The sequence below is a fragment of the Sandaracinaceae bacterium genome (genome assembly GCA_020633055.1).
In the GTDB taxonomy this organism is placed as follows: Bacteria; Myxococcota_A; Polyangia; order Polyangiales; family Houyiibacteriaceae; genus JADJJE01.
Window position 1 is genome coordinate 519,045 of record JACKEJ010000008.1, and the last position, 57,671, is coordinate 576,715.

Genomic DNA, 57,671 nt, shown 5'->3' on the forward strand with positions numbered 1-57,671 from the left:
ACTACCTGCTGTTTGGCGACTCGGGCGAGAACAACCGCTGCAGGTCCACCGCGGTCGGACGAGCAGGAGGACCCCAGTGGGTGCTCCTGAGGGCAAGCGGCCCGTGCAGCATCAACCCAGCGATCGCCCACGAGCTCGGGCATGCGATCGGTCACTTTCATGCGCATCAGCGCACGGACGCTGTGCTCACACCATCGAGCGTACTGGGCTGCCGCAACAACGCGACCAGCTTCGCCCAGTGCGGCGTGGGTCAATGCCAGGAGACGGGTGGTGACGACTGCGGCTGCCATGGGTTAACCGGAAACGACTTCATCAAGTGCATCGACGGACACTGGGAGTGGAAGCCGGTCACGGGGTTCGGAATCCAATACGTTGGCGCATGGGACCAGAACTCACTGATGCACTACATCCCAACCGCGTTCTCGCGAGATCTACGCAACGTCTTCACTCTGCAGCCCGGGGCAAACCCCGGTCAGTCTATCTCGACGCTGGACGCCGCTACAACGCGGTCCATGTACGTGCGCTGGAACGACAGCTTCGAGCGAAACCGTGCGCGACCGGGCAACACCTACCAGGTCTGGACCGATGTGCGCCCGGTGGGTGGCACATCGGGCGACGCGCCAGTAGAGCGCTGCAACCAGCGCTGCGCCATCGCATCGAGCTGCATGGCGTACGAGGTGGTGAACGTGGGGAGCGGCTCCGAGTGCCGGCTCAAGAACGCAGTGGGGAACTCCGTCCCGCAGACAGGGGCGGTCACCGCGATCGTGCGCCCGGGGTACGAGGTGGGCTACGACCGCTGGGGCTCCGATCTGGGCTCGCTGACCGTCAACAGCGCCGAGGTCTGCCGCCAGTGGTGCGTCGGCATCACGGACTGCGCGAGCTTCACGTTCGTATCGGGCCAGAACCGATGCTACCTCAAGACGGGCACGCCCGCGCCCACGCAAACGTGCACGTCGTGCACGTCGGGCCTCGTGCGGACCGGCGGGCGGGAGTACGGCGTCGACCGCCCGGGGGGAGACTACAACGTGTTCCCTATGGACTACCCAGAACCGGGGATGTGTCAGAGGGCTTGCGCAGCCAACACACAGTGCCGGACCTGGGCGTACGCAGACCCCTCTTTGTACCCAGCTGACCGGCGCGCGCGCTGCTGGCTGAAGAGTAGCTTGCGTCCGGTACAGAGCGTGCTCGGCGTCGTGAGCGGGGTGCTCTAACCATGAGACACTCCCTCAGCTTGGTGGCAACGGCGTGCTTCGTGCTTGGTTGCGGTCAGCACCACGCTCCGCGGCCGGACGCAGGCGTCGACCAAGGAACCGGAATGGACGGGAGCAGCGACGCCCCGACAACCATCTGTGACTTCCTCATCACCGACGCCCAACCCTGCCCCAGCGACTGCTTGACGATCGCGGGCTTGGTGCTCGCGCCGGAGGACAGCTGCGTGAGCATTGTGGACCGCGACTACGTTTGGTGCGCGACGCGCGGACCCATCCAGTCATTCACAGGCGCGTGCTACGTGCTCGCAGACGGTGCGCGCGTCGTCGTCGACTGGACACCGACGAATCTCCCCAGCGAGGAATACTGCTTCCCTCCGAACTGCGTCCCCTAACGCACGACGTGGACGGGACCAGCCGAGGTCCCGCCACGCCAGCGTTCTCAGCAGCACCCCGGCCCTGTTGACTCATGTTCAATAGCGGTCTAGGCTTGCGTTCATGAAGAACCTCAAGGGCAAGGTCGCGGTCATCACGGGTGCTGCGTCGGGTATCGGTCGCAGCTTGGCGCTCCGCCTGGCGGGCGAAGGCGCACGGCTGGCGCTGAGCGACGTGCAGGAGGACGGACTGGCCGAGACGGCGCGCCTGGCACGCGCGGCGGGGGCGGCCGAGGTGCACACCGAACGCCTGGACGTCGCCGACAAGGAGGCGTTCTTCGCCTACGCCGAGCGCGTGGCCGCCCACTTCGGGGCCGTGCACCTCGTGTTCAACAACGCGGGCGTCGCGCTGGGGGCAACCGTGCGGGAGATGGAACTGAAGGACATCGAGTGGTTGATGGGCATCAACTTCTGGGGTGTGGTCTACGGCACCAAGGCCTTCCTGCCGCACCTGGAGCGCGCAGGCGAGGGGCACATCGTCAACGTGTCGAGCGTGTTCGGCATCATCGGCGTGCCCACACAGAGCGCCTACAACGCGTCCAAGTTCGCGGTGCGCGGCTTCACCGAGGCGCTGCGGCAGGAGCTCGAGATCGAGGGCAGCAAGATCAGCTGCAGCTGCGTGCACCCCGGCGGAATCAAGACCAACATCGCCCGCAACGCGCGCATGAGTGCGAAGGGTGCGCTGGGCAAGGACAAGCAGACGTCGGCCGACCAGTTCGACAAGATCGCACGCACCACGGCCGACGAGGCTGCGCGGGTCATCCTCGAGGGGGTGAAGGCCAACAAGCGGCGCATCCTGATCGGCGCGGACGCCTACGCCATCGACCGCGTGCAGCGCTCGTTCCCGACGCTGTACCAAAAGGCGCTGGCCATCGCGACCAAGTTCGGCGCCAGCGCATAGCCGCACCCCCGTGGGCGACCCACGGAGATTCGCGGGTGTCGGCCGCGGGACCAGACCCGGCGGTGTCGCGCGTCGACGCCCCGCGGCACCTTGACGCCTGGGCGCCGCCGGTGTCGGATGGCGCATGTCGCGCGAAGCCCCGCCCCGTGAAGCCCCAGCGCCCGCTCTCGAGCGACCCGCGCCCGAACGCGAGCCGCACAGCGCCGTGTGGTTGATGCTGCCGTTGGTCGCGCTGTGCCTGCCCTTCGCGTACCGCGTCGCGACGGGCACCCGTGTGAACCGCGTGTTCGAGCTGGGCTTCCGGCAGCGCGCGCTCGGCGACGTGTGGCTCGTGTGTGCGCTGGTGGGCGCCTTGGTGCTGGTGGGCTGCATGGTGGCACGGCGGCGCGGTCACCACGTGTGGGCCGCGCTGGACGTCGTGGCCGGATCGCTGCCCTGGTTCGTGTCGCTGGCCGCCCAGAGCACGAGCCTCCGGGCGAGCCCGCCGTTCGACGACCGAGACGTGCCCCTGTGGGGCCTGGGAGAGCCCGAGGAGGCGCTGGTCGCCACGTACTACATGCACGAAGCCCGCGCGATCGGCGCGTTGACGGCCGCCTGCCTGTGGGCTGCCGCAGCCACGGTGTGGCTGGCGGCGCGCGCCGACCGACCGCACGCGCGCGGCGCCGCGCTGGGGATCGTCACGCTGCCGGTGTGGGGAGTCGTCTATGGCTTCCCAGCCGAGGCTGGCCCCATGCCGGCGTTGGCCGCCGCGTTCTTCACGGGACTCGTGGCTTTCGCGGGTACCCAGCGCTCGCCCGAAGCCCGGGAGGGCGCGCGCACCGCCATCGTGTTGGGGACGCTGACGGTGCTCGCCGTGTGGGTCGCGACGGCCTGCTACACGGTCGTGGGCGTGCAGACGGTCTTCCAGGCCGGCCTGCTCACGAAGCATCGCGTGGTGTTCGACACCCTGAGCGCCGCGCGGCTCGGCGCCCTCGTCGCGCTCGTGCCCGCGGCGCTGGGGATGCGCTGGTTGGTCCGACCGGGAGACGCGCGCGTTGGCGGGCCCGCGAACGTCGCGCTGATCTTGGCGTTCGTGGGTGTGCTGGGGATGGACCGCGTGGGGACTCGGCTGTCGCTCGCGCGCGCCACGCCGGATCCGTGGCCGCCATGGGCGTCCGTCGACGTGACGCCTGTCCCCGTGGGGGACGCATGGATCGACCGAGGCCGCCGCGCCGCGCGCTTCATCCTGACCGACGCCGGCGTGCTCGACCCGTCCGGCCAGCTGGTGGCACGCTACGCCGACACCGAGGCGCTGAGCCGCGCCCTCGTGAGCGCACCCCTCGCGCAGCAACACGACGCACCGGAGGTTCCCGGGCCTGTCCCGAACACGTCGCCGCGCCCAGGGGAAGTCGAGCTGGGCGAGCGGATGGCCATCGTGGCGCTCGACGTGCCCGCGGAGCGGCGAGCCCTGTGTCCGGGGCGCGCCCTGCGTGTCCTGGTGGACCGCTCGCTCGAGATGGCGGACCTGCGTACGTTCGTGCAGGTGGCGACCGAAGCCGGCGTGGTCGAGCTGGACGTCGTGGGGCCGCGCGCGCTCGACGCGGACACGAAGCTGACGCTGCAGCGCGCCCTCGAGGCGAGCGGCCTCACGGGGGTGCTTCCGCTGGGTGGTGACGAGCTGAGCTACATCACGGCGCTGAGCGCCCTGCCAGCGACAGGGGTGCCGGCCATGGACGCCGTGCGGCTCGCGGTGGGCGGCGGGACCGGCCTCATGCCGTGTGCCTGCTGGCGCGCACAGGTGTGGGGAACCGAGGACGCCGAGGCCGTGCCCACCGAGGGCCAGGAGGATGACCGCGCGCTCGGCGAGCAGCTCAACGAGGCCCCACCTGAACACGACCGCTGGGGCCTGCCGCCAGTTCCCCCAGCGCCTCTGTGGCTGGATCCGGACCGGGATGTAACGTCGTTCGTGCTCCAAGCGACATCCCATCAGCGAGACAACCGAGCCTTCATGTGGACCCTCGACCCACCCGCTCCTTGACCCTCGGCCTGACCCTCCTACATTTCCCTCCCCCGACCGCAGAGCGCAACACTTCATGTCCCGCGCGACCGCACGCACGAACAGCCTGGCTCGCTCCGTGAGCCCCGTCCGCAACGCCCAGATGGCCCCACACGAACGCCCCCGCCTCGAGCGCTTTGCCGACGCGCAGCTGCCCACCGAGTACGGCGAGCTGCGCTGCGTGGTGTTCGCGGACAAGGCGACCGGGCTCGAGCACGTGGCGCTCTACACCGGGGACATCGCCGAGAGCGCGGGCCTGCTCACGCGCGTGCACAGCGAGTGCCTGACGGGCGAGGTGTTCCACTCGCTCAAGTGCGACTGCCGCGAGCAGCTGGACCTGGCGCTGCGGCGCGTGGGAGACGCCGGCCAGGGGCTGGTGCTGTACCTGCGCCAAGAAGGGCGCGGCATCGGGCTGGGCAACAAGATCCGGGCCTACGCCAAGCAGGACGAGGGCTACGACACCGTGGACGCCAACCGCGTGCTGGGCTTCGACGACGACCTGCGCCGCTACGACATCGCGGCGGCCATGCTCGCCGACCTGGGGGTGCGCTCCGTGCGCCTGATGACCAACAACCCCGAGAAGGTCAGCGGCCTCGAAGCCGAGGGTGTCATGGTGACCGAGCGCGTGGACCACGTGGTGGAGGCGCACGAGCACAATCGGGACTACCTGGCGACCAAGCGCGCGCGCATGGGGCACCTGCTGGACGAGTAGCCGGGTCCGTGGGCCTCGGCGCGCTGTGGGCCGATGCCTGGAGCGGGCAACGGGAGACCTACGGAGCCCGTGAGCCGGGCGGTCCACCAGTGAATCTTGGGAACGATCGCCAAGGGCGCTGTGGTAGCCTGACGGCCGGATGCGAACCCGAGATGACATCGAAGCGTATTTGGTCCGCTCCCAGCTGCCGTACCGCGAGCTGGGCGATGAAGGCACCATGTGGCTCGTGCGCGACCCTGACTGGGGCGAGCACGTGGTCGTCAACCTAGCCGGCCCGTTGGTCATCTTCCGCATGAAGGTCACCACGCTGGACGCCATCGAGCGGACCGAAGAGTTCTTCGCCACGCTGCTGGAGATGAACGCCCGCGACATGATCCATGGCGCCTACGGAATCACCGACGGCGTGGTGGTGTTGACCTGTACGTTGCGCGCCGAAAACCTCGACTACAATGAGTTCCAGGGGACGTTCGATGACTTCTCGCTGGCCCTCTCCAATCACCTCGACACCCTTCGCGGGTTCGCCAAGTCCAATAGCTAAGGGGTAGACCGTGGGCTTCTTCGGCAGAATGGCGACGCTCATCAAGAGCAACATCAACGACCTCATCAGCAAATCCGAAGACCCGGAGAAGATGCTGAACCAGGTCATCGTGGACATGAACACGCAGCTGGTGGAGGCGAAGAAGCAGGTCGCCGTCGCCATCGCGGACGAGAAGCGGCTTCAGAAGCAGCTCCAGAACGAGACCAGCGTCGCCGAGGAGTGGCAGCGCAAAGCCATGCTGGCCATCCGCGCCGGCGACGACGAGCTCGCCAAAGAGGCGCTGCTCCGCAAGAAAGAGCACGACCAGCTGGGCGCTACGTTCCAGGACCAGTGGCAGAAGCAGAAGAACGCCACCGACCAGCTCAAGCTCGCCCTGCGCGCGCTGAACAACAAGATCGAAGAAGCCAAGCGCAAGAAGAACGTGCTCATCGCGCAGCAGCGTCGCGCTGTGGCCATGAAGTCCATCCAAGAGACCATGAGCGGTCTCTCCGAGACCAGCGCCTTCGACACGTTCGACCGCATGGCCGAGAAGATCAACCAGCTGGAGGCCGAGGCCGAAGCTGGCGCCGAGCTGTCCGAGGAGTACTCGGGCGACGTGCTCAAGCACAAGTTCAGCAAGCTGGAAGCCACCAGCGGCGCCGACGCCGACCTCGAGGCCCTCAAGCAGCAGATGGGGCTCATCCCGGCGGCAGAGGTCGCTCCCGTGCGCGTCGAGGCCGACGTCGCCCCAGAAGAAGCCGAGCTCTCCGACGAAGAGATGGTGGAGCTGGAAGCCGCGCTGGAAGAGCTTAAGGCCCGCGAGGCCTGAGTTCACGCTGCGGCGTGGGCGGCACGGCTTGACAGGCGCGCATTCGGGCGCAATTTCCGCAGCGGAGATTCCCCCGATGCCGACCTACGACTACGTCTGCGACGCCTGCGGTCAATCGTTTGAGCGCGAACAGCGCATCACCGAAGACGCCATCAAGAAGTGCCTCAAGTGCGGCAAGCTGAAGGCGCGTCGCATGATCTCGGGCGGCAGCTTCATCCTCAAGGGGGGCGGCTGGGAGTCGGACCTGTACTCCGGCTCCAGCAACCGCAAGGCGAGCGCCAGCGGCGACGGCGACTCCAGCGCCTCAAGCGCAGCCAGCGCACCTGCAGACGACTGAGCGCGGACCGCGTTCATGACTGACACGGTCGCCCGCCCCGCGCAGCCAACCCGCGAGCGGCTGGCCACCCCGGTCTTTGCCCAGCTGCTGCTGACACAGGCGCTGTTTGGCCTGGGCTGGTGCATGTTCCTGGTGATCCCCAAGTTCGCCGTTCAGCGGTTCGCCGCGGACCCGGTGCAGGTGGGCTGGGTGACGTCCGTCCCCGGCATCGCCATCGTGCTGAGCATCCCCCTGGTGACCCGGCACATCGACCGCTTCCCCGCGCGCTGGTTCATGAGCGGCGGGAGCTTGCTGGTGGTGCTGGCCGCCCTCGGCACCGCCACGGTGCCCGTGCTCGACTGGCGCCTGTACGTGTTCCAGGCCCTGCAGGGGCTCGGGTTTGTGTTCTGCTTCAACGCGGGAGCCGCCATGGCGGCAGACCTCGCGCCCCCGTCCAGCTTGGGCCGCGCCATGTCGTGGTTCGGCGCGTCCAACCTCAGCATGAACGGGGTGGCGCCGTTCATCGGGGAGCTGCTGCTGCCCGACTACGGCTGGCGCGGAGCCTACCTCTTTGCCGCTAGCGCCGCCGCGCTCGCCATGTTGGTCGCGCTGCGGCTGCCCCGCCAGACGCGCCCAGAGCGGCAGGCGACCGACCTGGTGGCGCGCGCCGGGACGTGGGGCTTCGTGACCTGGCCGCTAGCGCGCGTGGCTATCAGCTCCACCCTGAGCGCGTTTGGCTTCATGGCGGTCATGGCGTTCTACCAACCCTTCGCGCTGTCCGAAGGGGTGGTGCAGGTGCGCGACTACTTCTTTGGGTTTGTGCTCATGGCGCTCGGGGTGCGCTTTGGCATGGGCGGCATCTCCGATTGGGCTGGCAGCCACCGCGTCGCGCGGACCGCGCAGATCGCCTACATCATCCCGCCGCTGGCGTTGGCCTGGCTTGGCCCGGAACACCTGTTCATCGTGGGGTCGCTGCACGGGCTGGTGCATGGCGCGCACTTCCCCGCGATGAGCGCGCTCGCCGTCGAACGGGTGGACCCGCACGCCCGAGGCCGCGCGCTGACCCTCTTGGTGGGCGCCTTCAACGGCGGCACCAGCTTGGCCAGCCACGCCCTAGGGCCCGTGGCCAAGGCGTGGTCCTTTGAGGCCGCCTTCGTGGTGGGCGCCGTGATCGCAGGGCTCGGCGCGCTGACGCTCGGCAAGGCTCTCCCCCCAAGCGTCAGCCGGACACCCGCGTCACGTAGCGAGTCGACCGCTGCGGGAGACCTCTAGCGGCCGGGGCTAGTCCTCCGGGAGCAGGTCCACCAGGCGGCCGAGGATGACGGTGTCGTCCTCCGCCGAGACCGCGGGCACGACGGGCTCGTTAGTCAACACGCTGAGCGCGTCGATGAGCGCCTTGCGCATCTCGTCGCAGTTGGCAAAGCGGTCCTCACGCTTCTTGGCCAGGGCGCGCAAGACGATGGCGTCCAGCATGCCCGGCACGCCCGCGCGGACTTCGCTGGGCGCGGGCGGGGTCTCGGCCAGGAGCCTCTCGAACAGCTTCACGGGGGCCTACCCGTATTCGGGATGTGTAGAGCGTGGCCCCGCTTCGTCCCCCTCGACGACGCTCGCGAACAGGCAGATTATCCGGCCATGAAACCCAACCTGCTGCTCTCGTTGCTTTTGATTTCGTGTGTGGCGTCTTGTGGAGGCGCCGCGCCGCCGGTCGAGGACCCGGCCAACGCGCCCTGCGCGCCCGCAGACTGTGGCCCGCGTCCAAGCGGCGCCATGGCTCTGTGCTCCGATGGGGCGTCACGTGGCGGACCCACAGGGGAGTGTGTGCGCACCAGCGCCACGACCTGTGAGTGGGAAGTGCGCGCGTGCCCGGCCGACCGCCCCTGCGGCGGGCTGAGCGGCGCGCAGTGCCGTGAGGGCGAGTACTGCAACTTCGCGCTGGGCGCCTCGTGCGGGGCGGCCGACCAGACGGGCGTGTGCCGCGCGCGCCCGAGCGAGTGTGACGCCAGCGACGCGCCCATCTGCGGCTGCGACGACGAGACCTACGCCAACGCGTGCAGCGCCGCGCTGGAGGGCGTCGCCGTAGCCAGCGAGGGCGCCTGCCCTCCGACCGAGGCCGCCTTGGGCGAGACCTGCGGCACGCGCGGCGCGCTGCCCTGCGCCGAGGGGCTGTTCTGCGACTTCCCTGCGGGCGCCAGCTGCGGCCGAGCCGATGCACCGGGGACCTGCGCGGAGCGCCCCACCGAGTGCGAGACGCGCGCGCGCCGGGTGTGCGGCTGCGACGGGACGACGTACACCAACGCGTGCAGCGCCAACTTGGCCGGCGTGTCGGTGGAGACCAACCGCGCCTGCCGCACGCGCTGAAGGGAGCCGCGCGCAGCGGGTCTGAGGTAGGCTGACCGCATGCGCGCGCTCACACGACGACTCTGCGGATGGACCACGGTGCTAGGGCTGCTGAGCGGTGGAGCGCTCAGCTGTGCACCGCCCAGAGACGGCAGTGAGGGCGCGCAGGTGGAGGCCGAGGCGCGGCGCTGGTCGGAGCTGGACCACGACGCGCGCATGGCGGTGATGTCCACCGAGGTGCTGCCCGCCGCGCGCGCGCTGTTTCAGGGGTTCGACGCCGAGCGCTACGCGAGCGTGAGCTGCGCCACCTGCCACGGCGAGCGCGGCGCCGAGCGCGAGTGGGCCATGCCCAACCCGGACCTGTACGCGCTGTACCCCACGGGCACGCCCGAGCAGCGCGCCATGGTGGAGGAGTTCCCGCTGATGGTGCGCTTCATGCACAACCACTTGGTGCCTGAGATGCGCGGCATCCTGGGCGTGGACGAGTACGACGCCGAGGCGGGCACGGGCTTCGCGTGCTTCTCGTGTCACCCGCGAGGCGGGGAGTAGCGGGCGCCGCTCAGCCGGGCGGTCCGTCCACGATCGCCGCGTCGGCGGAGGGCGCATGCAGCATGAGGTCGCCGCGCGCGACCCGGGCGAGCTCGGTGCGCGAGCCCACGCCCAGGATGCGGTAGATGTTCTTGAGGTGCGTGCGGACGGTCTCGTAGCCCACGTCGAGCGCCACCGCGATGTCCTTCGCGGACGACCCCAGAGCCGCGAGCTCAGCCACCTGCCGCTGCCGAGGGCTGAGGCCATCGAAGGGGCTCGCGCCGCTGCGCTTCTGGGGAAGCACGAGCCAGAGCTCGCCGCTCTCGCCACGCAACGGGACGATCGTGGCGCGCGTCGCCGACGGTGCGGCCTCCGCCGGCGCGACTCCGTCATGCGTCCACCAGCGCCCGGAGCGAGGGTCGTAGACGCTAGGCATGCGAGCCCCGTGGCGGCGCAGCGTGGAGCAGCTGCCCGCGGCGCGCGTCCTCCCGCGCCTCCATGGTGGTGCCTTTCATTCCATGGGTTGTGCGTGACGCGGAGGCACGAACCCATCCCCCACTTGGGGGATGGGCGTCGGCGCTCAGTCCCGCTAGGGATCCAGACGGCGCGTGGGTCGTCGAGGTAGACCGACCGCAGCGTGCGGAAAGGGAGCGGACGTGCACATCGACTCGTATGGACAGGGGAACAGCGTGGTGGTCCTGCATGGGACCCCTCAGGAGCCCAGCGACCTTGAGGGGCTGGTCCGGGCGCTCGCGGAGACGCGGCGTGTGCATCTGGTGCACCTGCCGGGGTACGGCCGTGAGCCCGCGCGCCTGGGGCGGTACGACCTCGACGGGATCGAGCGAGAGCTTGGGGCTCAGCTGAGCACCCTGGCGCCCGAGGGCTACAGCCTGCTGGGCGTGAGCGGGGGCAGCTACCGCGCGTTCCGGGGGGTTCAGCGAGGGACACTCAGCCCGTGGGGCATCGTGGCCTTGGGGCCGCTGCCGCTGGTGGTGCAGACGCTGCGCGACGGATGGTGGGGGGCCATTGGCGCGCTGCGCGGGGGCGCGGACATGTGGGCGTCCGTTGTGGAAGGCCTGTTCACGAGCGACTTCGCGAGCATGCGCCCCGAGGTGCCGGCTAGGTATCTGGCGCAGCTGCAAGGCATCGCAGCGGAGACCGTGGCCGGGGAGCTCGAGGCCATCGCAAAGGACCCCGACTGGTCCGAGCGGCTGCGCGACGTGGGCTGCCCCGTGTACATGCGCGTCGGCGACCTGGACGTGAACACGCCGCACACGCTGGCCATGCAGGCGCTCCAGTGGCTGCCCCGCGCGCGGCTGGACGTCGTGGCCAACGTGGGACACCTGGTGCACCACGAGGACGCGGACGCCACGCTAGGCGCCGTCTGCGAGGCGCTGGGCATGTTCGAGTCGGAGGCCGGTGCCGCGCGCCCGGCGCTGCGCAGGCACGGCTAGCGCACCGTCCCTGTCCCTACGCGGACAGCGCGTGGAGCTGCCCCATGGCGCGGGCGAGCTCCACGCGGTTCGCGACGCCGAGGTTGCGGTACACGTTCTTCAGGTGCGACCGCACCGTCTCGGTGCTGATGCCCAGGTGCGAGGCGATCTCGCCGACGGTCGCGCCGCTGGCCGCGTACTCGCTGACCTCGGTCTGACGTGGGGTCATGGACGCGTCGGCGAAGAGGGGGTCTGGGGAGTCGGGTAGCGGCGTCGCTGTCGAGGCCGCGGGGCGGACGCAGAGGGCGATGGCCGGACCCTCGGGGTCGTCGGCGCCCGTGGCGCTGAGCATCCGCCAAGCCTCAAGCTCGACGCCATCGGTGGGGAGCAGCAGAGAGCAGTGCGGCGCGTCGGTGAGGGCGTCGTAGACCGCGGCCACCCATGAGCGCCGGGGGCGCTGCGCAGCCGCTTCCGTGTGCGTGGAGAAGACCACCTCGCCGCGCGTGTTGAGGACCCAGAAACCGTTGTGCTCCGCTTGCATGGGGGGATGCAGTACACGTGGCGTGCCAGCGCAATTTGCCGCAAAAACCGCTCGCGTTGTCCGGGGGAGCGGACTGGGGAGGGTTGGGCGTCCGGGATTCCAGACAAGTGTCCGGCCCGGCCAGAGGAGACCGCAGACGTCGACCTCAGATCTGAAGGCTGAACCCAAACGTGGCCGCCCACGCGGACTCAACGCGGAGACCGCCGGTCGCGCAAGAACGCTGCGAAGTGAGCGCGTCCGTGGCGCAGACCTCCTGGGGTAGCCAGATGCGATACTGGCCGCGAAAGTCAAAGGAGAACACGTCGCCCGCGAACAGACTAAAACCCAGCTCCAGAGGCACGCCGAATGCCGCAACGGTGCTGGTGGTGTCACCTACCAAGCGCATCCGCAGGAGCGGTTCGAAGCCCGCGCCGAAGACAAGGTCAAACGCTCCCCCTCCATCCGGGCGTGTATGAAAGGTCGCAAAGATGCCCGCAGAGTAGGTCAGCGCGTCACCCGAGTCGGCGTTCACGGGCGACGTGCCCTCGGCGACGGTGGGCCAGCCCTCGAAGGGCTGAACCACGGCCACCCCGCCACCGATCTCCAGCGCAAAGAAGCGGTGCAGGCGGTAGCCCATGCGCATCCCCGCGTTGACGCCGTAGGAGAGGCCCTCGCCCCCCGCGTCAGCCCGTGGACGGAAGAGCGAGCTGTCATCGCGCACAAAGTGCGTCACGCCACCGAAGAGAGAGAACCTGAAGCCGCGTGTGCGGGGCGCGCTGTATAGAGGGGAAGCCTCGGGGGCACAACCGGACTCCGTTACGCTGAGGCCCGCGGGGCACTGAGGTGGGCCGCTGCAGCCTAGCTCCGCGGACTCCCAGCGCTGACCCGGCCAGCAGCATCCGCCGCCGTCGATACGCACCATGGCAGGGTCTTCACAGCCACTGGCCTCCAGCACGACTGCGAGTTGATGGGCTTGCCCGGGCACCGCAACGAGTTCCTGCTCGTGTGTCTGGTATCCGGGAGCCGACACAACCAAGCGGTGCGGACCCGGGTCGATGGAGAATGGGGATGTGCGGTCGTCAACTGCGACGCCATCAAGCGTGACGTTCGCCCGCGGCGGGGTGATGGCCAGGGTGAGCAGCACGACGCGCGCGCGCAGTAGGTGCAGGGCCTCTCGCAGGGCCTCGCGGTGTTCGCTGACCCAGGGGTCCGGGTCGCCAGCGAGGGCTAGGCTGAGCGCATGCTCGGCCTCGGCCCACCGCTCCAGGCGCATGAGGACCAAGGCATGAGCCGCGGCAAGGCGTGGAGTGCCAGCCTCTTGTCGCGCAGCCCTCAAGATGGTCTCGGCGCCCTCGTCTTGCCCTGCGTCGGAGAACGCCTCCGCGCGGGCGAGCGCATCGTGCGGTTGAGCAAGCGCCGGGTGAGCCACGCCCTGCATTCCCAACCACAGGAGAGCGCTCAGGTACGGCAACTTCCACCGAATAACGGGCATTGTGGAGCTCATCGGGCACCCTCCGCAGCACACTCACCGTCTGCACCAGACTCACAGGACTCCGCCATGCGTTCGCATGCCGCTAGGCGGCCGCGCACGCACAAGTGCACCAGACCGGCACAGCCATCCGTGGCGGACGCGGTACAGGCCACGCGATAGCGCTCGATGGCGAGCTCCTCCTGGTCGAGGCGCCTCGACAAGAGGTCGCCTTCGAGTGCGCAAGCGCGTGGGACGCCGCCTTCGCAGCCACGCGCCAGCAGGCCCCGAGCATCGCTGACGTCCACCGACTCATCCGTGAGCAAGAGCTCGGCCGCTTCCACACACGAGTCCAGCGCGCCGCCAAGGCAACCACCACGAAGCAACGCCAGGAGACGCGGCGCCCCCGCACCGCCGCTGCGGGCAAGATCTGACGCGGCCTCGCACGAGCCCGCTTCGCCCCCCAGGCAGGCTCGCTCGAGCGCGACCAACGCCGCCGCCTCGTCGCGTTCGATGCCTTCACTCCCCAGGAGCGCATGCCCAAGACGAGCACAGTTTGACGCGCGACCTCCGTTGCACTGGAAGCGCTCAAGCGCGAGTCCCGGAGCATCGAGTGCCTGGCTTCCGGGATGGGCCTGCACGAAACGGCTGCCTCGCTCGCAGGCGCCATCGAACTCCGCGAGGCAGGCCTGTCCGTAGAGAACCGCGATCCGGCGGTGCGCTGCGTCATCCTCCCCATCTAGCGGCTCGTGACTCGCGTCGAGTTCACCCTCGAGTACCTCCGCAAGTCGCGCGCGACTCTCTGGGTCTTCCAGACGTGCGCCGCTTTCAAGGGCGGCCCGACGCTCTCGAATCGCGCGACGGTCGCTGCGCTCGGACACGCTGCGCGCCGCATCGCGACAGGCGGTCGCGATTGCCCCGTCGCACGCCCTCATGAGAAAGCGCGCGCCATCCCGAGCGCCGGACCGCCCCAGCGAGATCAGGGCATCACCCAGCACGTGACACGCCTCCGCCGACCCGCCGTCACAAGCCCTGGAGAGGGAGGGTCGAGCCCGGCGAACGTCGTCGTTCTCAAGGAACGCGCGGCCCATCTCGAGGCACGCCGCGTAGTCGCGTTGCCGAAAGCAGCGTTGCTGCAACGGCACCACTGGGGGCTCTTGCGGGACAGCGGGCTCCGGCGGGGCGGTCGGGAGCTCCGCGACAGCGGCGGGCTGCTCGTGAACCATCGGCGAAGCAGCGACGACGGCGGGTTCCGAGGCGGCGGGCTCCGCTGGCGTCGAGGCGGCCTGGATGCTCGCGGTAATGCGGTCTCGCGTCGCACAACCTCCGCGGGCTTCCCCCGCACACGCGATGTTGGCCGCCGCTAGGGCGCGCTCCAAGTCCACGTCGCCACCGCGCGTGCTCGACAGGAGGGTCGCGAGCCCGGCACAGGCGTCAGCTCGCTCCGGTGCGCAGGCCCGTTCAAGTTGGTCGCGCGCCGACTCCGGGTCACGCCTCATCGCCGCCAGTCCTAGCGCTCCGCAGCTCTCGAGATGGCCCAGCTCACAAGCGCGCTGCTGAAGCGGCGCCAGGCTTCGTCCGCGGGTGCCCGGAAGCAGCGCCACGCAGGAGCGCTGACTGCCCGATTCGCAGGCCGCCTCAAGGATCGGGCGAGCGGCGCGCGGGTTCCTTGAGATGGACGCCAACGCCGCTTCCTCGCAGACCTCGGTTCGCCCGGCACGACACGCCGCCAAACGCAGATCCGTCGCTCGTCCTTGGTCCGCCGACTGTCCCTGGCCCGCCGCCACCATCTGCGCCAGGCGGAGGCAGGCTGCTCCGTCGCCGCGATCGCACGAGCCCTGGAGGTAGGGCGTCGCCCCAGCGTAGTCGCCACGGCCGGCCAGGAGCTCGCCGACGCCCTGGCAGGCCGGCGTGAGGCCGGCATCGCAGCCGCGTGTCAGGAGGCCTGGTAGGGCCGCGTCGGCGGGTGCTCGCATGCGCAACAAGAGCCCAGCCTGACCGCATGCAGCGGCGATGTCGGCCGAGCATGCGGTGGCAAAGGCGGCCTCAGCACGCGTGCGGTCAACCGAGCCGCCGAGTCCGGCAACCAGGCTATGGCCCAGCGCGTCGCACACCGCGCCGTGCTCTGGATCACAGCCTCGGGCCAACTCCGGCGCGGCGGCGACGTGGTCCCCCGCCTCCGTGTGCCACAGCCCGGCAAGCCCGCAGGCGTCGGTGCTGCCGACCCGACAGCCGTACACAGCCGCCTCCAACGCTCGGACCGCGTCGTCCCCTCGCGACCTCGCGCGCAAGGCGCGCGCGAGGCCTGCACAGCCGGCACCCGACCGCATGCGACAGCCCCGTTGATAGGCGTCTATGGCGGGGTTCAAGCGTGCTCCCCGGGCACCTGTCGCCAGCGTATCCCCTAGCGCGACGCACCCCTCGGCCACTCCATCCTCGCAGGCTCTTGAGAGCGTGGCGCGAGCGCGGGCGTGCTCGCGGGCGCCATCGCGGTCGGCCAAGTGGTTGGCGGAAAAGGTCTCGCAGCTGACTCGGTGGCCACCGAGGCACGCGCGTACGAGGAAGTTGTTGATTCCGGCAATGTCGACACCGAATTCAGGTCGCAACCGATAGAGCGCGGCGAGGCGTCCGCAGCTCGACGCAACGTCTCCGTCACATCCAATTCGATACAACTCTGCCGCACGACGGAAGTCTTGTCGTGAGCGAATGTGCCAGTCTCCGACGGCGTCACACGTGGCCACGTTGCCGGCTTCGCATGTCTGTGCGTTGGCAGACGCGCTGTCCAAGAAGGACGTGAGCAGGACCGCCAGGATCCCGAGTGTGGTGAGTCGACTCGAACGACTCGAACCCCACACGCGTGGGGATGTCCTAACGCACATAGCTGTCTCCATTGCAGTCCCTCTAGAAGGAAAGCCCAAGTGTGAGCATTGGGAGGCGAGACCCACGACCGACACCAGTCAGCTCTGTGGAGAACTGAATCGTAGGACGCAGCGACGAGCGATGAAGCGCCGCGGCCAGGCTCAGGGCGACACCCGGGCCGGCGTCCGTAGACTGGCGGAATGAGGAATTGGACGAGCAGTTCGAGCACCGCTGGACGTTGACGGAGAGTCCGAGCCCGATGCGAACGTGGAGCTTCTGCATGGCATAGGCGCCTGTCGCCATCAGTCTGAGGCCGTTGTACAGATCGAACTCCCCGTCGAACGGATCGAACGGGTCGACCGCGTTGTAGACCTCCACGTTCCAACCCAGAGCCACCTGCTGGTCCAGCGCACTCAGTCGCCTTTCCCAACCAAGCTGTGCGCTTACCGCGACTGCCTTGCCCGTTGGCGTTCCTGCGATGCCGAGCGCAAACGCAAAGTACACGCCGAGCGCGCGAAGCGGCTCGACCTCGTCGTCGGGGTGAGGCAGCGTGAAGGTGGTCTCCAGTTCGCGCCCCGCCGGAGGTGACGCTGCGTCTACAGGCTCGGGCACGAAAGCACCATCGAGTGGCCCTGGTGCCTGCTCGGATACGCGAACAGGTAGTGCTGAAGCTCCCGACTCCGGCGGCTGTTCTTGGGCAGGCGGTGTGCCACGTTCGTCGGTGCCCCCGGGGACCAGCCGGAACATTGGCGGTGTCGCCTGTGTTGAGCGCGACCGCGTCGCGCGTTGGTCACCGGGAACGGAGTAACCCTGTGCGAGCGCCTGGTAGTCGCGTGTCGATGGTGAATCATCGACCGCTTCATCGTACCCAAGCGCGGCACGTCTGGCAGCGTCACTCTGATCATAGATCACGGGACCTGACGAACCTCCGCAAGCGACGAGAGCGACCGCGCACACGACGTGGACAAGACTGCTTGCCGGTCGGACAGACAGCATCAACGCATCCATTCCGGAGCGTCTGCGTCTGCGGCGGGCGCTGCGGGGGCCGTCGGAGTAGCGGCGGGGGCGACGACAGGCATCCCGCGTGCGGCACCAGGCGTGACGCCGCCATTCCGGAAGCTCCGGGCGACATCGTCCATGATGTTGCCTGTGAGCGTGCGCCAGACGAAGGTACGGTTCTGCATGTCGCCGGTATCGAGCGCGACAGAGTCTTCGCTCCCAGAGCGGGGCGGCCTCGTGTCCTCATTGCTGGGCCTCGGGGTCGCCGTGGAACACGACCACACCACGCGACGGTGGAACAAGCGTCCCACCTTGTGCGACCCACAACTCACAAAGTACCGGCGCTCGGACCAGTCGCTGCTGTTCAGGGTTCGGGTCTCTCGGTAGAAGAAGAAGCTCTCGTGATCATGCTGGTCGGCGTCTAGGTAGTGGGCCGTGATGTCCACGGACACGGACGGCATCGCCGCACGTGAGATGCCGTCTTCCTGAGCACGAAGAAAGCTATCCATTGCGTCTGCGACCCCGGGCCGCGCGAGATAGTCGCCCAGTTCAACGCCGCTCCGCGTCGCGCGGTGGTACGTGCGCGTCCAATTGGCTTGCGACGCAACCGTCGACGTGCCCCACTCAAGCGAGTTGACGGTGATGAGGACGTCGACGCCCATCTCCGCGGCGGTGACTTCGAGGATGTCGCCGCCATTGGGGGTGTAGGTGTTGGGGCAGGCGCCTTCGGCGGTGCACGTCACCTCCGGTCGCGGCCGTCGCTGCTCCGCTCGGCGCTCGATGGCGGACCAGTAGATGACCCGGTACCCCTCTTGCGCGAAAGCGCTCTCAAGTGCGGCCATGGGCACGCCACAGCGCAGGTGCATGAGCTGGGCCTCCGTGTCCGACTGCCCTTCTCCAGCTAGGTAGTCTCTACAGCGCGCGTCTGGTCGAATGGCGACAGTCCGGACTTGTGCAATGTACTCAGCACCCGTGGGGGAGACAACAACCCTTGGATGGCGCGCATCATCATTGTCCATTGCGAACGATGTTCGAAGACTGAAGTAGTTCGCGGAGCATCCAGATAGCAACGCAAACACTGACACGATCACCTGACACACCACCGTATATCTCATCCGCGATCTCCGATCGTATGATTCACATACATGCAAGCCACTACTCTCGTGGCAAAGCCCAGACTCGACTCTCTGCATCGAGCTGCGCCGAGCATTGCCGCTGAGCTGACGGCGCACCATCCCCCACTCGGGGGATAGGCGGGGGAGCGGAAGCCATGGACGGTCGGCACGAGGAGACCTCTCATGACCTTTCGCCGACTATCACGTCTGTCATTGCTAGCCGCGTCGCTGACCAGCCTGTGGAGCGCCTGCCTTGCTTCCGCACCCGCGAAGGCCCAGAGGGCGTGTCCAAGCGCTCCGGCTCCCATCATCGAAAGGGAGCCCTATCGGTTTTCGGGAGAGCTCTGCTTGACCAACAGCGACCTCGCGTCGCGCGGGGTCGAGTACCTCCGGCTGCGGTACCGATTCGGCGCGCTGATGGGCGAGCCGCATGAGCAGTTTGCGATGGCGTGGGTCAGCTCGACACCGGAGCGGAGGATCCACCGCATCCAGTTCCGTGCTCGTGTAGCGAGCTCTATTGGCGGCGACATCTACGTGCTGTTTGGCGTCGACGAGATCCCGCTTCCCGGCGACCGGTTCGGTATGTCGATGGCGGGGAGTCCCGATTGGGACGAGATGTTCGTGGGTCCGAGCGGGCAATTCATCGCCCCCAGCACCGCTCGTGACGTCTACCGAGCGGGCTTTCAGCTCGTCGACCTGGAGGTGATTCAACTGGACGTAGGACCTACGCCCTTGGTGGGGTCGGACGCGGCGCGCGCGCCCCTCACCCCACGTCCGACCGTCGAGCCAACGCGGCGGGCGGGCTCGTGCAACCAGGACGCGGACTGCGCTGCCGGCGGCGCTTGCGTCAACGGGAGTTGCGTGGGGACTGGAGAGCTCAGGTTCACGCTCACATGGGATCGTCCCGGCGATCTCGACTTGCACGTGTACACACCAACCGGTGAGCACCTCTACTACGGTGGCCGCGCCACCCCCGACGGTGGCGTCCTGGATCGGGACGACATGCATGGTACCGGACCTGAGAACGCTTTCTGGCGCAGCTACCCGACGCCAGGGCGCTACAACATCTGCGTGGCGGCATACTCAGTCCGCGCGCCGACGTCCTTCGTCTTGGACTTGCATACACCGGACGGGAGCACACGACGTGTTGAGGGTGTGCGCAGCGCAGGCCAGTCAGGTTGCGACGCAAGCTCCCCCCTTGTCGTCGCTTCCGTGGAGGTTGGGTCCGCGCCTGTGGCGACGACCACTGGAGCGCTCGGGGCCTGTCATTCCGACGCCAGCTGCGCCTCGGGTCAGACATGTATCGGGGGGGCGTGCGTGGGCACCGGAGAGCTGCGTTTCACCCTCACATGGGATACGCCCGGAGACCTCGACCTGCACGTCTTCACTCCCACCGGCGCGCACATATCCTACGCCGGTCGTTCTTCTTCCGACGGCGGACAGCTCGACCGTGACGACCAGAGCGGTGTTGGCCCCGAGAACGTGTTCTGGGCGACCGGCGCAACCCGTGGAACGTACCGCCTGTGCGTCAACCCGTACTCGATACGTCGACCAACGAACTTTACCCTGGATATCCTGATGCCCGACGGGTCCACACGGAGGATCCAAGGGCGCCGTGAGCGCAGCGGGGGCGGATGTGGAGGAGGCGCGGAGAACGCAAACACGGTGACGAGTCTTGTCGTCCCATGACACGGCTGGAAAGCGGGCTACGACACCCTACGAGCCGTTCTTCGGCGTGGGGTGGGCGCGGCGGTGATCCACCCATCCCGGCCGAATGGCTCGTGTCCCCCGTTTGGGGGATGGTACCCAGGGCACCGTACCCCCATAGTCTCCCGGTTCGTCGAGAGCGACTTCCCGTCAGTCGACACGACGACCGTCATCAGAGCCCGTTCATCGCTGGATGCCGCTTGATGATGGCCAATCAACGACCGGAGCGCACATGTTTCAAAGATTGCTTGTTTTCGGCGTCTTCGCCATCATGTTCGTAGCCTTGTTCAACGCCTCGAGCGTCGCCCAGGCGCAGGTAGAAGCCCTCCACGACCAGGAGGCGCGTGGTCTGTTCGAAGCGGGTCAGGCGGCCTTTTCGGACGCCCGCTATGCAGATGCTCTTAGGTACTTTGAAGAGGCCTACGAGCTCAGTCGGCGCCCTCAGCTCCTGTTCAACATTGGCATCAGCGCGGATCGGCTCCGGCAGGATCGAGTTGCGCTCGACGCCTTTGAGCGCTTCCTTGCCGAGACGCCTGATGACACGCCACATCGCCACGACGTGACGGCGCGCATCGACGTACTGAGGCGCGAGGTCGCTGCCCGAGAAGCGCGCGATGCCGAGGTGGCGAGAGCCCAGGAGGAGGCGGCGCGAGCCCAGGAGGAGGCGGCGCGAGCCCAGGAGGACGGCGGGCCTGTGCCGCGCGAGGACTCGGCTCTTCCGGAGGGCGAGGCGGCGCCCGCCTCCGACGCCGTGCTCGTCCCAGCGGCGCCCGATGCCGAGTTCGAAGCAGCGGCCCTCGCGACGGCGCCTGAGCGCACCGCCTCCGGTGGGTCAGTTGGGTGGGCGCTGACCGGGGGCTCAGCTGCGCTGCTAGGCGCCGGCGCTGTCCTCTTCGTTGTGGGGCAACGCAAAGCTGCCAACGTTGAGCAGGCAACCGAGGGAACCGCTTGGAGTGCCGTGTCGAGCGATGCGCGCCACGCGGATCCGCTTCGCAACGCGGGCCTCGTTCTCCTAGGGGTCGGCGTTGCAGGAGCGGGTGTGGGCATCGCTTGGGCGATCGCTGGGCGCGGTTCGCCCGACGGCGCGAGCGCTCGCGTCGAGCTGCTCCCGGGTGGCCTGCGACTGCGGGGAAGTTTTTGAGTCGATGGGAAGGAGGCATCTAGTCGTTCTCGGCTTGCTGCTGGTCGGCGCATGCTCGATCGAGCTGCCTAGTGGCGTGTTCGCATGCGTCAGCGAGCTGGAGTGCCCAGACAGATGGAGTTGCTATGCGGGGCGGTGCTATCGGGACGCCGTTCTTGAGGACGCTGGCGCCACCGAAGACATGGGGTCGGATCCTCGTGATGCCGGGACCACCCCGAGCGATGCTGGACCTAGCGATGCCTCGGTGGGCGAGGACGTCGGCGTGAGCCTGTGTGCGGAAAACCACGGCGGCTGCGACGCGCTCACGACTTGTGACGACTCCTCCGGTGCTCCGGTTTGTGGCGCGTGCCCTCCCGGCTACGTCGATGAACTCGGAGATGGAACGTCGTGCAGCGACTTCGACGAGTGCTCGGTAGACAACGGCGGCTGTGGCGATCCTCGCTACTACACATGCACAAACCGGATCGCTCGAGAACCCGAGTGCGCCTGCGCCGCGGGGCATGCGCGAAGCGGAGGCACCTGCATCGCCTGCGCCGCGACTCAATACTGCGCCGGTGGCGCGACCCCGCCCGAGACTTGTCCCGTGTTCGTTCCAACCCATGATCCGTCTGAGCCGTGCGGTGGGTATGCCCAGGTGAGCGCCGGCCTCTACCACACGTGCGCACTCGGTGACGGGGGAGGCGTGACATGTTTCGGTTCTCCGGCTGCGGGCGGGCCGCCGAGCAACTTAGGCACCGTCGTGCAGATCTCCGCGGGGGGGATTCACTCGTGCGCGCTCGACGATCAAGGAACTGTGACCTGCTGGGGCTACAACGCGAATGGCCAGACCGACGTACCGACCGGGCTCGGGCGCGTTCTGCAGGTATCCGCCGGCAACTTCCACACCTGTGCATTGAACGAAGTCCGGGCGGTGGTGTGCTGGGGGCTCGGCTCGTCCGGTCAGACCGATGTCCCGACCACTCTGCAGGGCGTGGTGCAGGTCTCGACGGGCGATTCGGTGAGCTGTGCGTTGGACGGTGCAGGGAACGTGACCTGTTGGGGACTAGTCTCGAGCGGGGTCACCAACGTGCCTTCGGACCTCGAGCATCCTCGCGAGATCTCCGCGGGTGGCTACCACGCTTGTGCGGTCCAGGCCTCACGAAGCCCCCGGTGTTGGGGGTCGTCCACCTACGGTGAGGCAGCAACACCCACCGACCTAGGCTCCCTGGCGCATATCTCTGCGGGCCGCAACCACAGCTGTGCGGTGGACTTGAGCGGCTCCGCGCGCTGCTGGGGCGCCAACGCCGAGAACCAAAGCCAGGTCCCAAGCGATCTTGGGAGCGTGGCTTCGGTGTCCGCTGGGGGCTACCACACGTGCTCCATTGACGACGGGGGCACCCTCCGATGCTGGGGAAGCAACAGCCATGGTCAGAGAGATGTCCCAAACCCGTAGGCGAGCAGGCGAGCGGTGGCGCGCCGCCACGCGCTCGCTGAAGTCGAAGTCTCGCCGCCGCGCCGGCACCGACAGCGGCGCTCGAACTCCTCCAAACGCGACGGTCCTGGTCTGCGGACTAGTCGCCTGGCTCCTTGTGGGTTGCTCCGTGGAGATTCGCGGCGGTGTCTTTTCCTGCTCCTCGGACAGTGAATGCCCCGCGCGGTTTCAGTGCGTCGCACAGCGCTGCTATCGCGAAGGGAACGCGCCCGACGGAGGGATGCCGGCGGACGCGGCCGCTGATAGCTCGGGAACCCAGTTCGACTTCGGATGGCTGGACGGGAATGCGCACGGCGACTCGGGCCCACCAGACAGCGACGTAGTCGACATGGACGGAGGGGGGAGTGTGGATCAGGGCGGGGGTGCCTGCATGGTGGACAACGGTGGATGCGATCCGCTCGTGACATGCACTGTGGCGTTCGGTGGAACTGTCTGCGGCTCCTGTCCCCCTGGCTATTCCGATGACAGGGGAGACGGCAGCTCCTGCACGGACATCGACGAATGTCAGGATGGTTGGAATGGAGGCTGCGACCACACCTGTACGAACGACGCGGGGGGCTATCACTGCTCCTGCCGCGACGGGTGGGAGTTGGCGGCGAACGTGAAGGCTTGCGCAGACATCGACGAGTGCGCGGAGGACAACGGACAGTGCGGGGACGCGGACTATGTCGAGTGCACGAACATGGTCGGCGGACCTCCAAGCTGCACTGATATCGATGAGTGCCGGTTGAACAACGGTGAATGTGGCGATCCGGCGTTCTGGATTTGTCAGAACGAGAGCGGCGCCCCCCCGACGTGCACGCGCGCGAATGGTTGTGCTCCGGGGTATGCCCCCGTAGGTGGTGGAAACTGCGAGCGCTGCACGGCGTCCGAGTATTGCGCCGGTGGCAGCGCCGGGCCCGTTGTGTGTCCGGTATATGTCCCAACCCACAACCCCGCTGCCACCTGTAGCCACTTCGTGGAGGTATCCGCCGGGGTTGGGCATACTTGCGCTTTGGACACCACAGGCGAGGTCTCGTGTTGGGGGGGGAACAACTACGGCGAGGCTACCGTTCCGGCGGGGCTCGGCCACATCGTACAGGTCGTGGCGAGCCGCTTGGCGACCTGCGTACTGGACGCCACGGGGCACGTGACTTGCTGGGGCTTGAGCGGCGGCACCACCGCCGTTCCGTCTAACCTTGGAACGGTGCAGCAGATCGCCAGTGGACAGGGTCATAGCTGCGCACTCGATACTGAAGGGGCCGTTCGATGCTGGGGGGATGACGCGCATGGGCAAGTCTCGGTGCCGACCGACCTGAGGGCGGTCGTGTACCTCGCCGGCGGCCGGTACAACTCGTGCGCTATCGATGACCTGTCGGTACCCCGGTGCTGGGGCTGGAATGCCAACAACCAGACGGTGACTCCCGCCACAACGGGAGCTCCGGTTCAGGTCGCTGTCGGGAGCGGCTTTGTGTGTGTGCTGGACGATCTCGGGTTGTTGACCTGCTGGGGGTACAGCGTCGACGGGCAGACCAGCGTACCGCAGGGAGTCGGCCAGGTGGCGCAGGTCGATGCGGGCAACTTTCACGTATGCGCCATCAACGAAGCTGGTGCTGCGACGTGTTGGGGACGCGGCACCTACGGCGCAACGAACGTACCGTCAGACCTCGGCGTAGTCCGACGGATCTCGGCTGGCGGTAGTCATACGTGCGCTGTGACTAGCGCTGGGGCCGTGCGGTGTTGGGGGGACAACGCCGCGGGCCAAACCGACGTGCCCATGCCGTGATCATGCAGCTCGAACTCCACCAGCTCGATCGGAAGTACGCGGGACTGCGGATCGCGGACCCGGCGCGCCGCAGTCAGCCACCTCCTCGACGCAGGGGGGTGCTCCCCAGCTCATGACCACCGAGCTGCGCACCACCCTCGCGGAGCACGCCGCGGGCGACTACCGCGTGCCCATGAACCTCTCCGACGAGCTGCTCACCGTCGCCGCCGAGCGCGACCTCCCGCGGCTCGATGAGAGGCTCTTCCTCGAGGTCTTCGCCACGCCGACTCCGGCACGCGCAGCGGGACGCGAGCGGTGAATCCCCTCGACCCTCGGGTGATCTACTGCGCCCCAGAGACCGCGCCTCTGGTCGCGCTGCTGGCCGTGGTCAACGCCGCCGAGTCCGCCCTGGTGGTCGTCCACGCGCTCGAGCGCATCGAGGGCTGCCCCTCCACCGAGGTGCGCCTCGCCCGTCGCCTACGCACCGCCCTCGCGCGCTCCTCGAAGGCCACGCACGCCTACCTCGACTACGTGGTCGACCTCGCCATCCCGCCCCCGCGCGCGGCCCCAGACGCCGACATCTTCTGACTCAAGACACCCGCCCGGAACCCTGGCGGGCGTCGTCGTCTCCGGCGCTGGAGCGCGGGAGCGCCGCGTCCATCACGACTCGTGATCGGAGGCCCGCCATTTCACGCGACGCCACTCACGGTGACTAGCTTGGCCGGGGGGACGCTGCCACCGCGTCCACCGATGCCTCGAAGCTCGCTACGTCACATCTGGAGGTCAGCCGGGTGAACATAGAGCCCCCAGCACGTCACCGCACTCGCGTTGTCCACGACGCACGTGTAGTCACGCCCAGTCGCGATCTGTACGACCGTACCCACCCCCCCGGGCACCGTCGTCTGGCCCTGACTGTTGTCCCCCCAGCACGCCACCGCACCCGCATCGTTCAATGCGCACGTGTGGCCGCCGCCCGCCGCGACCTGCACCACCGTACCCAGCCCGCCCGGCACCGTACTCTGGCCGTACCCATTGTACCCCCAGCACGTCACAGCACCCGCATCATTCAATGCGCACGTGTGGATCACACCCGCCGCGACCTGCACCACCGTACCCATTCCGCCCGGCACCGCGGTCTGGCCCTGGCCGTTGTGCCCCCAGCACGTGACGGTCCCGGCATCGTCTACCGCACATGAGTGGTTCTGACCCGCCGTGACCTGCTCAACCGTTCCGATCCCGCCCGGCACCGTTCCCTGGCCGAAGGCGTTGTACCCCCAGCACGACGCCACGCCCACACTGTTCACCGCGCATGTGTGGCTCGAACCTGCCGCGATCTGCACCACCGTCCCCAGCCCCCCGGGCACCGTCGTCTGGCCAAACCCGTCGTATCCCCAACACGTCACTACGCCCGAAAGGTTCACCACGCATGTGTGGCCAAAGCTCGCAGCGAGCTGCACCGCCGTGCCCAGCCCCCCGGGCACCGTCGCCTGGCCAGCCCCGTTCTCCCCCCAGCACGTCACCGCGCTCGCGGCGTCCAACACGCACGTATGGTTCTGACCCGGCGCGACCTGCTCCACCATCCCCAGCCCCCCCGGCACCGTCGTCTGGCCAGCCGCGTTGCGCCCCCAGCACGTCACCGCACCACCATCGTCCAGCGCGCATGTATGGTTCTCACCCGCCGCGACCTGCACTACCGTCCCCAGCCCGCCAGGCACGCTGCTCTGGCCCTGACTGTTGTCCCCCCAGCACGTCACCGCACCCGCATCGTTCAATGCGCAACTGTGCCGCCAGCCCGCCGCGACCTGCACCACTGCCCCCAGCCCGCCGGGCACCGTCGTCTGGCCATACGCGTCAAACCCCCAGCACGTCACTGCACGCGCATCATTCACCGCGCACGAATGGTCTGCGCCCGCCGCGACCAGCACCACCGTCCCCAGCCCGCCGGGCACCGTCGTCTGGCCCTGAGCGTTGTTCCCCCAACATGTCACCGCACCTGCGTCGTCGAGTGCGCACGTGTGGCTCCCACCCGCCACCACCTGTACCACCGTCCCCAGCCCGCCGGGCACCGTCGTCTGGCCATACCCGTCAAACCCCCAGCACGTCACAGCACCTTCATCGTTCAAGGCGCACGTGTGGCTGTATCCCGTAGCGACCTGCGCCACCGTCCCCAACCCGCCAGGCACTGTGCTCTGGCCGTTCCCATCGGCCCCCCAGCACGTCACCACCCCTGCGTCGTTCAGCGCGCATGTACTGCCTTGACCCGCCGCGACCTGCACTATCGTCCCGAGCCCTCCGGGGACCGTGCTGCGGCCCTGGAAATTGTACCCCCAACAGACCACGTCCGCGTTCGCGTCTACAGCACAGGTGTGCTGTCCTCCTGCGCTGATCCGGCCCCGCAACGCAGCGCACTCTCGGTCGGTCGTGGCCGACCCCTGCATGGCTTCCGTTTGGCCTGGGCCGCAGGCGGCCCATGCGGTGCAGCTGCCCGCGTTCAGGATATCGCTATACTCCCCCGACGCACATGCTGTGCACACCCGGTTGCTCGTCGCGCTTCCCGCAGCGCTCACGTACGTGCCCGCCGCGCAGTCGCTCCACGTCGCGCAGCTCGTGGCGTTCGTCCCCGCGCTGTAGGTGCCCGCGGTGCAGGCCGTGCAGCTGCGGTCCGTGGTCGCGTCGCCGTTGCTCACCACCGACTGGCCCGCCACGCAGTTCGTGCGCGTGGCACACGCCGTCGCCGGGTTGCCGTCGTCGTCCCAGGTGCTGCCCACGCAGGCCACCGCCGCCGTGGAGCCGCCCGCGCAGTACTCGCCCGCGCTGCAGTTGTCGCACACCGGCGCCGTGGTGCTGGTCCCCGGCGCGCTCTGCTCCGTGCCCGCGGCGCAGGACCCGTGCGCTTGGCACATGGTCTGGTTCGGGGCGGTGGAGTACGTCCCGCTCGCGCACGCCGTGCACGCCTGGTCGCTGGTCGCGGTCCCGGCTGTGCTCACGTACGTACCGGCCACGCACTCGCTCCACGTCGCGCACGTCGCCGCGTTCGTGGTCGTGCTGTAGGTGCCCCCCGCGCAGGCTGTGCAGCTGCGGTCCGTGGTGGCGTTCCCGTCGCTCATCACCGACTGCCCCGCTGAGCAGTCCGTGCGGGTGGCGCAGGCCGTGGCCGGGTCGCTGTCGTGGTCCCAGGTGCTGCCGCCGCAGGCCACCGCGGGCGTGGTGTCGCCTGCGCAGTACTCCCCCGGGCTGCACGCGTCGCACACCGGCGCCGTGGTGCTGGTCCCCGCGGCGCTCTGCACCGTGCCCGCCGCACACATGCCGTGCGCCAGACACATGGAGAGGTTGGTCGTGGCCGTGTACGTCCCGGCGGCGCAGCCCATGCACACGCGGTCGACCGTGTCCGACGGGGTGTTGCTCACGTACGTGCCCGCCGCGCAGGTCTGCCACGAGGTGCAGCTCGCTGCGTTGTTCCCGGTGCTGAAGCTGCCGCTCGCGCAGCCCGTGCACACGCGGTTCGCGCTCGCGCTGCCCGCCGTCTCTTCGTACTGGCCGGGCACACACGTCGCCCACGCTGTGCAGCTGGGGGCGTTGTCCGCCGTGCTGTAGGTCCCGGTGACACACACGCTGCACGCACGGTCTACCGCGGCGCTCCCCGCCGTGCCCACGGACTCGCCCGCCACGCACGTGGTCCACGCGCTGCAGCTGGCTGCGTTCTCGGTGGCGCTGTAGCTCCCCGTCGCGCACGCCGTGCACGTGCGGTCGTTGGTGGCGTCTCCCTCGCTGGCGACGTAGCTCCCCGCCGCACAGGTGGTGCGCGCCACACACACCGTCGCCGGGTCGCTGTCGTCGTCCCACGTGCCGTCCCCGTCGTCGCACGCCGCAGCCGCCGCCGCGCCGCCCGCGCAGTACTCGCCCGCGCTGCAGTCCGCGCACACCGGCGGCGCCGTCATCGTCGCAGGCGCGGTCTCCACCGTGCCCGGCGCGCAGGCGCCCACCGGCACGCACGTCGTCTGGTTTGGGCCCGATGTGTACGTCCCCGTCGCGCACGCTGTGCACGCCCGGTCGCTCACCGTGGTCCCCGCCACCAGCACGTACTCGCCCGCCACGCACGTCGTGTACGCCGTGCAGCTCGCCGCGTTCTCAGCGTCGCTGTAGCTCCCGCTCGCGCACCCGCCACACGTGCGGTCCGCAGTGGCGCTGCCCGCCCCCGTCACGTATTGCCCGGCCGTGCACGTGCGCCACGCGCTGCAGCTCGACGCGTCTGCCGCGTCGCTGTACTCCCCGTCCGCGCACGCCGTGCACGCCTGGTCGCTCGTCGCTGTGCCTGCGGTGCTCACGTACTCGCCTGCCACGCACCCCGTGTACGCCGTGCAGCTCGCGGCGTTGCTGCCCGCGCTGTACGTCCCGGCCCCGCACGCCGTGCAGCTCCGATCGGTGGTCGCGCCGCCCTCGGCCGACACGTACGTCCCCGCTGAGCACGCCGTGCGCGCCACGCACGCTGTCGCTGGGTTGCCGTCGTGGTCCCACGTGCCGTCCCCGTCGTCGCACGCCGCCGCCGCGACCTCGCCTCCCGCGCAGTACTGCCCTGGGCTGCACGCCTCGCACACCGCTGGCGCCGTCATCGTCGCCGCCACCGTCTGCACCGTCCCCGGAGCGCAGCCCGTCAGCGCCACGCACACCGTCTGATTGGGGCCCGACGTGTATGTCCCCTCCGCGCACGCCGTGCACACCTGGTCGGCGCTCGCGCTGCCTGCCGTGCTCACGTACGTGCCCGCCACGCACTCGGTCCACGCCACGCAGGCAGCCGCGTCAGCGCCCGCCGCAAAGGTCCCGCTCGTGCACCCCGTGCACACCTGGTCGCTCGCTGCCGTGCCCGCCGCGCTCACGTACTCCCCCGCCACGCACCCCGTCCACGCGCTGCAGCTCGCGGCGTTGATGGTCGTCGCGTACTCGCCCGCGTCACACGCTGCGCACTCTCGGTCAGTGTCTGCCGTGCCCGCAGCGCCGACGTACTCCCCGGCGCGGCACACCGTCCACGCCACGCACGCCGTCGCGGCGTCATCGTCGTGGTCGTACGTGCCCGTCGCGCAGTCCTCTACCGGAACCCCCCCGCCGCAGCCGACCCCTGCCAGCGCCGCTAGCAAGACCACGAACGCAGGCGTCCATCCGACGAGGCGCGAAGGGTTGGCGGTGCGCGAAGTCACGGCTCGGCGGCGCACCGGGCAGGCGGTCAGGCGGGGGTCGGTCATGGCGTCTCTTCCGTAGCGGTCCAACGCGCCGGACAAGGGGATGGCGCTGCCCACAGACTGCGTGCCCCACCCACGTCAGCGGAATCCCCCGTTCGGGGGAGGGTCCGAGCAAGGCCCGCGTGCTCCTATAGAGGACACCCGGGTGTGCCTGGATGGGGAGGGACTGCGACGCGGCCTGTGGTCCGGCGCTGCTGGACCGACGAGCCCTACGGCCCCGCGAAGCTCGCGCGCTCAGTGCCAGTTTGCAGGCTCACAGGATTCCCTGATGGCCTGAATTCGCAGTCCGCCGGGACCACCAGTTCTTCAGCCACCACGAACTGCGCGCAGTCAATCTTCTTTTTCATCCGTCTCGCCCGTCTCGCAGCAATGTCGCGAGCGAGGTTCGCGCGTCTTGGAGTAGGCGCTCCACCTCTGCCAGGTCAAGGCCCAGAGTCAGCGCGATCTCTCGCGTTGTAAATTGCGCGAGATCAACACCAACTAGGATGGCTCGTAGCTTGAATGGCAATTTCCCAAGCGCAACAATAACGCTCTCATCTTCCTTTCGTCCGCTCTTGCGATCCGCGTCCGTGGCCGCATCTGCGAGTTTTGACGCGTCTTGTAGCTCGCCGCGTCGGGCGGAGACGACTCGGATGGCCATGCCGAAGAGGGCAACGCCCATGGGGAGGGCGGGCTGTTGCGCATGGAGCACACGCACCAGCGTCTCTTCGATGACTGCTTTTTGCTCGGCCCCATGTACCCCGAGGAGAGTCAGACGCGACTGGAGCGAAGGCGCCTCCGCCCTAGCCTGCGCCCACCTTTCGCGGGGCGAGGTCGTCACTCCAGCCCAGTCCGCCGGCGGTGAGTTGAGAAGTTCAGCGGAACGAATTCGGGGCGCGCCTTCATCTCCTTCCCCTTGTCGGCAAGAGTGGCGAACCGTTCGTTTGTCTAGGTTGGACTGCGAATAGAAGAGGGCGGTCCAGCGGAATAGCCCGCCCCGGAGTTCTTGTCATTAGGTGTCAGATTCCGTGGGACGAATACGCGCGAATTCGGCATTTTCTGGTCCACGGAATTGTTTGACATTTGGATTGACAGACTGCAGCCCCTGTCTCTAGTGTCCCCATCTGAGGAACTAGAAGGGCAGCGCGATGAGGCCGCACGGGGTCGGGGCGTGGAGCGCGTGGAACGCATGACGGACTGGAGGAAGGACACCTATTGGCGTGCGCTGAAGGAGGACGCGCCGCGCCTGCTCAACCAGATTCGGCAGCTCGGTGCGTCCGAGGATGAGGCGAAGGACCTTCTTCAGGAGACGCTGATCCGAGTGTTGCAAGCGCGCGACCGCTATGACGGTCGAGTTCCCGTCGGTGCCTTCGCGTTCGGCTTCGCCGTTCGCGTGGTGGCCAACTCTCGGGCGGGCGCCGCGCGACGCAACCGTTTTCTCGCCCGCTACGCCACCGAACAACCACCTTCGGCAGTTGACCCCACTGCGCGCTACGAGGTCACCGAGCGGGTTCGTTTGGCCTTGGAGCGGCTTTCGTTCAATCATCGCGCAGTCCTGGTAGCGCTCGACATTGAGCGGATGACGGTTCCAGAGCTGGCTCTTGCGCTGAGTATGAACGAAAACACGCTCTATACGCGTCATCGCGAGGCGCGCGCCAAGTTTCGAGCCGCACTCGAAGCGCTCGACCGAGGTGCGGGCGGATGAGCCAAGACCCCAAGGACGAAGCCCTGGAGGAGGCTCTGGTCGCGCTACGGCGCGCCGCGGAGAGCGGCGCTGCCAAGCCTGGTGACTTGCAGTCAATTTTGGACGACCTTGAGCTGCGGCTCGACGATCTCCCCGTCCTTCCAGAGCTGCCAAGCGCGCTGGCAGACGAGGACTGGGATGCGCCCTTCGATGACGACCCCCCCCCGATGACTCGGGAGGTGACGGGGGGAGCGATCCCTCGGGCTCGGGTACCCCACCGGGCGACGCGGGGACCGGTGGGACTGGCGGGGCGCCCGTCGACGGCGGTGGCCTGGCCTCATTGGTCAGCACGCCCATCACGCTCGGACGCGCGTTGCTGACCCTGGCGCTGCCAGCCGCAGTCCTTGGTGGGGTCCTTGGCGCTGGGGGTGCCAGACTCGCAGAACCGAGCGAGTCGCCAGCGGTAGCGGTCGCCCTTGCCGCCCCAGACACCGCTGCCGACCTCAGCGGTCAAGCTGTCGACGCCGGAGCCGACACCCCTCCGGTCAATTCGGACCGGCCTCAGGAACCGGCTGCAAGCGAGGCGCCGGACGAGCACGTGCCGGACGATGGTTCACCACGCTCCCCTCGTGGGAGGGACACCCTCACGCAAGAGAGCCGGCTCATCGACGGGGCGCGCATCGCGTTGAGCCGGGGCGACGCGGAGTCCTGCGCCACGTTCGTCGCGCAGCATCGGCGACGGTTTCCTGAAGGCGCGCTGGTCGAGGAGCGAGAAGCGCTGGATGTCCGGTGCCGTAGGGTCGCCGGCGACCCCAACGCTGCAGCCGCTGCGGGGGCGTTCCGGGACAGGTTTCCAGGAAGCCCTCAATTGGGGTCGCACGAATGACGGTCCGTCGGCGCCGGCTTCTCATCCTGGCAGCTCCAGCGGCTTGGCTGCCCTTGTTCGTTGCGCTTGCGTCGTCGGCGGCCGCGCAGGTGCCGACCGTGGGCGTGTTGACATACGACGCGAGCGGCGCAGGGCCGAGCTGCCCCTCAGAGAGCGACTTCCGCGCGGCGATTGCGTCGCGGCTGGGCCGCGACGCGGTCGTCGCGGGAGGCAACGTCACCTTGCACGTGACCATCACACGTTCCGGCGGGACCTACTCAGGCACGTTCGTCACGGCGTCTGGAGGCGGCCCCGAAAGCGCTCGTCGCGAGCTGAGCTCAAGCGCGTGTTCAAGTCTGGTCGACGCGCTGGCGTCGTCCATCGCGCTGGCTCTCGAACCCGTGGTGGCGCCACCCGGGGTGTCAGGTGTGGAGCTCGACCCCGATCTAGACGCGCGTGCGCTGGCCGCGATGGCGGCGCGGGCCTACGAGTCCGGGGCGTTTCTGCGGGCATTCGAGCTCTACCGGGCGGCCTACGACCTCTCTCCTCGACCTGCCCTGCTGTACAATATCGCGCTCGCGGCAGACCGGTTGGGTGCGTTGAACGAGGCCGCCGACGCCTATGGACGCTACGTCGCGGCCACGGACCACGGCGCGCGGTCACGGGTCATCGCCGAACGTCGGCGGGAGATCATCCTCCAGGCGCTCACCGATCGCGCCGCGATGGACGCAGCGCATCGCGAGGAAGCCCGACGTCGAGAGGAGGCGTCGCGCGCCGCGGAGGACGCCAGACGCGACGCAGAGCGAGAACGCCTCGCCGCAGAGGCCGCCGCGCGCGAGGCTGAGCGCATGCGGGCTGAGCGGGACGCCGCAAGTGCCCGCGAGGCTCAAGCACGGGAGGCGCTGCTCCAGCCCCCATCCGAGCTAGCCCCGTCGCCCCGCCGACGCCGAATGGCCATTGGTGTCACGGTGGCCGTGCTGGTCGTCGCGGGGGCCGCGACGTCGGCCGTGTTGCTCACCGGGCGAACTCGCTACGAGGAGTACACGCCCACCTCCTTCGGACAGACCGTGTTCACGCTCGGGAGTCGCCCGTGACTCGCGCGCCGACAGCTGCCACGCGCGCGGCGCGCCTTGTGTACCTGTGCGTGTCCTTCGTGTCCTTGCAAGGGTACGTCCTGGCGGGCTGCGTGGACGTTCGCGTTCCCACCGAGGCGGTGGTCGAGATCTCCGCCGACCCCGACCTCGCGCGAGACATCTACGGCATCCACGTAGAAATTTGGGGCAACGATGGGGAGGGTACCCCGTTCGTGCTCCGCGAAGAGCGCGACGTCACGGAGGTTGCCTTTCCCTACACGCTCAGCCTGGCGCCACGCCGGCGCGATGCGCTGCGTGCGTACCGCTTCACGCTAGTCGGGACCGACGAGCTCGGCCGCACGGTCGCCGTCGTGCGGGTTCATTCGGGGTTCATGCCGAATCGACGGCTCCGGGTTCCGGTACGGTTCGAGTCCCTATGCCGTGGCGTCATCTGCAGCGACACCGACAAGACCTGCCGGGCGGGCCGCTGCGTCAGCGCCTATGTGCCTCCTACCGCGCTGCCAGACTTCGGCGCCCCGAGTGCAGACGGCGGGCTGGTCGACACCTGCGACCTGTCCAACGGCGGCTGTGACGTGTCACGCCCTTGCCACGCCATCGGCTCCGACGTCGTGTGCGGCTACTGCGCGACCGGACTCCACGAGTCCGGCGACCGAGGTTGCGCTGACGTGGATGAGTGCGACGACGGAATCGACGACTGCCACGCCTCCGCCACATGCATCAACGTCCGCGCAAGCTTTGAGTGCGCCTGCCCACAGGGACAGTCGGGTGACGGGCACGGCCTGCTCGGGTGTGTAGCGGCCGCGGCAACCGAGACCTGCAACTACCTGGACGACGACCTCGATGGCAGCGTCGACGAAGGGTTCATCTACGGTGAGCTTCCTGAGACCAGGCGGCTGGTCACCGGCCAGTTGGCGGAGCCGCGCGCCATCGCGCGCTCACCTTCGGGCGACATCGCATACGCCTACCTCGATGGCTTGGGAACGGCTGGGGACACGGACCGCGTTCGCGTGTTCGGAGGTGACCTGAACAGCGTGCTCAGCGGCACCCCCGACGTGGCGGTGTTTCAGCCAACCGACTCCCACCGCATGATGTGGGCGGGCGACCGCTTTGTCCTCGTGGGCCAGCGCCGCGCCTACGCCTGCGGCTCTTGTCCGGTCTTTGCATCCACCTTTGACCGCGTTGGGACCCCCATCCTGCCCGCGACGATGCTCTTCTCAAGTTCGGCCCACATGTCCCCAGGCGTCGGCCTCGTGGACAATGTCGTTTGGCGGCTGGACCAAGTGGGACAAGACGTAGTGGCGCGCCGTTTCGACGTCGACGGCAACTTACTCGGAGTCACGGCGACGCTCTTCTCGGTCGCGCCGGGCACGTCCATCCAGTCCAGCTGGATTGAAGTGGATGGGAGCGACGTCTTGATTGCGTACTCCGAAAACGACGGCGGCGGCGCGTACCATCACAGGCTGGCGCGGTTCTCGCGCACCGGGCAGTTGCTCACGGGTCCGGTCTCGCTGCCTCCGATGTACAACAACTCGGCTCCAGAGATCGCCTCCGACCTGAAGCATCCGTTTCTCGTTTCGGGTGCCGATCTCTACGTCGCAGTTCAGATTGGCGAGGGCAGCGTTTCTGAGTATCGGGTTCTCAGGCTGGACCGGGCAACCCTGCAGGTATCGGCTGAAGCCTGGGCAGCAACCTCTGGCCCGTACGGCGCGCGCATCGTCTCAGACGGTCGGCAGCTCTACGCGTTGACGTACGACCCGCCCAACGCTCCGTATCCTTCCATCACGCGCCTGAACTCCGCCTTCGAGGTGGTCCAGGGCCCCGCGGTCGTGCTTGGCCAGTCAGGACTTCCCTCACTGACCTATCACCCCTTTCTGCGGGAGACCCCACAAGGCGTGATCGCTGGCGCGGGCAACTACAGCACGGCGTCCGCCCTAAGCCGCTTCGCTTGCGGTCGACAAGTCAGATTCCAGTTGTCGGCCGCAGCCCACGCCGAGTGTCCGGGGGGTGGGTGGGTGCTGGGGTACGACTACAACGGACTCGTCGAAGCGACTGGCCCCGGCGAGGCTTTGCTCGCGATGCTCCCCCTCAGCGCGACAACGGGTGACATCGGCCTGCGCGCTCGATGTCCCAGCACCGGAGACTCCTTTCGCGACTGGTCGCCATGGATTGGTCAGCCGGCTGCGGCGGCAGGGGTCAGCGACCTGACCCTCGACGGCGTTCAACTGAACGACGCCGAGGCCCTGGTGTGCAACTACTTCCCCTCGTGCCCGTTCGGGCAGCCAAGCTACTGGACCACGCCCCGGCTGCCTCTTGAGGCCTCCCTACACGGCACGTGCACCAGTGCCCCCGTCATGTGCCCACCGTGGTGCGCGGACGCGAGCTGCACGTAGGGGTCACGGCCCAAACCAGAGGGCGGCTCCGATCGAAAAGTCGACGCTGGGTCCGCTGAGGGGCCGAAGCAGCCTCAGGCTGTAGCGTGCTTGGAGGTCCAGCCGCATGCGGTCTCCGAGTGGCAGCAGGTAGCCGGCGAACACTCCGCCAGCGAACGAGCTCGCGTCGGGCCGATAGCTGAGCGCTAGCCGGGCCCCGATGTGCGCACGCCTGCCCAGGTCGAAGGAAACCGCGGCTGGAAGCACGAAGCCGTATTCCACCGTGGTTCCCTTGCCGTATTGGCTCGCCTCGAACGCGACTCCGGTCTCGATCCGCAGCCGTCCCGCGAGCGCGATGCTAACGGGAAGGCCGAGCTGAAAGCCCCAATCGAGCATTCGGATGGCGAGTTGTCCGCCGATTTGCACCGAATCCGTTCGGAAGAAGGCATAACGCCCGTAGACAGGGATACCTCCCAAGCCGCCCGAGCGATTGGTGTAGCGGCTGTTGAATGAGCCAACCGTCGTGTTCCCGGTGAAGTACAGGGGCAGGGCGTCGATGCCCAGCTCTAGGTCGTCGGTGACTCCGTAGGACGCCCCAAGCCCGAGGCCCACGGCGACATCGGCTGATAGGAGCTCCGTCCCGTCGCGAGTGTAGTCAGCCGTCGACGTGAACCGAAGGCCAGTCTGCGAACCATCCTCGCCATACATGTAGCCGCTGCCGAGCAGGGCTGGGTCGCGCGCAAACGCGTCGATGCGGAGGCGGCCGCGCGGTAGAACGAGCCCCCGTGTCGAGTACGCATCAACGGGCGGCGACTGCCGAGGTGAGGGTGCGTCCGGTTGTGCGGCGTCGGTCGAGCCCGCTTGTGCGGCGGATTGCCGACCATCACCTGGAGACGAGGTGATGGTGATGGCGCGCGCCGCTGGGACGTCGGGCCCCTGGGTCACCGTCTGCTCCTCGGAGCTACGGTCGGGACGCTGTATCCGCTCCCCAGCCAGGTCGAAGCGCACCGCTTCCTGTGCGGCCGGTGGGGGCATGGGTGGTTCCAGTCGGACGGTCTCTTGCGCACGCGCGGTGCCCAAGGACGACAAGCACAGCCCTCCGCAACTCAACGCAAGGGTCAGCCATTTACGACAGCGCATGGTGGCGACCTATCGTCCACGGGCAGGCTCGGAAGCCTGCGCCGGAGCCTGTTGTCCGCCGCCACACGTCCCGTCTACACCATTGCAGTGGTGCGTGACCCGACCATCACGCAACGCCGTCGCGAAGGCAGCGAAGGTCTGCTCGAGCAGCGCGAAGCGCGCGGCCGCTGCGGGGTCTGCTGCGTCCGCCGTGGTCCCAGCTGCCGGCGCTTGGCCTTCCGACTCGGCGGAGCGGATGACACAGCCAACCTCGTCTGCGCACTCGATCAACGCACGCCGGGTAAGCGTGCCGTCTGACATCGACTCCAGCATCGTGCCGCGGAAGTGCCAGGCGATCTCCCCTGTGGGCACGAGCGAGACCACCGCCACCAACGTGACGGACCGCCGCACGACCCCCGCGATGCCCTGCTCCAGCTGCGGAAACACGCTCGCGGCGGCGGCGCGCGTCGGGTCGAGGGGGGCCCCAAGGGGATGCCCTTGTCGGTCGGCACGGTGAAGGGTTCGGTCGAATTCCACCGAATCGACGACCTCCGAGGTCTCCAGGGTAACAATGCGAATCAGACCTTGGACGCCCAAGGCCTCCGCGGCCTGCTCCGGGCTGAGGTCCCCCACGAGGGCGCGCCGTCGCAGGGCATCCCAGCTCACCACGCGAAATCCAGCTGAGTTGAGCGCCACCTCCACCGATTCCATCAGGACACCGCAGTCCATCGCGATGAGCGGCGCAGCAGCGGGGGCCGTCCCCGAAGCCGCCCCATAGCTGCTCGACGTGCACCCATCCGGCCACAGAACCGCCACGCTGCGCAGGGGCGCTCCTCCCTCCGCACCCGGTGCACGGACAATCGTGGGGGGCACCGGGGTCGCCCCTGTGCCCGCGAAGCGCGCGGTTGAAGACCCCACGTAGTACGGCGAACCACCACACCCGATAAGGCTCAGAATCGTCGCAAGAATGCTCAATGAACGCGAAACGGTCATCACGTGATCTCCAATTGGGAACCGATCCCCTCCTGTCGCCTTCTTGTCATGGGTCGCGACATTCCGTGGAGGGCGGCGCTTGAACCGTTGGTTCGTGGGTAGTCCTGGTCGCAACGGTCTCAACGGTCTCAACCGGTTTGACCTCCGCGCCACGGACTGGCGCTCGACGCGACAAGGAGGGGCATGTCCGACACCTCCCATGCAGTGCACCCGACGACCACGCCACGATATCTGTGGGACGGGCATGGGACGGCCGTCGCTATCGACTGGATTGTGAGCATTCTGCTGACCTTCGTGACCTGCGGCGTCGCGTCCTTTCTGGGATACCCGGGGTGGCGCTCACGCAAGCTCAACACGGAATTCGTTCGCATCCCGGCCGGTCGCATCACGTTCACGGAGACCTGGGCCGAGTCGCTGGGGCGCAGCATCCTGGTCACCATCGTCACCATCGTCACCTGTGGGTGGGGCATCCCGTGGGTCATCGTGTGGGAGTGCCGAGCCTGGGCGGAACGCTGCGAGGCTCCAAACGGTGTCCGACTCAAGTTCGACGGTACGGCGACCGAGGTCATCGGCCTCTACTTCCTGACGGTGTTCGCTTTCATTCTCAGCCTCGGCCTGGCCACACCATGGCTCGCGACGTCTTGGTTGAAATGGATTCGCCACCACACCGTCGTGCATGAGCCCTCCGCTGCACCGTACAGGCTGCGTTGCGACGCTGGGGGCATCGCGTACCTGGTGCAAGCCGCAGTCTCCCTCTTGCTGGTCTTCGCCACGCTGGGTCTCTACCTCCCGTGGGCAGTCGCCCAATGGCACCGCTGGTCGTGGTCTGTGACCAGCGACACGCGGTCAGCCCCCCTGGTCGTCCCGAATGGCCCGCAGACCCCAGCTCAGTGGCTCGCCGTGGGAAGCGCGACCTTGCTTCTGATCAGCTTCGTGTCGCTCGTCGCAGCGTTCGGTCGCAACCCCGGTAGGGTCGGTCATACGGTAGAGAGCAGCGACTACGCCGCTGGCTTCCCTTCCCAGGAGGAGCGTTCGTCTGAGGCACCTTCGGCGATGGGTTCAGGTGGGAGCGTGACCGGGTCGCCCTCGGGGTCTCGTGGGAGCGCGCCCGCGCAGCCCCAGGCGCCCACCGGATTCCGACTGACAGAGTTCGCGTCGCTTGGCCAGATCGGACTGCTATACCGACACGCAGTTGCACGTGGGCAGGCCTCATCGCTGCGTGTGCGTGGTTCCGGCGCGGGCGGCGGCGGCGGCTGGACTCTAGTCGTCGAAGGCGACCATGCGTCGGCCGCTCGGCTTGCCGACTCACTCGGCTGGAACACCGCAAGCGTACAGCCCCTCGGAGGGGCGCCCGTCAGCCTCGTACCTGTCATGCTCACCACGACGGTCGAGGCCAACCTCCGTACGGGCCCATCCACAAGCCACCAGGTTTCAGGTGTCGTGCCCGCCAAGAGCCTTATCGTGGGCTTCCTCGGGAGCCTGGAGGGGGTCACGGCAGCGTACGGGCAGAGGGGGACGTGGGCCTACGTGAGCGCGTCCAGCGACGACTCAGGCTGGATGGCCGGTGCGCTCCTCGAGACCTATCAGGGCTGTGTTCCAGACGGGGCAGCGTTGATGAGGGCCTCGCCTAGCGTCCCCGCGTTTGGAGCGTCCCCCTTGTTGCTCTCTACCAACGTCCGCCTGGAGGGCAGCCGGCGATCGGTGGTCGTCGCGGTGGCGCGCGACCCTGCTCGGCGACAGTCCTTCGTCGGCATCTACCCCATCTCGTCGCGCACGTGTCAGCTCAGCACGGGTCAGGTGACCACGGTGTCGAGCTACGTCGCGCAGATGGTGTTGTTCGAGCTCACGCGCGACGCCGGTCCCACAGCGCTCGCGCTTGGCACCCACCCAGGGTGGTCTCCAAGCCCGTCGGGCCACCTGGACTGGAAGGTGTACGTGCCAGGTAACAGCGGGCGCGTCATCTGGTCTCAGCAGGTTGCCAACTCCGTGCTGCTCGATACGTCGAGGTCTGAGAGAATGCGCTTCCAGCAGAGCGTGGGGCGTGGGGCGTCTGCCACGTACTTCCCGCTCGTCCTCCGGAGGAGAGGCGGAGAGACGCGCTACGCGTACATTGGGGGCGAGTTGATTCCGGTGACCGGGCCGTAGTCCAACGTGCGCGGCGCCCGCGGAAGCGCTTCGAGTAGGACGAGGTCGTGCTGGGCGCAGACCACGGCGCTGTTGTCCGCAGTGCCCACGGAATCACCCCGGGAGTGACAAGACGAAGGTAGGCGCACAATGGCGCTCAAATCCCGTTCGAAGTCGCTCGGTGCGCGAAAGTGGAGTGAACATGGATTCAGAAGAGTCGAAGATCGCCAAAGAGACGAGCCTCCTCAAGAAGGAGGTAAACTTGATGGCCCTCCGACCGTTCATTCTTGCGTTCCGCAAACCGGGGTCGTTCCGGGCTTTCTGCTTCCTGCTTCTCGGTCTTCTTGGAGGGTCCCTGATACTTGGCTTTATCGCCCTGTCTTTCGGGATGTGGGCCTTCGTAGTAGGTCAACTAGAACACGACTTCAGAGTCGGCCTTCTCTTGTCTGCCGGCGTCACTCAATCGCTTATGGCTACGTGGACGTATCTCGCGATTACCATCATCGTGACACGCGGCGAGGAGATGAAGACGACGGTCGGAGACGACAGGTACTTCGTCGTACCCATAGCCGTCATCCTCTTCCAGATGACTGGAGAGCTCGTTGCGGCATCCCAAGTCGTCGCTGGGGGGGTCGCGATGTTCGGACTCTGGACCTCCGAGTTCAGCCTCTTTCAATATCTGGAACTGGACCCATTCGGACTCCTGCCGAGAATGTCCGGCAGTGCAGGGTTCCTCGGTGGTCTCATCGCGATGATGACCGCCATGCTGACGGCCACCTTCGTGCTTTTCACAACTCAGTTCATCGCAGAGTGTGCAAGGGCGGTCATCGACATCGCCATCAACACGCGCCGTGACGTGTGCGAGGAAGCGCGGGTCGACGGGCCATAGCGACCACTCTTCACCTTCCGCAGATGCGTCGGTGTTGCGACAAGGCCATGTGTGGGAGCGCAGCATCATGGCCTTGTCTTCGATCCCCTGACCCCCACTGCGGTCGCGTCACCTCTCCACGGCACCAAACGCGCTACCCTTGGACCGGCGGCGGCCTAGAGGTCGCCTTCGGCGCTGAGGACTCGGAACGAGCTCGTTCTACCTCGAAGGAAACGCCGAGGCGGACTGCGCCCGTCTCAGTCCGGGGAACCACACGGATTGGAGGCCCTCACGACAAGCAGAGAAGGAGTCCACCATCCACTGCGCCGCTCACGCCACACGTCCTTGCATCGCTACGCTTCTCGCCGGGGCTTGGTCGGTCTTGGGAGCCAAGCGGTCATTCATGAGGACAGTGGCCGGCACGACCTTGACACCTCCGCGCTCGCGTAAACGCCCGCTGTCTCTTCCGTAGGACTCTTCAGCGGCTCGACCCGCCCGCCGTCATGTCACGGGGAGAGGCACACCATGCAGAACGTCTACTCGACCACCACCGCACTGATCTTGGCCGTGACTACCGTGGGCTGTTCCGCGCCCCGCCCATCGGCGCCAGATTCCGGCGGACCAGAGGTGGACGCCTCAAGTACGCCAGACGCGGCGACTGACTCCGAAATCGTGATACCCGACGACGCTGGGGGACATGCGACGTGGCCGTCATCTCGCATCTTCACGACCCGCGTCGGGGCTCAGTCAGTGGAGGGCTCGAATCCGTGTTCCTCATCGACCAGTCACCAGGTAGGCGCGCTGGCATGGGGAGTCGGTGCCGACGGGAATGACCTTCTGGCCATGGGGCTAGTCGGCTCCGAGACGTGTGTCCTCGACGCGAATGCGACAGCGCGCACGCTCGTGGTCCTAGCGCTCGGCGGCCGCTACTTGTCACCGCAGAGCCGTCTCGCTCTGTGGGTTGAGCTCGGCAACACGGATCTGACGCCGGTCGAAGCGTCACTTCGTCGCTCCCCTTCACTTCAGCAGGCGCTGCTCGACCCGACGCTCGCAACCTCGGTGCGGGAGGCCAGAGACGACTTCACGCGCATCACACTCGCCCAGCCGCGGAGGCTGGTCCCCGACCCCGACCATGGCCTCGAGAATCTCGAGTTCGGCGAACCCATCCTCAGCGCTGACCGCACACAGGTCGCGCTGTCCGCACGTCTCGGGCGCTATCCCGGCTGGACGGGGCTCCTTCTGAGGGATGTCGGCGAGATCCGCGCAGTCCGTACAGGGAGCTCCATCGTCTACCTCCGGTCGTCAGACTTCATCGACGTGTACCGGGTACTGCAGGCCTATCAGCCAGCCGTCGTCGAAGGCAACCTCACTATCTCTGTACAAGAAGGCCCCGACGTCGACGTTCGCGTGATCGCCCCCTCGTTCGTTGGGTATGCGTCGCACGCTCTGAATCCCGATCCCCGGGTGCCACTGAGTGACGAACTTCTCTATGGCGAGGTCATGGGCCGGTCGCTGGCGGGAATTGCTGCACGCATGGTTGCTGCTTTGCTTCCAGACTTAATCGGCGAACTGGGCTCGTCACCCTGTGAGGAAGCCATTCTCGAATTCATCGCCGCTTCGGTGACCGAAGTACCGACCAACCTTCCGACGACTATCGGAGAAATCGACGGTTGGGCGAACGACGTTCTGACGACGCTTATCGACAACTTCCACACGCTCACTGCGTGCTCCTTCATTGGCGTTCCTCCGCGGTGGCTTTCTTGGTTGGCGGACAAGGTCGCCCTGGTGGACGATTTGCTGGACGCAATTGACAACACGCTGGATCTGGTCGATGTCGTTGGCGGGAGCCCCTTTGCATTCCACACGCTCGAACTGTGTTCGGTTTGTTGCGCAGGAGGTGAGTGTCCGACCGCCTGCGGCGTCGAAGCGGGTACCCTGGTGTGCTGTGCGTCGGGTGCGTCCACGGCGGAGATCTGCAATGGAGTGGACGACGATTGCGATGGCGCAAGCGACGAGGGCGTCGAGACGGCCTATTACCAGGACTGCGATGGCGACACCTTTGGGGCGCTCGATTCGTCTGGCACGCTCGGCTGCAGCGCACCCAGTGCGGGTCCTTCAGAGTGCCCCTTGGCTGGCTGGTCCACCTCTTCCTCCGATTGCGATGACGGCAACGCTTCCGTGAACCCTGGGGCCACTGAGATCTGCAACGCCCTAGACGACGACTGCAACGGGACCACGAACGACGAGCCGGATGCCGCGGTGTCGTGCGCCGCATCAACGCCACCAAACGCCATCGCCGTGTGCGAGAACGACTCGTGCTCCCATGTCTGCGAGCCGGCCTACGTTGGAGCCCTGTGCGACGGTTGCGCGGTGGGGTACAGCGGCTATCCCGAGTGCAGGCCAGTGTTGTGCGGGGACAGTTCCTGCGGCCCTGGTGAAACGTCGGCGAATTGCTGTGAGGATTGTGGGTGCGGAGTCGGATCGACGTGTCTCGGAGCGATGTGCACCATCGCCGGTGCGCAGCGTATCGCAGCCGGGCACCGGCACACATGTGTGGTTGCTCGGACCGGAGAGGTCTACTGCTGGGGCTCTAACTCTGACGGTCAGCTCGGCAACGGGACCTCAGGGAGCGGCAGCGTTGCGCTCCTGCCAGTGAGGGTGACAGGGATCACAAACGCCCGGACTGTGGCGCTTGGTGAAGCTCATTCGTGTGCCGTGCTCAACGATGGCGCTGTGTGGTGTTGGGGGCGCAACACCAACGGACAACTCGGCGACGGATCGACCATTCGGCGCACGGTGCCTGTGGCTTCGGTCGGAGTCACGGACGCTGCGCAGCTGGGGGCCGGGGCCGACTTTACGTGCGTGCGGACTACGGGAGGCGCAGTTCGATGCTGGGGTAGCAATGGTTCCGGCCAATCGGGTGTGGGCACCAGTGGCGGCAACACGCTGCTCGCTTCCACTGCGGCGATCGAGCTCGGGGTGCTCGACGTCAGTGTCGGGTTTGCCCATGTGTGCGCGGTCAGGACCAGTGGCACGGTAGAGTGCTGGGGCTACGGTGAGACTGGCCGCGTGACGGGACTGACCTGGGACCACGCCAGCTACCGGACGCCTCAGACCGTCGCTGGCGTCTCCGGCGCACTTCGGGTCGCTGCGGGGGACCAGCACACTTGTGCACTGATTGATGACGGAAGCCAGCTCTGTTGGGGCGGGAATCAGTTCGGCCAGTGCGGCAGGGGCTCCACGTTCTGGGGGGGTGGGGAGTCCCCAGGGGCTGTCGCCAATCTGGACGCAACCACCGCAATCGAAGCGGGAACCAACCACAGCTGCGCAGTGGACGGGGACGGCACGATATGGTGTTGGGGACCAAACGCGGATGGGCGGATTGGTGATGGGTCAACGGACAACGCGCTGAGTCCTCGGGCTGTGCAGGGCATTACCGACGCGCTCGAGGTGACGGCAGGCGGGAGCCACACTTGCGCCTTATCCGAGCAAGGGGCGGTGTGGTGTTGGGGCCGAGCGTTGGAGGGCCAACTCGGCGATGGCACAACGGGCGGCGCGGGCGGGTACCGTGCGGCGCCAGTGACCGTGGTCGGAACCGAACCCGGAGGTCCCATCAACTGAGCGGACGGGTACGTCGCGCCAATACCGGAATGTGCTTCCAGCACATCAGCATCCCACCGTCAGCACACTCTCTGATCGAGCTGCCGCGTCGCCGGAGACGACGCATCATCTCGTTCGAGCGGGACCACACGGATTGGCGGGGCCCACGACAAGGAGCGAGAGAAGGACTCCTCCATGCACCCCCGCACACACACCCGACTCCTCGCCATTGTCACCCTTCTTGCCGCGAGCTTCGTCGGCTGCGGGGGCGACGCGCCCCTCCTTGAGGACGGTGGCCTGCGGGACGTCGGCACCTCCGGCTGTAGCGTAAACAACGGAGGGTGTTCCACCACGCCGATGGTCGTGTGCAGCCTCCGGCGCTCTGTCCTGTGGGGTCGTCCTGCAACCTCACCACGGGGTGTCTGGCGGGGCGCATCTGTGGCTCTCACGCGGACTGCGTAGACACCGACCCCTGCACCCGCAACGAGACGTGCAACCCCGTCTCCGCGACCTGCACCTTCACCATCCTGGACAACGATGGCGACGGCGAACCGCCCCTCGTGTGCGGTGGCACCGACTGCAACGACGCAAGCAACCAGGAGGGCGCACGGGTTCCCGAGATCTGCGGCAACCTGATCGACGAAGACTGCAACGGCATCACCGACATCGACGCAACAGTGGACTCCGACGTGTCGCTGCGCAACGACGAGTCGAACTGCGGTGCGTGCGGGCGGCAATGTAACGCCAACCAGACGTGCTACCAAGGCAACTGCGTCGCGTGCGGCGGCACCGTCGGCGCGGCGTGCTGCGACACCTACTGCACGGCGAGCGACGCGTGCACCGGCGGAAGCTGCAACGCCGGGATGGACTGCCCCATCACGGGCGGCGCTGCAGCATGTGCGGCCTGTGGAGCTCTGGGCGAGCGCTGCTGCAACGGGCACAGCTGCGCACAGGGCACGTGCGCGTCAGGAACGTGCGTGCCGTGCGGCAGCATCGGCCAGGCCTGTTGCGCTGGGTCGTCGTGCGGCGCCGGCGCCGCGTGTAGCAATGGGTCATGCGTTGCCTGCGGCGGCGTTGGGCAACCTTGCTGCGCGGGAACGACTTGCGGCGGGGGTGCGACCTGCAGCGGAGGCTCATGTGTCGCCTGCGGAGGCGTTGGGCAGCCTTGCTGCGCAGGAACGACTTGCGGCGGGGGTGCGTACTGCAGCGCAGCCGTCTGCCACCCGTGCGGGGGGCTAAATGACCCCTGCTGTGAGCTTGACAGCTGTGACACGTCACTCGAATGCAAGTCGCTGTACTCACTCTTCGCGTATCCAACACCAGATGCGTGCCAGCCGGAAGGCTGTGGCGGCCAAGCCGAACCATGTTGCCCAGACGGTTGCGATTTCGGGTTTTCCTGCAACCTCAACGGAGACTGCGAGCCTTGTGGGAGGGATGGTGAGGCTTGCTGTGAACAAGGAGGAAGCATCTTCTGCGTGAATAGATGGGCACGCTGCCACTTCAGCGGAGGCGGTGACAGTGAATGTCGTACGTGCGGATTTCCCGGTGCCCGGTGCTGCGCTTCGAATCAATGCGATGACGGAAGGTGCAACATATCGTCTGGCATATGTGAATAGGCGCCGGAAACGCGTGGCGCATTCGTAGGTGAGTATCACTAGACCATGTCCTCGACTATCGCGCCTTTTGCCTCTTGCAGCCATACTAACTATTCACAATTTGATCGTATGGATTCTGGATGTGAGATGCGACGATGCATTTATCGCATATCGGTACGCACATAGACTCGCCCAGCGAGGCGAATTGGCCTTCAATGACGGCGAACGCGTTGAGGGGTTCTCAAGCCCACTCTACGCGATCATTCTCTCCATAGGTGAACTTCTCGGTGTAGCTCCAGAGAAACTAAGTCCGATCATTGGCGTATCTGCTTCAACAGCGTCAGTTGCACTCGTATACCATATCGGAACTTTTGATCGCAATGAAGCCAGGTACACAAACCTCCTGCCATGCGCACTTCTTGCGATCATGTTCACGTATTCTTCACATGCTGCCGACGGCCTGGAGACGTCGCTATTTTCCTGTGCGACGCTGATATCATTCGCCCATCTTGTCGCAAAGAGGCGCTCGCTGGAGCGACGCGACGCCGTGGTGTCGGGAGTTCTCTTTTCACTATCCTGGGCTCTTCGCCCGGAGGGAATATTCGCCTTCATCGCGTCGCTTATCATTGCATTTCAGCGTCGCGTTCGCGTCACGGCATACGCAACGATCGTTGGCTCTGGCTTGATACTTCGGTACGCATTCTACCTCGACATATTTCCGAATACCGCGCGTGCGAAGATGCCAGCGTATGCAACGGAGCTGCTTACGCATGGGTTGCACTATTTGAGCTTCTTCGCGGATGACTTCGGATTGTTTGCATTCGTGTTCTGTGCACTCGTTGCAATTTTTGGACTATCAATCGCTCTTGCGCGTCGTTCGTTCGAGTCGCGGTTTGCGTGGGTGTGTTTGGCTTTTGTTTACTGTTTTCTTCATGCTATGTTCGTAGTGTGTGTTGGTGGAGACTTTCAGGATGGGCATCGGTTTCTTCATGTCATAATCGCCCCGCTGTTTTGTGGTTTTGCAGCGAGTGGGAGTCTTGTTTGCGAGTATCTGTATGATCGCGGTCGCATGGCCGCCCGGCTTGGTATGCTGGCAATCCTTGGCGGGTCCATCGCCTACGGTGCCAAGCAGTTTTCCCTCGTTCGGTCCGCTGCTATCAATGAGATGGACACCCGTGCGTCGCGCCGAGTCATGACGCTGGAGGCGCTTCGAACTCAGGTGGACCGTGACACGGCGTTGGCAGGATATTTGGCGGAGCGCCTCGCTCCAACCGACTGGATTGCTACGCAGGCATCAGGTGTAGTTCCCTATCTAACGGATGCACCGACGATTGACGCATTTGGGCTTTCGGATCGGTTCGTCGCGTTGCACGGGGTGCGGGTTCCGGGACTAATCGGCCATCGCCGGGCGGCCCCGCTGTGGTATCTTGCTTCGCGACGTCCGACCGTGCTCGCCATTGACCTCATGCGGCCGTCCTACCGACCGATATCAATCCACGATGCTCCCAGGGCCCCATTCACCGAGTATCAGTGGATCGTAGCTAGTCTAGTGGTTCACGGGCCTTCCGGACCGTACGAGTACTACGTTCCCCTGCTGGTGCGAGAGGACCGAGTTGGGGCGTTCGAAGCGGTTCAGCCGGAGATCGCACGGTAGTGCAACGTCAGCGTGGAGCGGAGCCGCGGAGACGCTGAGACCTTGCGGCATGCGTGTGGGGGCTTGATGCGGTAGCGTCGGACGAGGAGTGACCGTTGGGATTTATTGCGCTGTTCACCTTGAGTGCCTACGCCGGGACCAGCGCCCTACTGCTGGCGCGCCGCTTCTACACAGAGAGCCGCGCGGAGGCATGGCTCGCGGGCGCAGCCATCTGGCTCATCGGCATCCTCGCACCGATCCACGCGCTGGGCTGGCTGGGGCAGCTCACTCCAGGGGCGCTCGGTGTGGTCTCTGTGGTGCTGTCCAGCGCGACCCTCGCTCTCGCGCTGCGTGCCTCCTCGGCGTCCCCCGGCGTGCCCGCGCGTCGCGCGCTCTGGGAGCTTGCCGCCCTGCCGCGCGACGCCTTCGTCGAGGCGTGGCGTACGTCGCCCTTGATTGCCCTGGGGCTCGCGGCGGTGGTTGCCGTCTGCGCCTTCACCGCTGTCTTCGCGTACCTGGCCCCCTCCTGCAGCTGGGACGGCGTCTGGTACCACGAGTCGATCGTGGGGTTTGCCATCCAAGAGCACGGGTTTGCGTGGGTCGACGTGCCTCCGGGGCTCGAGTACGTGAACGGCTACCCGAAGAGCAGCGAGCTCCTGAGCCTCTGGTCCGCGATCTTTTCAGGGCGGCGCACCATCGAAGCGGTTCAGAGCGTGATGGCGCTGGTCTTGTTGCTCGGGGTCTACGGGCTGGCGCAACGCTTCACCTCGAAGAAGGTTCACGCTCTCGGGTTCGCTGCTGTACTGGTGCTCACCCCTGCCGTGGCGTTGCAGCTGCGAAGCACGCTCACGGATGTCTGCTTCGTGGCGATGTTCACCGTTGCGCTCTATTTTGTTACGCGCCCCGAGTTGCGGCTCGTGGACCTCTGTCTGGGCTGCGTCGCAGCCGGACTCCTGGGATCGATGAAGGGCACCGCGATCGCCATCACGCCCTTGCTGTTGGCGCTCGCCGCCGCGCGCTCGGTCGGCGTCGCTCGGCGAGCGGGTCGCGGGCGAACCATCGGGGCATTGTTCGTGTCCATGGTCGTGGGCTGTGCGCTGTCGCTGCCGGGCTACGCGCGCAACTGGCAGCGCACCGGGAACCCGCTGTGGCCTGTCGAGATCGAAGTAGCCGCGCTCGACCTTGCGTTCGTGGGCCCAGCGAGTCTGGAGATGGTGCGTCCCACCGCCGAGAGTGAGATCTTTGCGCCTCCGTGCGGCAGACAGCTACGCGACACACGCGACAACGGGTACGGCAACGTTCTTCCTTTTGTCTTGCCGCTCTTGGTCGCCACGGCGCTCCTCGAGCTCTGCGTCGGCGTTCTGAGACGCCGGGGAAGACTCGGGCCGCAGCATCAGCAACTCGTCTGGTTTACGCTGGTGACAATCCCATCGTTCGTAGTCTCGCCCGCGGGTTGGTGGTGGGCACGCCTCAACCTCCATGTGCTGGTCGTTGGCCTGCTCTTCGCGGCGTACGTCGTCGGTCGCGAGGCCCGTCATGCGCTTGCCGACGGCGTCCTCGGTGCCCTGATTCTGGGTGCCTTGATCACGTTGTTCTGGTCGCTCCCGGCCTGGGACATCAGCTGGGAGACGGCCGAGCGCCTGTTGTCGACGCCTCCAGAGGAGCGCGATGCGTTTCCGTTGAACCAAACCGCTCCGCCCGCCGACGTCGCCCGCGCCCGCGAGCGTGAGCTCTCCGAAGGAGCTGTCGTGGCCTATGACGGAAGCTATCGCTTCCCCGCGATGCTCTGGAACGACGAGTTCAGCAACCGGGTTGTCTACCTGTCAGACCAGCCGACGCAGGGTGATCTCCAGTCACGTCTTGCGGAGGTCGATCCCGTGTGGCTGGTGGCGCGCCGAGGGGGTGCGTGGGACCGCGCGCTGGCCGCCATCCCGGGAACCTGGGAGCTCGTTGGTGCGATGGACCCGAGAACCAACGCCTATCGGCGTCGGAGGGGCGGAGAGCAGGCAACGGATTCGCGCGGGGATTGGTGATCCATGGCGCGATTGCATTTCACTGGCGTCGCGTGCCAGCGTCGCGGCATGTCCTCTTGCTCGACCCATCGCGCACATGTCGTGTCCCTCGTCCGCGCGCCGCTGCTCGCTGCGGTCCTGCTTCTGACCCCGAGCTGCGGCTCGAGCGCGGGTCCGCGCGCGTGGACCGTGGCCTCCCCCGACGGGACGCTCGAGCTGCGCGTCACCCTCGACGCCGAGGCCGCGTCAGAGGAGCGCGGGGCAGGCCACCGTATCCCCTCCGCGAACGACGTCCCATAGGGTCTAGACGGGCTCGGTGGAGGGGTTCGACGTTGCGCGGATGACGAAGCAACGAGCGAGCACGAGTGGAGCGAGTACGGGACGGGGCGGTTGGAAGCGCTGGAGCGAGACGGAGGGTGCGGACGCGGTGATGCGTTGGCGGAGCTCAGGGCTCAGCGTGACGGCGTTCGCTGCGCGGGAGGGGGTGTCGACGCAGCGGCTGCATCGGTGGATTCGACGTGTCGGGATCGCGGACGCCGCCGCCCTGTCGCCGCCCCCACCACCGCCCGATGCACCCGTGACGTCCTCCGGTCGCGTCCGCGACCTCGACCGCTTGGCCACCAACGCACTCCGCCACGCCGCCTCGCGCAGGGTCCGCATCGTCGACCGATCCGTCGTCGGCAAAGTCCTCGGGGACCACCTCAACGACCTCATCGCGTAGCCCCAGCCGCCGCCCTCGATGGCCATCATCCAGCTACGCGCACCGCGTCACCTGGGTGATGGCCATCGTGCGTTGCGCACGCTTGCGCACCAGTGTGACGGACATCACCGCCGCGGCTGGCGCCGCTCGGTGCGTGATGTCCATCAAGCACCGTGACTCGATGTCCATCGCTGCGCGTGCTCGCTAACACTCGCGCGCTCGCAGAGAGAGCGAGGACGATCCACGCGAGAGATACAAGATGCCCGTGCTTCAAGGTTCAGACTCCCGTTCGAAGTGTAGACGCCCGTCATTCCACCCACCGACCCATGAACCCCATGAACAGGAGAGCTCCGATGGAGAGGCGTCATCCAACGGCGCTTGTCGGCGTAGGACGACTTCCGTTGGGAGCGGCGCTCCATCCGTCAGGGTTCAACGAGCCTACGAGCGCGTTGTGCTTCAGCGCGGTGGTCGAACGTGACGAATGACCGCACGCCCGTCGAAGCCAACGTGGGCTTTGCCGACGTGCAAGCGGGCCGGTTGGCTCGATCGATCGTCAGGTCACGGATTGGCCGGTCCGGGGACAAGGGAGAGAGAGATCCCCACTCGAGACTGGCCCAATGCGCGCAAGACACACCTTCCAGCCACATCGACTCGTCCTGTCCGTTCTATTGCCTGCTGCCCTCGCAGTCCTCTCCGGAGGGTGTGACGCGCTGCGCAACGCTGTAGACCCCGCTCCCAGCGATGCCGAGGTGGTCGAGCTCGTCCGCGCCGATCTCTTGCGTTCGATACCGCAGGCGTTGGTGGGTTTCGCGATCGGCCCCTCCATCCGGAACGCGCAAACACACGAAGTGCGCGTCGAGAGTCGCGGCGAACGCGACTCGGAGCGGGGCAGCTTCGCGGTGAGCGTCTCGGTGCGAATGACGTACGAGATCCGCGGGCTCATTGGGCCGTGGGTCGCCCGCGACCAATCCGCGACGCTTCGGTATCTCGTGGGCAAGGACCCCACCAACGCCGCGCGATGGGTCGTCCGACGCCTACCTTAGGGACCGTCGGTCTCGTCGCCGATGCTTAGCGTTCACCTTCCAGCTCTCCGCGCGTGGTTGCGGAGCCTTCGATGACCCAGAGGACACACATGAGTAGGCAAGTCCTTACACGGCGCGGCGTCGCTCTAGTCACCTTGGCCACCGCTTGCGTAGCGATGGCTATCGGCGTCGGCACCAACTCGATTGGTGCCCAGGCTCAGCGCGCCGAGCCGCATGGCCCGCAGCGCCGTTTGGTGATCTTCCCCCTCATGCACGGCGACGGAATCGAGGGCGAGATGACGTGCCAAGTGCAGCACCACGCTCGGCGCGGAGTGACCGTTCGCTGTCGCGTCGACCGGGGAGCATGGCACAACAAGCATTGCCAAGTGGAGTCGCTGGAGACGCTGCGGAACCCGCCGCTGCGGAACTGGGCCGTGGCGATCTGTGGCACGGGCACGCAAGTCGACTTCTTTGTGTACAACCAACGCGGCATCGTGGCGACGGGGAACGTTCCCCTCTCGTTCGACATCTACGATTTCGGCGTTGCCAGAATGACGCCTAGCGGCCTAGTCGTGGACTACACTGGCGTGAGCTATGAAGGGGAAGAAGGGGCCGTCTCCACCGACCGGCTCGTCTGGGACTCCGCGCGTGGTGAGGTGGTGGTTCAGGGCGACGGGATCTTGGAGCTCGAAACGTACGCGGGGGCGCAAGAGCCAGCGATCTTGCCGGCCGCCACGGGTGAAGCCAACGACGCGCATGTGGCGGCACTCGATAGCCCCCCTGCAGCGTGCGTCACACATACCGACCCAATGTCCTGCTGGGGGGAGCTCCTCTCTCGGGAGATGGGCTGTGTGGGCTGCCACACCGCGGACGGCTCCCCGGGCATTGCGCCCACCTGGCGTGGTCTCTATGGCAGCAGACGCTCCTTCACGGATGGCACGGCGCGCGAGGCCGACACGGACTACATCATTCAGTCCCTTGTCGAGCCCCAATCTCAGGTTGTGGCGGGCTTCACTCGGGCGAGCATGCCGCCCTACGCCCCCACCGAGAACCGCAGACTCGCCCTGGTCGCCTTCATCCGCTCGCTCGCCACAGAAGGTCAGGCCCAAGGTGCTGCGGATGGGTCGCCGGCCGTCGCTGCACTCACGGAGGTTCGGTTCGAATCCGGCTCAGGGCTGTGTGTCGCTCAGCTCACGGGGGATACCGTTGTCGGCCACTGTGAGCTCGCGTCGTTGGGCCGAACCGACCTTGAACGCTGCCGCTCGATTCCTCTGGAGCATGCCGTAGCCCAACGGACGCCAACTTCTATCGAGCGGGTAGTGGCATGCCCATCGTCGGACGGCAGCGAAGGTCCGCCACTGGTGTTTCTGATAGAGTCCGGCTACGGCGTTCACGCAGTGCTCACGCACGACCCGACCGCCGGGCTCGTCAGCGTCCGAGTCCCCAACGGCCCCAGTGGCCAAAGTCGTAGACTTGAGGTTCGCCTCGCATACGCGGACACCATGGGGGAAGGCCGCGAAGAGATAGCGGTGGACGCGGCGATGTCCTGGGAACGGGGGCGCGGCCCACTCGTGGAAGGAGACCAGCTCCGACTCCTCTGGAGTTCAACCTTCTAGCCTCGCCGGCGGGGAGCAGTTCGTCACGACCGTCGCCTCCGTCGCCTCTACTCATGCTGCGATGTTCAGTTCTAGATCAATCGCACCAACATTTCGAACAATATGCATACACGCACCGCGATCCTTTCGAATTCTTGTGGTCGTGCACGCCGTTTTCGTGTTCGGGCTGCGCTGTGTATCTTAGCCGGGCTTACAACCACGTTTCTGGACGCTCGGTGTCTCGGCCAGCAGAGCTCGGCGCCAACGTGTCCGAATACAAATGCTCTCAACGCACTCGCGTCAGCGCCATTTGATGCGCCGGTGTGGAGACGCGTTTTGCGGGGCCTTCGGCTACCGCGTGCGGGCCGCAGAGGCGACCTGCGCTGCAGGGCGACCACCCTTGAGATGCACAGAACCTGGGAAAACGGGGCAGGCGGCGAGTGCGCGAGCCTCGTTGTACGCGCCCGCCAAGCCTGTAGCGACCCAATGGTATCCAACTGCGGGGACACAGAGCACGACGTTCTCTATGCGCGGATTGGAGCAGACTCCCGCGGACAGCCGCGCATCCTTGAACGTCTTGAGGTCGCCCGTAGCGGCCGCACGCCCGTCGATACTCTCACGGGCGCCAACCTCCTAAGGGCCATGCCACTCGACGACGGGGAGCCCGTTTCCATAGTGTCGGATGCCGATGGTCGACTTCGGCCATGGCAACTTGCCGATGCTCGCTTGCCGGACCTCGATGGCGACGGCTGGAGCGAAGCGTTCGTCGAGTTTGGAGGAAGCCGCGAGTGCGCCATGCAGACCGAGCTGTGCGAGAATCTGTGTTGTGCGTACACGCGCGAGGCCGTGATCATGTCAACCGCAACGGGTCGCATTCTCGGGGGTCCAGTCTCCTATAGCGGAATGTCGGACTTCGGTGATTTTCGCGCGATCGCGCGGCGTGTGGATGCAGCACTAGCGGCGCTGGAGGACGAGGCATTCGAATGCCCCGTGAACGCCTCCATCACTGTGCTTGGTGTTCCGGGAGCATTCGCTCTCCCTGGCAGTCCTCGGCCTGGATCATCACAGATCAACTTCCACGCCCCCCGAGTGACATATCAGTGCCCGCACTTTGCATCGGACGGGTTCTTCGGCTGGGGCTCGGGACTTCAGTGTGCTCCTATCGCACACATGGGAGAGGCTTCCTTCACCGTTGCACGCTTGGAGACATGGAGCGCGGCGACGTTCACTTCTCGCGTCGACGTCCGCGAGGCCTGGCCTGCTGTGGCGACGCATCCCGTCGCTGCGACAGGATGTAACGGGATGTTCACCTCTGGAGTTCCGATCATTCGTGGGAATTTATCGGAACACATCCCGGGCCTCAATGTACTTGCTCTGGGTGCGACGGGGCTCGCGGTCGTGCGGCCAGATGGTTCGATAGTGTGCTCACTGCCTTCGGATCAGCATCCTGGACGTGTGACGCTCGCGATGGAGAACCTCACGCCAGGAGTATACGAGATTTTCGGACTATCAAGAACTGTGCAGACGGGAAGTGGCAATATGCACATTGGAATTTCCGCGTCTGGACAGGTGATGGAGGAACACATCTACAGCGGTACATCCGCGTTTTGTCCACCGTCTACCTTCGGTCCCTGCTGTTCGAGTGTTCCAGACAGGCAGGGATGCCCGCGGCAGGGGTAGACGGCAACTGTGGCGCTCCGCGGTCGCCCGGGCGGAAGGTGCCCGGGCACGACGCTGTCGCGTTGGCGCACGATCTAGGCGCCGAGGCGAGGCGGGGCTCTCATCCCCGGTGAGACCAAGACCCGACGGGCGGTGCTAGTGGCCGTTTCCTGGACCGTTGGCTCTGGCATCCTGGCCCAAGATCAAGAACTCGACGCGCCGGTTGCGCTGCATCTCCAGGTCAGAGGCGCCGTAGGAGAGCGGTCTGCCGTAACCGTAGCCGACGGCCTCTAGTCTACTTCCGTCGACTCCCAGGGCGATGAGCTGACCGCGGACCGCTTCGGCTCGGCGGGTCGAGAGGGAGATGTTGTGGTCCCATGTCCCGCGATGGTCCGTGTGTCCTTCGACCCGGACGAGCGTGATCTCGCGGTAGGTCAGGAGGATCTGCGCGACCTGGCGCAGGAGCGGCAGAGAGTCGGGTAGCACATCCGCGCTGTCGGTCGCGAACAGCACCTGCTCGGTGATGACGATCTGGCGACGTTCGACGTAGGCCAGGGACTCGTCCGGGCACCCGTCGGAGTCGTCCACTCCGTTGACGGTCTCGGGTTCGTGAGGGCACAGGTCGTCTTGCCCAACCAACCCGTCGAAGTCGAAGTCCACTTCGATAGGGGCGCCGGGGACGTCAACTTGGCTGGCCTCCCGTTCGCCACGCAGTCGGTAGAAGGTCGCGACTTCGGCGCAAGGTCCGGCCGTGGATAGCTGCTCCGTGTGGCGGTCTCGTGCGGCTTTCAAAGCCGCGACTTGGTCAGCATCGAGACCCAACACCTCAGCAACGGCCAGGATGCCCCGCAGGCGGTCCAACTCGGCAACGTGGAACTGAGCCGCCGCGTTGGACTGAAGAAATGCTTCGCTCCGACGAATGTCACCGGCCCAGTCTGGCGCGGCGATCGTGCGTAGCGCCTCCAGCTCCTGCGGTGGGATCTCAACGTCGCCCTCAACGTCCAGCAGCAGGAGCCAGAGGACGGCTCGAAGCTGACTGTGGATCTGATGAGCAGCGACGCGGTCGATGTGAGAGCCGGGGGGAGGAGTCGAGCGCGGCGACTGGAACCAGTCAGCAGGGAATTCGTCGAGGTAGCGCGTCGCTGCGCGCGCCGCGAGCTCCGGACGCCCTTGCTGCCGATAGATGAACGCGCTGGAGGCGAGCGCACCACTCGTTTGCCAAGTAGGCCGTGCGGCCTCTGACCGAAAGGCCCAGTTCAGTGCTTCGTCGAAATTGCACAGGCTCTGGAACATCATGGACACTAGGGCCGCACCGTTCGCGGCGTTGTCGGTCGTACCTTGCGCCGCACCGAGGGCAAGCTCCTGAGCTTTTGCGAGCTCGCCCTCGGCGAAGAAGGCGCAGGTGGCCCTGCTGATGTCCAAAGCGGCCTGGTTGTTCGGCACCTCAAGGAGCCGCGGGTCGACCGACTGCAAGCGCACCTCCGCCTCCGCACACATGCCCGCGTTCCACAGGGCCATAGCCGCTTGAAAGTCGGCGACGCTCTCGGACATCGGACGGGTCGTCGTGTGCGACCGCCCGTGTCCAAACAGGGAGCAGGCGGATGTGAGCATCACGGCCACACACGCCACGCCAACGCTCAGCGCCCGGCAAGAGTGGGCTGCTGCGGCCGCGCCGGGACGGCGGGAGGCAGCTTGAGGCGGAGCAGAAGGACCAGGGGTGCGGTGCTTGGGTGTCATCGTGTTCACGCGTGCGGCGAAGACCGTGTGCTTGCGTGGTCACTCCACGAGCAAGCTCTTCACCCCGAACGCTTGTCGCGACCTCGGTTGATCCGTTGCCTCGTCGCGTCCAGTCGGAGCGCGACTGCCACCCGCAAGCCCGTCTACGGCCCCGCGAAGCTCGCGCGCTCGGCCACCACGAAGAACGACGTGGACCAGCCGTCGTCGAAGTCGAAGATGCAGTTGGGGTCGTGGATCTCGGTGCCGTCCCCTTCCACGCAGCCCACGATGATGGGCGTGCACAGGTCCGTGGGGAGCCCGGCGACGATCAGCTGCTCGAGGCCGTCGCCGTCGAGGTCAGTGTCAGGCTGCGTTGGCACAAAGCCCAGGCGCCGCCCGGCGCCCACCAGGTCGGCCAGGCTGATGACGCGCTCGACCTCTTGGCAGAGGGGGTAGCCGCTGGCTGTGCCGGAGCCGAAGAGGTCCATGGCGTGCGCCAGGGAGCGCACCTCCAGCACGCCGCAGACGGTGCCCTCGATGCGCTGCGGGTTCACGTCGTCGGGCCGCGCGGCGAGGGTGAAGCGCGCGCGCCGCAGCGGCTCTTCGATGACCACCGCGCCGTCCGCGTTCAGCGCGATGTCCGCCACGTCCGACATGATGCGCTCGCCGTCGGTCACCGCGTGGACGTAGTCAAAGGGCAGGCCGGCGGGGGTGACCACGCGGGCCAGCGGGTCCAAGATGACCGCGCCAAACATCGCCAAGCGCACCCGCTCGGGCAGGGGCGTGCCCCGCTGCCAGCCGTTGATCGCGATGGCCGGCCGCTCGGTGGAGTCGCGGAACTGCCGCGCGACCTGGGAATTCCAGGCCACGGCCGTGCTTGTCAGCGCGCGCCCGGCGGCGTTCTGCAGCGATCCCGTGCCCGTGACGTCGCAGCCCAGGGCCGGGTCAGTCGCGAAGCCCAGCTCGGTCAGGATGAAGAGCTCCTCGGTCTCGCAGCCAGCTGAGCAGCCGTCCCAGTCGGCCGCGTTGCCGTCGTCGCACGCCTCGGGAGCCACCAGCTGACCGTCGCCACAACCTGCTGCCGGGGCGCAGCCAACACAGGCTCCGCTGCTCGCGTCGCAGGCCTCGGCGGGCGCGTCGAGCTGGCCGTCACCGCACTGCTCAACCTCGCACGACGCGCGGCAGCCGTCCCCGTTGATGCGGTTTCCGTCGTCGCAGGTCTCGGCTCCCTCGATGACGCCGTTGCCACACAGCGCGCTCCAGCGGCACGCGACGCACCCGTCATCTGCGTCCGTGTTGGCGTCGTCGCAGCTCTCCCCCGGGTCGACGATGCCGTCACCGCAGCCCTCGACCAGCGGGGGCAGGTGCTCATCGGTCCAGTCGTAGGGTGGGCCCGCGTCGGGGGCGCCGCGGTTTGGACCGTGCCGCTGGCCGTTCGCGCAGCCTACCGCCGCGAGGGCGAGCGCGAGGGCGAGCGCGAGCGCCCGGCGACCAGGGAGCGCAGAGCGTGCCCTCATGGTGTCTCCTGTCCGAACA

43 protein-coding genes (2 of these 43 cut by a window edge) are annotated in these 57,671 nt (G+C 67.2%); 29 read left to right on the forward strand and 14 right to left on the reverse strand.

Annotation, left to right across the window (positions count from 1 at the left end; genetic code table 11):
• From H6726_18995 to H6726_19035, 9 genes are all read left to right on the forward strand, one after another.
• On the forward strand, positions 1 to 1,211 hold the 3' portion of the coding sequence (locus H6726_18995; protein ID MCB9659743.1) for a hypothetical protein. The gene continues 394 nt to the left of window position 1, outside the view; 1,211 of the gene's 1,605 nt are visible here — the last part of the coding sequence; the start codon falls outside the window, past its left edge; the stop codon is at positions 1,209 to 1,211.
• Positions 1,212 to 1,213: 2 nt separating this feature from the next.
• The gene (locus tag H6726_19000; protein ID MCB9659744.1) at positions 1,214 to 1,603 is read left to right on the forward strand and encodes a hypothetical protein; all 390 of its coding nucleotides are present in this window, start codon (positions 1,214 to 1,216) and stop codon (positions 1,601 to 1,603) included.
• A gap of 103 nt (positions 1,604 to 1,706) precedes the next feature.
• The gene (locus H6726_19005) at positions 1,707 to 2,543 is read left to right on the forward strand and encodes an SDR family NAD(P)-dependent oxidoreductase (protein ID MCB9659745.1); all 837 of its coding nucleotides are present in this window, start codon (positions 1,707 to 1,709) and stop codon (positions 2,541 to 2,543) included.
• A gap of 124 nt (positions 2,544 to 2,667) precedes the next feature.
• Positions 2,668 to 4,560 carry a hypothetical protein gene (locus H6726_19010; GenBank protein ID MCB9659746.1) on the forward strand — a complete coding sequence of 631 codons (1,893 nt, stop codon included), beginning with the start codon at positions 2,668 to 2,670 and terminating at the stop codon, positions 4,558 to 4,560.
• Between the two features lie 121 nt (positions 4,561 to 4,681).
• A complete protein-coding gene (gene ribA / locus H6726_19015; GenBank protein ID MCB9659747.1) occupies positions 4,682 to 5,290 on the forward strand; it encodes a GTP cyclohydrolase II in 609 nt (202 codons plus the stop codon).
• A gap of 139 nt (positions 5,291 to 5,429) precedes the next feature.
• Positions 5,430 to 5,828, forward strand: a complete 399-nt coding sequence (locus H6726_19020) for a hypothetical protein (GenBank protein MCB9659748.1) — start codon at positions 5,430 to 5,432, stop codon at positions 5,826 to 5,828.
• Between the two features lie 10 nt (positions 5,829 to 5,838).
• Positions 5,839 to 6,636 carry a PspA/IM30 family protein gene (locus tag H6726_19025; GenBank protein MCB9659749.1) on the forward strand — a complete coding sequence of 266 codons (798 nt, stop codon included), beginning with the start codon at positions 5,839 to 5,841 and terminating at the stop codon, positions 6,634 to 6,636.
• A gap of 76 nt (positions 6,637 to 6,712) precedes the next feature.
• Entirely contained in the window at positions 6,713 to 6,973 is a 261-nt protein-coding gene (locus H6726_19030; protein ID MCB9659750.1) for a zinc ribbon domain-containing protein, read from the forward strand.
• A gap of 15 nt (positions 6,974 to 6,988) precedes the next feature.
• Positions 6,989 to 8,224, forward strand: coding sequence for an MFS transporter (locus tag H6726_19035; GenBank protein ID MCB9659751.1), 1,236 nt, complete (start codon positions 6,989 to 6,991; stop codon positions 8,222 to 8,224).
• Positions 8,225 to 8,233: 9 nt separating this feature from the next.
• On the opposite strand, the gene H6726_19040 is transcribed toward H6726_19035, so the two are convergent.
• Positions 8,234 to 8,497, reverse strand: a complete 264-nt coding sequence (locus tag H6726_19040) for a hypothetical protein (protein MCB9659752.1) — start codon at positions 8,495 to 8,497, stop codon at positions 8,234 to 8,236.
• Between the two features lie 273 nt (positions 8,498 to 8,770).
• On the opposite strand from H6726_19040, the gene H6726_19045 reads away from it, so the two are divergent.
• Together H6726_19045 and H6726_19050 are read left to right on the forward strand one after the other, a co-directional pair.
• A complete protein-coding gene (locus H6726_19045) occupies positions 8,771 to 9,310 on the forward strand; it encodes a hypothetical protein (GenBank protein ID MCB9659753.1) in 540 nt (179 codons plus the stop codon).
• Positions 9,311 to 9,349: 39 nt separating this feature from the next.
• Complete coding sequence (locus H6726_19050) at positions 9,350 to 9,838, forward strand: hypothetical protein (protein MCB9659754.1); 489 nt, start codon at positions 9,350 to 9,352, stop codon at positions 9,836 to 9,838.
• A 10-nt stretch (positions 9,839 to 9,848) separates the two neighbouring features.
• On the opposite strand, the gene H6726_19055 is transcribed toward H6726_19050, so the two are convergent.
• Positions 9,849 to 10,253, reverse strand: coding sequence for a helix-turn-helix transcriptional regulator (locus tag H6726_19055; protein ID MCB9659755.1), 405 nt, complete (start codon positions 10,251 to 10,253; stop codon positions 9,849 to 9,851).
• Between the two features lie 220 nt (positions 10,254 to 10,473).
• Between H6726_19055 and H6726_19060 the strand changes: the two genes are divergently transcribed.
• Positions 10,474 to 11,271, forward strand: coding sequence for an alpha/beta hydrolase (locus H6726_19060; protein MCB9659756.1), 798 nt, complete (start codon positions 10,474 to 10,476; stop codon positions 11,269 to 11,271).
• A 16-nt stretch (positions 11,272 to 11,287) separates the two neighbouring features.
• Here H6726_19060 and H6726_19065 read toward each other — a convergent pair whose 3' ends face one another.
• The 5 genes from H6726_19065 to H6726_19085 all read right to left on the reverse strand — a co-directional run bounded on the left by H6726_19065 (position 11,288) and on the right by H6726_19085 (position 18,211).
• On the reverse strand, positions 11,288 to 11,791 hold the full coding sequence (locus H6726_19065; GenBank protein MCB9659757.1) for a hypothetical protein: 504 nt from the start codon (positions 11,789 to 11,791) through the stop codon (positions 11,288 to 11,290).
• A 145-nt stretch (positions 11,792 to 11,936) separates the two neighbouring features.
• The gene (locus tag H6726_19070; GenBank protein MCB9659758.1) at positions 11,937 to 13,199 is read right to left on the reverse strand and encodes a hypothetical protein; all 1,263 of its coding nucleotides are present in this window, start codon (positions 13,197 to 13,199) and stop codon (positions 11,937 to 11,939) included.
• 71 nt (positions 13,200 to 13,270) lie between these two features.
• Positions 13,271 to 13,582: a hypothetical protein gene (locus H6726_19075; GenBank protein ID MCB9659759.1), complete on the reverse strand. Its 312-nt coding sequence runs from the start codon at positions 13,580 to 13,582 to the stop codon at positions 13,271 to 13,273.
• Between the two features lie 2,557 nt (positions 13,583 to 16,139).
• A complete protein-coding gene (locus H6726_19080; GenBank protein MCB9659760.1) occupies positions 16,140 to 16,709 on the reverse strand; it encodes a hypothetical protein in 570 nt (189 codons plus the stop codon).
• A 383-nt stretch (positions 16,710 to 17,092) separates the two neighbouring features.
• A complete protein-coding gene (locus H6726_19085) occupies positions 17,093 to 18,211 on the reverse strand; it encodes a hypothetical protein (GenBank protein MCB9659761.1) in 1,119 nt (372 codons plus the stop codon).
• A 348-nt stretch (positions 18,212 to 18,559) separates the two neighbouring features.
• Here H6726_19085 and H6726_19090 point away from each other — a divergent pair, with 348 nt between their 5' ends.
• The 6 genes from H6726_19090 to H6726_19115 all read left to right on the forward strand — a co-directional run bounded on the left by H6726_19090 (position 18,560) and on the right by H6726_19115 (position 24,862).
• Positions 18,560 to 19,900, forward strand: a complete 1,341-nt coding sequence (locus H6726_19090) for a hypothetical protein (protein MCB9659762.1) — start codon at positions 18,560 to 18,562, stop codon at positions 19,898 to 19,900.
• A 250-nt stretch (positions 19,901 to 20,150) separates the two neighbouring features.
• The gene (locus H6726_19095) at positions 20,151 to 21,059 is read left to right on the forward strand and encodes a hypothetical protein (GenBank protein MCB9659763.1); all 909 of its coding nucleotides are present in this window, start codon (positions 20,151 to 20,153) and stop codon (positions 21,057 to 21,059) included.
• Between the two features lie 634 nt (positions 21,060 to 21,693).
• Positions 21,694 to 22,491, forward strand: a complete 798-nt coding sequence (locus H6726_19100) for a hypothetical protein (protein ID MCB9659764.1) — start codon at positions 21,694 to 21,696, stop codon at positions 22,489 to 22,491.
• A 409-nt stretch (positions 22,492 to 22,900) separates the two neighbouring features.
• Positions 22,901 to 24,295 (forward strand): hypothetical protein, encoded by a 1,395-nt coding sequence (locus tag H6726_19105; protein MCB9659765.1) that lies wholly within the window; start codon positions 22,901 to 22,903, stop codon positions 24,293 to 24,295.
• A 112-nt stretch (positions 24,296 to 24,407) separates the two neighbouring features.
• Positions 24,408 to 24,593, forward strand: a complete 186-nt coding sequence (locus tag H6726_19110; protein ID MCB9659766.1) for a hypothetical protein — start codon at positions 24,408 to 24,410, stop codon at positions 24,591 to 24,593.
• Positions 24,590 to 24,862: a hypothetical protein gene (locus H6726_19115; GenBank protein ID MCB9659767.1), complete on the forward strand. Its 273-nt coding sequence runs from the start codon at positions 24,590 to 24,592 to the stop codon at positions 24,860 to 24,862. The genes H6726_19110 and H6726_19115 overlap by 4 nt, the downstream gene beginning before the upstream one ends.
• Positions 24,863 to 25,044: 182 nt before the next feature.
• Here the strand turns inward: H6726_19115 and H6726_19120 are convergent, their stop codons facing one another.
• A complete protein-coding gene (locus H6726_19120; GenBank protein ID MCB9659768.1) occupies positions 25,045 to 29,511 on the reverse strand; it encodes a hypothetical protein in 4,467 nt (1,488 codons plus the stop codon).
• Between the two features lie 1,156 nt (positions 29,512 to 30,667).
• Between H6726_19120 and H6726_19125 the strand changes: the two genes are divergently transcribed.
• A complete protein-coding gene (locus tag H6726_19125; GenBank protein MCB9659769.1) occupies positions 30,668 to 31,192 on the forward strand; it encodes a sigma-70 family RNA polymerase sigma factor in 525 nt (174 codons plus the stop codon).
• A gap of 316 nt (positions 31,193 to 31,508) precedes the next feature.
• Here the strand turns inward: H6726_19125 and H6726_19130 are convergent, their stop codons facing one another.
• A complete protein-coding gene (locus H6726_19130) occupies positions 31,509 to 31,685 on the reverse strand; it encodes a hypothetical protein (protein MCB9659770.1) in 177 nt (58 codons plus the stop codon).
• Positions 31,686 to 32,155: 470 nt separating this feature from the next.
• Between H6726_19130 and H6726_19135 the strand changes: the two genes are divergently transcribed.
• Together H6726_19135 and H6726_19140 are read left to right on the forward strand one after the other, a co-directional pair.
• Positions 32,156 to 33,130 carry a hypothetical protein gene (locus H6726_19135; GenBank protein MCB9659771.1) on the forward strand — a complete coding sequence of 325 codons (975 nt, stop codon included), beginning with the start codon at positions 32,156 to 32,158 and terminating at the stop codon, positions 33,128 to 33,130.
• Positions 33,127 to 35,520: a hypothetical protein gene (locus H6726_19140; protein MCB9659772.1), complete on the forward strand. Its 2,394-nt coding sequence runs from the start codon at positions 33,127 to 33,129 to the stop codon at positions 35,518 to 35,520. The genes H6726_19135 and H6726_19140 overlap by 4 nt, the downstream gene beginning before the upstream one ends.
• Positions 35,521 to 35,523: 3 nt before the next feature.
• Here H6726_19140 and H6726_19145 read toward each other — a convergent pair whose 3' ends face one another.
• On the reverse strand, positions 35,524 to 36,534 hold the full coding sequence (locus H6726_19145) for a hypothetical protein (protein MCB9659773.1): 1,011 nt from the start codon (positions 36,532 to 36,534) through the stop codon (positions 35,524 to 35,526).
• A gap of 114 nt (positions 36,535 to 36,648) precedes the next feature.
• Complete coding sequence (locus H6726_19150; protein ID MCB9659774.1) at positions 36,649 to 37,434, reverse strand: hypothetical protein; 786 nt, start codon at positions 37,432 to 37,434, stop codon at positions 36,649 to 36,651.
• 360 nt (positions 37,435 to 37,794) lie between these two features.
• On the opposite strand from H6726_19150, the gene H6726_19155 reads away from it, so the two are divergent.
• The 8 genes from H6726_19155 (at position 37,795) to H6726_19190 (ending at position 52,781) form a co-directional block, all read left to right on the forward strand.
• Positions 37,795 to 39,756 (forward strand): hypothetical protein, encoded by a 1,962-nt coding sequence (locus tag H6726_19155; GenBank protein MCB9659775.1) that lies wholly within the window; start codon positions 37,795 to 37,797, stop codon positions 39,754 to 39,756.
• Positions 39,757 to 39,937: 181 nt separating this feature from the next.
• Positions 39,938 to 40,624, forward strand: coding sequence for a hypothetical protein (locus H6726_19160; protein ID MCB9659776.1), 687 nt, complete (start codon positions 39,938 to 39,940; stop codon positions 40,622 to 40,624).
• Positions 40,625 to 41,446: 822 nt separating this feature from the next.
• Positions 41,447 to 44,224, forward strand: coding sequence for a hypothetical protein (locus tag H6726_19165; protein ID MCB9659777.1), 2,778 nt, complete (start codon positions 41,447 to 41,449; stop codon positions 44,222 to 44,224).
• Between the two features lie 1,695 nt (positions 44,225 to 45,919).
• Entirely contained in the window at positions 45,920 to 47,452 is a 1,533-nt protein-coding gene (locus H6726_19170; protein MCB9659778.1) for a hypothetical protein, read from the forward strand.
• Positions 47,453 to 47,571: 119 nt separating this feature from the next.
• Positions 47,572 to 49,464: a hypothetical protein gene (locus H6726_19175; GenBank protein ID MCB9659779.1), complete on the forward strand. Its 1,893-nt coding sequence runs from the start codon at positions 47,572 to 47,574 to the stop codon at positions 49,462 to 49,464.
• Positions 49,465 to 49,512: 48 nt separating this feature from the next.
• Positions 49,513 to 49,743 (forward strand): hypothetical protein, encoded by a 231-nt coding sequence (locus H6726_19180; protein MCB9659780.1) that lies wholly within the window; start codon positions 49,513 to 49,515, stop codon positions 49,741 to 49,743.
• Positions 49,744 to 49,900: 157 nt separating this feature from the next.
• The gene (locus H6726_19185; protein MCB9659781.1) at positions 49,901 to 50,164 is read left to right on the forward strand and encodes a hypothetical protein; all 264 of its coding nucleotides are present in this window, start codon (positions 49,901 to 49,903) and stop codon (positions 50,162 to 50,164) included.
• A 1,387-nt stretch (positions 50,165 to 51,551) separates the two neighbouring features.
• Positions 51,552 to 52,781: a hypothetical protein gene (locus H6726_19190; GenBank protein MCB9659782.1), complete on the forward strand. Its 1,230-nt coding sequence runs from the start codon at positions 51,552 to 51,554 to the stop codon at positions 52,779 to 52,781.
• Between the two features lie 1,794 nt (positions 52,782 to 54,575).
• Here H6726_19190 and H6726_19195 read toward each other — a convergent pair.
• The 3 genes from H6726_19195 to H6726_19205 form a co-directional block, all read right to left on the reverse strand.
• Positions 54,576 to 55,970, reverse strand: coding sequence for an OmpA family protein (locus H6726_19195; protein ID MCB9659783.1), 1,395 nt, complete (start codon positions 55,968 to 55,970; stop codon positions 54,576 to 54,578).
• Between the two features lie 329 nt (positions 55,971 to 56,299).
• The gene (locus H6726_19200; protein ID MCB9659784.1) at positions 56,300 to 57,652 is read right to left on the reverse strand and encodes a DUF4215 domain-containing protein; all 1,353 of its coding nucleotides are present in this window, start codon (positions 57,650 to 57,652) and stop codon (positions 56,300 to 56,302) included.
• A protein-coding gene (locus H6726_19205; protein MCB9659785.1) for a hypothetical protein crosses the window boundary here: on the reverse strand, positions 57,649 to 57,671 show its 3' portion. Its footprint extends 1,735 nt past the window's final position; the window shows 23 of its 1,758 coding nt (coding positions 1,736-1,758); the start codon falls outside the window, past its right edge; it ends in the stop codon at positions 57,649 to 57,651. Before H6726_19205 ends, H6726_19200 begins: the two co-directional genes overlap by 4 nt.

What these genes read in the sequence shown, in the direction of transcription:
- H6726_19000 (MCB9659744.1), top strand. Translation starts at nt 1,214, where the DNA reads ATGAGACACTCCCTCAGCTTGGTGGCAACGGCGTGCTTCGTGCTTGGT.
- H6726_19005 (MCB9659745.1), top strand. Translation starts at nt 1,707, where the DNA reads ATGAAGAACCTCAAGGGCAAGGTCGCGGTCATCACGGGTGCTGCGTCG.
- H6726_19010 (MCB9659746.1), top strand. Translation starts at nt 2,668, where the DNA reads ATGTCGCGCGAAGCCCCGCCCCGTGAAGCCCCAGCGCCCGCTCTCGAG.
- ribA (MCB9659747.1), top strand. Translation starts at nt 4,682, where the DNA reads ATGGCCCCACACGAACGCCCCCGCCTCGAGCGCTTTGCCGACGCGCAG.
- H6726_19020 (MCB9659748.1), top strand. Translation starts at nt 5,430, where the DNA reads ATGCGAACCCGAGATGACATCGAAGCGTATTTGGTCCGCTCCCAGCTG.
- H6726_19030 (MCB9659750.1), top strand. Translation starts at nt 6,713, where the DNA reads ATGCCGACCTACGACTACGTCTGCGACGCCTGCGGTCAATCGTTTGAG.
- H6726_19035 (MCB9659751.1), top strand. Translation starts at nt 6,989, where the DNA reads ATGACTGACACGGTCGCCCGCCCCGCGCAGCCAACCCGCGAGCGGCTG.
- H6726_19050 (MCB9659754.1), top strand. Translation starts at nt 9,350, where the DNA reads ATGCGCGCGCTCACACGACGACTCTGCGGATGGACCACGGTGCTAGGG.
- H6726_19055 (MCB9659755.1), bottom strand. Translation starts at nt 10,253, where the DNA reads ATGCCTAGCGTCTACGACCCTCGCTCCGGGCGCTGGTGGACGCATGAC.
- H6726_19065 (MCB9659757.1), bottom strand. Translation starts at nt 11,791, where the DNA reads ATGCAAGCGGAGCACAACGGTTTCTGGGTCCTCAACACGCGCGGCGAG.
- H6726_19085 (MCB9659761.1), bottom strand. Translation starts at nt 18,211, where the DNA reads ATGAGATATACGGTGGTGTGTCAGGTGATCGTGTCAGTGTTTGCGTTG.
- H6726_19095 (MCB9659763.1), top strand. Translation starts at nt 20,151, where the DNA reads ATGTTTCAAAGATTGCTTGTTTTCGGCGTCTTCGCCATCATGTTCGTA.
- H6726_19105 (MCB9659765.1), top strand. Translation starts at nt 22,901, where the DNA reads ATGGTGGACAACGGTGGATGCGATCCGCTCGTGACATGCACTGTGGCG.
- H6726_19110 (MCB9659766.1), top strand. Translation starts at nt 24,408, where the DNA reads ATGACCACCGAGCTGCGCACCACCCTCGCGGAGCACGCCGCGGGCGAC.
- H6726_19120 (MCB9659768.1), bottom strand. Translation starts at nt 29,511, where the DNA reads ATGACCGACCCCCGCCTGACCGCCTGCCCGGTGCGCCGCCGAGCCGTG.
- H6726_19145 (MCB9659773.1), bottom strand. Translation starts at nt 36,534, where the DNA reads ATGCCCCCACCGGCCGCACAGGAAGCGGTGCGCTTCGACCTGGCTGGG.
- H6726_19155 (MCB9659775.1), top strand. Translation starts at nt 37,795, where the DNA reads ATGTCCGACACCTCCCATGCAGTGCACCCGACGACCACGCCACGATAT.
- H6726_19160 (MCB9659776.1), top strand. Translation starts at nt 39,938, where the DNA reads ATGGATTCAGAAGAGTCGAAGATCGCCAAAGAGACGAGCCTCCTCAAG.
- H6726_19165 (MCB9659777.1), top strand. Translation starts at nt 41,447, where the DNA reads ATGGGGCTAGTCGGCTCCGAGACGTGTGTCCTCGACGCGAATGCGACA.
- H6726_19180 (MCB9659780.1), top strand. Translation starts at nt 49,513, where the DNA reads ATGTCCTCTTGCTCGACCCATCGCGCACATGTCGTGTCCCTCGTCCGC.
- H6726_19195 (MCB9659783.1), bottom strand. Translation starts at nt 55,970, where the DNA reads ATGTCCGAGAGCGTCGCCGACTTTCAAGCGGCTATGGCCCTGTGGAAC.
- H6726_19200 (MCB9659784.1), bottom strand. Translation starts at nt 57,652, where the DNA reads ATGAGGGCACGCTCTGCGCTCCCTGGTCGCCGGGCGCTCGCGCTCGCC.